Source organism: Pseudomonas sp. EA_105y_Pfl2_R69, assembly GCF_963970915.1.
Lineage (GTDB): Bacteria > Pseudomonadota > Gammaproteobacteria > Pseudomonadales > Pseudomonadaceae > Aquipseudomonas.
Genome location: NZ_CAXAOO010000008.1, coordinates 1 through 56,211, shown reverse-complemented (window position 1 = coordinate 56,211; position 56,211 = coordinate 1). Strand labels below are relative to the sequence as shown.

General features: G+C 65.7%; 47 protein-coding genes, 1 tRNA gene and 1 pseudogene (1 of these 49 only partly in view). 19 read left to right on the top strand and 30 right to left on the bottom strand.

Annotated features, from left to right (window positions below; all coding sequences use genetic code 11):
• Both fmt and def read right to left on the bottom strand, forming a co-directional pair.
• Positions 1-57, bottom strand: the 5' portion of a protein-coding gene (gene fmt, locus AACY13_RS19505; RefSeq protein ID WP_339463239.1) for a methionyl-tRNA formyltransferase. It extends 900 nt beyond the left edge of the window; only the first 57 of its 957 coding nucleotides appear in the window; it begins with the start codon at positions 55-57; its stop codon lies beyond the left edge, outside the window.
• A gap of 58 nt (positions 58-115) precedes the next feature.
• Entirely contained in the window at positions 116-622 is a 507-nt protein-coding gene (def, locus tag AACY13_RS19500) for a peptide deformylase (RefSeq protein WP_339463238.1), read from the bottom strand.
• Positions 623-775: 153 nt separating this feature from the next.
• Here def and AACY13_RS19495 point away from each other — a divergent pair, with 153 nt between their 5' ends.
• The 3 genes from AACY13_RS19495 (at position 776) to AACY13_RS19485 (ending at position 3,596) form a co-directional block, all read left to right on the top strand.
• Positions 776-1,801 carry a LysM peptidoglycan-binding domain-containing protein gene (locus AACY13_RS19495; protein ID WP_339463237.1) on the top strand — a complete coding sequence of 342 codons (1,026 nt, stop codon included), beginning with the start codon at positions 776-778 and terminating at the stop codon, positions 1,799-1,801.
• 86 nt (positions 1,802-1,887) lie between these two features.
• Entirely contained in the window at positions 1,888-2,997 is a 1,110-nt protein-coding gene (dprA, locus tag AACY13_RS19490; RefSeq protein WP_339463236.1) for a DNA-processing protein DprA, read from the top strand.
• Between the two features lie 41 nt (positions 2,998-3,038).
• Positions 3,039-3,596: an L-threonylcarbamoyladenylate synthase gene (locus AACY13_RS19485; RefSeq protein ID WP_339463235.1), complete on the top strand. Its 558-nt coding sequence runs from the start codon at positions 3,039-3,041 to the stop codon at positions 3,594-3,596.
• Between the two features lie 71 nt (positions 3,597-3,667).
• Here AACY13_RS19485 and AACY13_RS19480 read toward each other — a convergent pair whose 3' ends face one another.
• On the bottom strand, positions 3,668-4,645 hold the full coding sequence (locus AACY13_RS19480) for an NADPH:quinone reductase (protein ID WP_339463234.1): 978 nt from the start codon (positions 4,643-4,645) through the stop codon (positions 3,668-3,670).
• A gap of 339 nt (positions 4,646-4,984) precedes the next feature.
• Between AACY13_RS19480 and hemF the strand changes: the two genes are divergently transcribed.
• From hemF to AACY13_RS19465, 3 genes are read left to right on the top strand one after another with little or no spacing between them, the layout of a single operon-like run.
• Positions 4,985-5,905 carry an oxygen-dependent coproporphyrinogen oxidase gene (gene hemF / locus AACY13_RS19475; protein ID WP_339463233.1) on the top strand — a complete coding sequence of 307 codons (921 nt, stop codon included), beginning with the start codon at positions 4,985-4,987 and terminating at the stop codon, positions 5,903-5,905.
• Positions 5,905-6,729, top strand: coding sequence for a shikimate dehydrogenase (aroE, locus tag AACY13_RS19470; protein WP_339463232.1), 825 nt, complete (start codon positions 5,905-5,907; stop codon positions 6,727-6,729). Before hemF ends, aroE begins: the two co-directional genes overlap by 1 nt.
• A gap of 5 nt (positions 6,730-6,734) precedes the next feature.
• On the top strand, positions 6,735-7,361 hold the full coding sequence (locus tag AACY13_RS19465) for a class I SAM-dependent methyltransferase (protein WP_339463231.1): 627 nt from the start codon (positions 6,735-6,737) through the stop codon (positions 7,359-7,361).
• Between the two features lie 94 nt (positions 7,362-7,455).
• On the opposite strand, the gene AACY13_RS19460 is transcribed toward AACY13_RS19465, so the two are convergent.
• The 3 genes from AACY13_RS19460 to betC all read right to left on the bottom strand — a co-directional run bounded on the left by AACY13_RS19460 (position 7,456) and on the right by betC (position 11,578).
• On the bottom strand, positions 7,456-9,024 hold the full coding sequence (locus AACY13_RS19460; RefSeq protein WP_339463230.1) for a SulP family inorganic anion transporter: 1,569 nt from the start codon (positions 9,022-9,024) through the stop codon (positions 7,456-7,458).
• A gap of 81 nt (positions 9,025-9,105) precedes the next feature.
• On the bottom strand, positions 9,106-10,026 hold the full coding sequence (choX, locus tag AACY13_RS19455; protein WP_339463229.1) for a choline ABC transporter substrate-binding protein: 921 nt from the start codon (positions 10,024-10,026) through the stop codon (positions 9,106-9,108).
• A 22-nt stretch (positions 10,027-10,048) separates the two neighbouring features.
• The gene (gene betC / locus AACY13_RS19450) at positions 10,049-11,578 is read right to left on the bottom strand and encodes a choline-sulfatase (RefSeq protein ID WP_339463228.1); all 1,530 of its coding nucleotides are present in this window, start codon (positions 11,576-11,578) and stop codon (positions 10,049-10,051) included.
• A gap of 112 nt (positions 11,579-11,690) precedes the next feature.
• Between betC and AACY13_RS19445 the strand changes: the two genes are divergently transcribed.
• Entirely contained in the window at positions 11,691-12,623 is a 933-nt protein-coding gene (locus AACY13_RS19445; RefSeq protein ID WP_339463227.1) for a choline sulfate utilization transcriptional regulator, read from the top strand.
• Positions 12,624-12,788: 165 nt separating this feature from the next.
• Entirely contained in the window at positions 12,789-13,532 is a 744-nt protein-coding gene (locus AACY13_RS19440) for a hypothetical protein (RefSeq protein WP_339463226.1), read from the top strand.
• A gap of 360 nt (positions 13,533-13,892) precedes the next feature.
• Here AACY13_RS19440 and AACY13_RS19435 read toward each other — a convergent pair whose 3' ends face one another.
• Positions 13,893-14,417, bottom strand: coding sequence for an Mpo1 family 2-hydroxy fatty acid dioxygenase (locus AACY13_RS19435; RefSeq protein ID WP_339463225.1), 525 nt, complete (start codon positions 14,415-14,417; stop codon positions 13,893-13,895).
• 90 nt (positions 14,418-14,507) lie between these two features.
• Here AACY13_RS19435 and AACY13_RS19430 point away from each other — a divergent pair, with 90 nt between their 5' ends.
• Positions 14,508-15,197, top strand: a complete 690-nt coding sequence (locus AACY13_RS19430; RefSeq protein WP_339463224.1) for a Crp/Fnr family transcriptional regulator — start codon at positions 14,508-14,510, stop codon at positions 15,195-15,197.
• 9 nt (positions 15,198-15,206) lie between these two features.
• Here AACY13_RS19430 and AACY13_RS19425 read toward each other — a convergent pair whose 3' ends face one another.
• From AACY13_RS19425 to AACY13_RS19415, 3 genes are all read right to left on the bottom strand, one after another.
• On the bottom strand, positions 15,207-16,532 hold the full coding sequence (locus tag AACY13_RS19425; protein WP_339463223.1) for an NAD(P)/FAD-dependent oxidoreductase: 1,326 nt from the start codon (positions 16,530-16,532) through the stop codon (positions 15,207-15,209).
• Positions 16,533-16,875: 343 nt separating this feature from the next.
• Positions 16,876-17,853, bottom strand: a complete 978-nt coding sequence (locus AACY13_RS19420; protein ID WP_339463222.1) for a hypothetical protein — start codon at positions 17,851-17,853, stop codon at positions 16,876-16,878.
• A gap of 174 nt (positions 17,854-18,027) precedes the next feature.
• Entirely contained in the window at positions 18,028-18,444 is a 417-nt protein-coding gene (locus AACY13_RS19415) for a MerR family transcriptional regulator (protein ID WP_339463221.1), read from the bottom strand.
• A gap of 78 nt (positions 18,445-18,522) precedes the next feature.
• On the opposite strand from AACY13_RS19415, the gene AACY13_RS19410 reads away from it, so the two are divergent.
• Positions 18,523-19,752, top strand: coding sequence for an NADH:flavin oxidoreductase/NADH oxidase family protein (locus AACY13_RS19410; protein ID WP_339463220.1), 1,230 nt, complete (start codon positions 18,523-18,525; stop codon positions 19,750-19,752).
• Positions 19,753-19,762: 10 nt separating this feature from the next.
• Here AACY13_RS19410 and AACY13_RS19405 read toward each other — a convergent pair whose 3' ends face one another.
• The 9 genes from AACY13_RS19405 to speB all read right to left on the bottom strand — a co-directional run bounded on the left by AACY13_RS19405 (position 19,763) and on the right by speB (position 31,256).
• On the bottom strand, positions 19,763-21,241 hold the full coding sequence (locus AACY13_RS19405; RefSeq protein WP_445262599.1) for a methyl-accepting chemotaxis protein: 1,479 nt from the start codon (positions 21,239-21,241) through the stop codon (positions 19,763-19,765).
• A gap of 336 nt (positions 21,242-21,577) precedes the next feature.
• Positions 21,578-22,654: an FAD-dependent oxidoreductase gene (locus AACY13_RS19400; RefSeq protein ID WP_339463219.1), complete on the bottom strand. Its 1,077-nt coding sequence runs from the start codon at positions 22,652-22,654 to the stop codon at positions 21,578-21,580.
• Between the two features lie 113 nt (positions 22,655-22,767).
• Entirely contained in the window at positions 22,768-24,207 is a 1,440-nt protein-coding gene (locus AACY13_RS19395; RefSeq protein WP_339463218.1) for an aldehyde dehydrogenase family protein, read from the bottom strand.
• 42 nt (positions 24,208-24,249) lie between these two features.
• Positions 24,250-24,987, bottom strand: coding sequence for an MBL fold metallo-hydrolase (locus AACY13_RS19390; protein ID WP_339463217.1), 738 nt, complete (start codon positions 24,985-24,987; stop codon positions 24,250-24,252).
• Between the two features lie 49 nt (positions 24,988-25,036).
• The gene (locus tag AACY13_RS19385; protein ID WP_339463216.1) at positions 25,037-26,377 is read right to left on the bottom strand and encodes a purine-cytosine permease family protein; all 1,341 of its coding nucleotides are present in this window, start codon (positions 26,375-26,377) and stop codon (positions 25,037-25,039) included.
• 91 nt (positions 26,378-26,468) lie between these two features.
• On the bottom strand, positions 26,469-26,906 hold the full coding sequence (locus AACY13_RS19380) for a YybH family protein (protein ID WP_339463214.1): 438 nt from the start codon (positions 26,904-26,906) through the stop codon (positions 26,469-26,471).
• A 43-nt stretch (positions 26,907-26,949) separates the two neighbouring features.
• Positions 26,950-28,551, bottom strand: coding sequence for a 5-guanidino-2-oxopentanoate decarboxylase (locus tag AACY13_RS19375; RefSeq protein WP_339463395.1), 1,602 nt, complete (start codon positions 28,549-28,551; stop codon positions 26,950-26,952).
• A gap of 72 nt (positions 28,552-28,623) precedes the next feature.
• Complete coding sequence (locus tag AACY13_RS19370; protein ID WP_339463213.1) at positions 28,624-30,018, bottom strand: YjiH family protein; 1,395 nt, start codon at positions 30,016-30,018, stop codon at positions 28,624-28,626.
• Positions 30,019-30,296: 278 nt separating this feature from the next.
• Complete coding sequence (gene speB, locus AACY13_RS19365) at positions 30,297-31,256, bottom strand: agmatinase (RefSeq protein ID WP_339463212.1); 960 nt, start codon at positions 31,254-31,256, stop codon at positions 30,297-30,299.
• 232 nt (positions 31,257-31,488) lie between these two features.
• Here speB and AACY13_RS19360 point away from each other — a divergent pair, with 232 nt between their 5' ends.
• Positions 31,489-32,382 (top strand): LysR family transcriptional regulator, encoded by an 894-nt coding sequence (locus AACY13_RS19360; RefSeq protein WP_339463211.1) that lies wholly within the window; start codon positions 31,489-31,491, stop codon positions 32,380-32,382.
• Between the two features lie 54 nt (positions 32,383-32,436).
• On the opposite strand, the gene AACY13_RS19355 is transcribed toward AACY13_RS19360, so the two are convergent.
• From AACY13_RS19355 to arsS, 5 genes are all read right to left on the bottom strand, one after another.
• Positions 32,437-33,147, bottom strand: coding sequence for a DUF3047 domain-containing protein (locus AACY13_RS19355; protein WP_339463210.1), 711 nt, complete (start codon positions 33,145-33,147; stop codon positions 32,437-32,439).
• Complete coding sequence (locus AACY13_RS19350; protein WP_339463209.1) at positions 33,147-35,288, bottom strand: FAD-dependent oxidoreductase; 2,142 nt, start codon at positions 35,286-35,288, stop codon at positions 33,147-33,149. Before AACY13_RS19350 ends, AACY13_RS19355 begins: the two co-directional genes overlap by 1 nt.
• Positions 35,281-36,249 carry a hypothetical protein gene (locus AACY13_RS19345; protein WP_339463208.1) on the bottom strand — a complete coding sequence of 323 codons (969 nt, stop codon included), beginning with the start codon at positions 36,247-36,249 and terminating at the stop codon, positions 35,281-35,283. Before AACY13_RS19345 ends, AACY13_RS19350 begins: the two co-directional genes overlap by 8 nt.
• A 102-nt stretch (positions 36,250-36,351) precedes the next feature.
• Complete coding sequence (locus AACY13_RS19340; protein WP_339463207.1) at positions 36,352-37,731, bottom strand: sodium:solute symporter family transporter; 1,380 nt, start codon at positions 37,729-37,731, stop codon at positions 36,352-36,354.
• 49 nt (positions 37,732-37,780) lie between these two features.
• Positions 37,781-38,746: an arsenosugar biosynthesis radical SAM (seleno)protein ArsS gene (gene arsS, locus AACY13_RS19335; protein ID WP_339463394.1), complete on the bottom strand. Its 966-nt coding sequence runs from the start codon at positions 38,744-38,746 to the stop codon at positions 37,781-37,783.
• 289 nt (positions 38,747-39,035) lie between these two features.
• Between arsS and AACY13_RS19330 the strand changes: the two genes are divergently transcribed.
• Entirely contained in the window at positions 39,036-41,930 is a 2,895-nt protein-coding gene (locus AACY13_RS19330; protein WP_339463206.1) for an EAL domain-containing protein, read from the top strand.
• A gap of 42 nt (positions 41,931-41,972) precedes the next feature.
• On the opposite strand, the gene AACY13_RS19325 is transcribed toward AACY13_RS19330, so the two are convergent.
• A complete protein-coding gene (locus tag AACY13_RS19325; protein ID WP_339463205.1) occupies positions 41,973-42,410 on the bottom strand; it encodes a carboxymuconolactone decarboxylase family protein in 438 nt (145 codons plus the stop codon).
• Positions 42,411-42,522: 112 nt separating this feature from the next.
• Between AACY13_RS19325 and pdxR the strand changes: the two genes are divergently transcribed.
• Positions 42,523-43,944: a MocR-like pyridoxine biosynthesis transcription factor PdxR gene (gene pdxR, locus AACY13_RS19320; RefSeq protein WP_339463204.1), complete on the top strand. Its 1,422-nt coding sequence runs from the start codon at positions 42,523-42,525 to the stop codon at positions 43,942-43,944.
• Between the two features lie 193 nt (positions 43,945-44,137).
• Here pdxR and gabT read toward each other — a convergent pair whose 3' ends face one another.
• Positions 44,138-45,418: a 4-aminobutyrate--2-oxoglutarate transaminase gene (gabT, locus tag AACY13_RS19315; RefSeq protein WP_339463203.1), complete on the bottom strand. Its 1,281-nt coding sequence runs from the start codon at positions 45,416-45,418 to the stop codon at positions 44,138-44,140.
• 177 nt (positions 45,419-45,595) lie between these two features.
• Complete coding sequence (gene gabD / locus AACY13_RS19310; protein ID WP_339463202.1) at positions 45,596-47,044, bottom strand: NADP-dependent succinate-semialdehyde dehydrogenase; 1,449 nt, start codon at positions 47,042-47,044, stop codon at positions 45,596-45,598.
• Between the two features lie 404 nt (positions 47,045-47,448).
• On the opposite strand from gabD, the gene AACY13_RS19305 reads away from it, so the two are divergent.
• Both AACY13_RS19305 and AACY13_RS19300 read left to right on the top strand, forming a co-directional pair.
• Positions 47,449-47,525, top strand: a tRNA-Arg gene (locus AACY13_RS19305).
• Positions 47,526-47,730: 205 nt separating this feature from the next.
• Positions 47,731-48,069: a carboxymuconolactone decarboxylase family protein gene (locus AACY13_RS19300; protein ID WP_339463201.1), complete on the top strand. Its 339-nt coding sequence runs from the start codon at positions 47,731-47,733 to the stop codon at positions 48,067-48,069.
• Positions 48,070-48,170: 101 nt separating this feature from the next.
• On the opposite strand, the gene norR is transcribed toward AACY13_RS19300, so the two are convergent.
• A complete protein-coding gene (gene norR, locus AACY13_RS19295) occupies positions 48,171-49,721 on the bottom strand; it encodes a nitric oxide reductase transcriptional regulator NorR (RefSeq protein WP_339463200.1) in 1,551 nt (516 codons plus the stop codon).
• 176 nt (positions 49,722-49,897) lie between these two features.
• On the opposite strand from norR, the gene hmpA reads away from it, so the two are divergent.
• Positions 49,898-51,079, top strand: a complete 1,182-nt coding sequence (hmpA, locus tag AACY13_RS19290; protein WP_339463199.1) for an NO-inducible flavohemoprotein — start codon at positions 49,898-49,900, stop codon at positions 51,077-51,079.
• Positions 51,080-51,102: 23 nt separating this feature from the next.
• Complete coding sequence (locus tag AACY13_RS19285; RefSeq protein ID WP_339463198.1) at positions 51,103-51,357, top strand: transmembrane sensor/regulator PpyR; 255 nt, start codon at positions 51,103-51,105, stop codon at positions 51,355-51,357.
• Between the two features lie 179 nt (positions 51,358-51,536).
• Here AACY13_RS19285 and AACY13_RS19280 read toward each other — a convergent pair whose 3' ends face one another.
• Both AACY13_RS19280 and AACY13_RS19275 read right to left on the bottom strand, forming a co-directional pair.
• Positions 51,537-52,760 (bottom strand): CaiB/BaiF CoA transferase family protein, encoded by a 1,224-nt coding sequence (locus AACY13_RS19280; RefSeq protein ID WP_339463197.1) that lies wholly within the window; start codon positions 52,758-52,760, stop codon positions 51,537-51,539.
• Between the two features lie 131 nt (positions 52,761-52,891).
• On the bottom strand, positions 52,892-54,073 hold the full coding sequence (locus AACY13_RS19275) for an acyl-CoA dehydrogenase (protein ID WP_339463196.1): 1,182 nt from the start codon (positions 54,071-54,073) through the stop codon (positions 52,892-52,894).
• 241 nt (positions 54,074-54,314) lie between these two features.
• Between AACY13_RS19275 and AACY13_RS19270 the strand changes: the two genes are divergently transcribed.
• Both AACY13_RS19270 and AACY13_RS19265 read left to right on the top strand, forming a co-directional pair.
• Entirely contained in the window at positions 54,315-55,223 is a 909-nt protein-coding gene (locus AACY13_RS19270; protein ID WP_339463195.1) for a LysR substrate-binding domain-containing protein, read from the top strand.
• A gap of 532 nt (positions 55,224-55,755) precedes the next feature.
• Positions 55,756-56,211 (top strand): annotated as a pseudogene (locus AACY13_RS19265) (NAD(P)(+) transhydrogenase (Re/Si-specific) subunit alpha); the annotation flags it as partial.

Genomic DNA, 56,211 nt, shown 5'->3' with positions numbered 1-56,211 from the left:
GTGTTCGGCGGCGAATTCCGGGGTGCCGGCAAAGACAATACGCAAAGACTCAGACATGGATTCTCACTGCTAGAAAGAAAAAGGCTTGCCGTAGCAAGCCTTTGAAAGGTGTGGTTCAAGCCTGCTGGCGGTGCTGCTTTTCCAGCTTCTTCTTGATCCGGTCGCGTTTGAGCGTAGACAGGTAGTCGACAAACAGCTTGCCGTTGAGGTGGTCGCATTCGTGCTGGATGCACACCGCCAGCAGGCCTTCGGCGATCAGCTCATAGGGCTGGCCATCGCGGTCCAGGGCCTTGATCTTGACCTTCTGCGGGCGGTCGACGTTTTCGTAGAAGCCCGGCACCGACAGGCAGCCTTCCTGATACTGGTCGGTTTCCTCGGTCAAAGGCTCGAACTCGGGGTTGATAAACACCCGCGGTTCGGACTTGTCTTCGGACAGGTCCATCACCACCAGGCGCTTGTGCACGTTCACCTGGGTCGCGGCCAGGCCGATGCCGGGGGCGTCGTACATGGTTTCAAACATGTCATCGATCAACTGACGCAGGGCATCATCGACCACGTCCACCGGTTTGGCGATGGTGCGCAGGCGCGGATCGGGAAATTCGAGGATATTCAGGATCGCCATATGCGTTTGTGATGCACTTGTGGAATAAAGTCAAAATCCGCTGCTAAGATGATGAGCAGCATTGGAAAAACGGTTTTACGCCGCGTTTCCACTGGGTTCAGTCGCGGCGCTAGGGCGCTCTACGTGAAGACATATAATAAAGGGATTCACCGCATGAGGAAATCACTACTCGCCCTGCTGCTGCTTGCCGCAGGCGGCTTGGCCCAGGCCGATGTGCAACTCAAGGACGGTCACCCGGACCGTTACACCGTGGTCAAGGGCGATACCCTGTGGGATATCTCCGGGCGATTTCTCCGTCAGCCGTGGAAGTGGCCGGAAATCTGGCACGCCAATCCCCAGGTGGAAAATCCGCACCTGATCTATCCCGGCGACCAGCTGAGCCTGGTGTATATCGACGGTCAACCACGTCTGATGCTCAACCGCGGCGAGTCCCGCGGCACCATCAAGCTGTCGCCGCAGGTGCGCAGCACGCCGATGGCCGAAGCCATTCCGACCATTCCGCTGGAGGCGATCAACAGCTTCCTGCTCTCCAACCGCATCGTCGATACCCCTGACGAATTCGAGCGGGCTCCCTATATCGTCGCCGGCAATGCCGAGCGCGTGGTCAGCGGTGCCGGTGACCGTGTCTATGCCCGCGGCAGCTTCGACGAGACGGCCCCGGCCTATGGCATCTTCCGCCAGGGCAAGACCTATACCGACCCGGACACCCAGGAATTTCTCGGCATCAATGCCGACGATATCGGCGGTGGCGAGATCGTCGCCGAGGAAGGCGATATCGGCACCATGATGCTGACTCGCTCCACCCAGGAGGTGCGCCTGGGCGACCGCCTGTTCGCCACCGAAGAGCGGGCGATCAATTCGACCTTTATGCCCAGCGAGCCGGCCGGCGAAATCAATGGCCTGATTCTCGATGTGCCGCGCGGGGTGACCCAGATCGGTCAGTTCGACGTAGTGACCCTGAACAGGGGCGCGCGCGATGGCCTGACCGAAGGCAGCGTGCTGGCCATCTACAAGACCGGTGAAACCGTGCGCGACCGTGTGACCGGCGAATCGGTGAAGATCCCCGACGAGCGGGCCGGCTTGCTGATGGTGTTCCGCGCCTACGAAAAGCTCAGCTATGGCCTGGTACTCGGGGCCAGCCGCTCGCTGGCGGTGATGGACAAGGTACGTAACCCCTAGTATTCAGAAGCCCCGCAATCGCGGGGCTTCTGCGTTAAGCCGTCTGCTCAGCCGCCCAGCGGCGCGACCGATCAAGGATGATCCCGATGTCGCAACCCTCCCCTACGCTTTCCCCTGCCGAGCTCGAAGCCCGTCTGCGCCTGCATTGCCTGCCGGAGCTGGGGCCGCGGCGTTTTCGCAAACTGCTCAGTGCCTTCGACAGCGCCTCGGCGGCGTTAAGCGCCCCGGCCAGCGCCTGGCGCTCCCTGGGGTTGCCGGCGGCCTGCGCCGAGCCCCGCCGTAGCGCCGAAATCCGCCAGCGCGCGGCTGCCGCCCTGGCCTGGCTGGACGCCGATAAACAGCAGCTGCTGATGTGGGATGACCCGGTCTATCCCGGGTTGCTCGCCGAGCTTAACGATGCCCCGCCGTTGCTCTTCGTCGCCGGCGACCCGGCGCTGCTGGAGCGCCCGCAGCTGGCCATGGTCGGCAGCCGCCGGGCCTCGCGCCCCGGGCTGGACACGGCGCACAGCTTTGCCCGCAGCCTGGCGGGGGGCGGTTTTGTGATCACCAGCGGCCTGGCCCTGGGCATAGACGGTGCCGCCCATCGGGGCGCGCTGGATGCCGGCGGCAAGACCGTGGCCGTGCTGGGCACCGGCCTGCAGTGCCTGTACCCGGCGCGGCACAAGACCCTGGCCGCCGATATCGTCGAGAGTGGTGGTGCACTGGTCTCCGAGTTGCCGCTGGACTGCCCACCGCAGTCGAGCAATTTCCCGCGGCGCAATCGCATCATCAGTGGCCTGTCCCTCGGCGTGCTGGTGGTCGAAGCCAGCCCCTCCAGTGGTTCGCTGATCACCGCGCGCCTGGCGGCCGAGCAGGGCCGCGAGGTCTACGCCATTCCCGGTTCGATCCATCATCCCGGAGCCCGCGGCTGCCATCAGCTGATCCGTGACGGGGCGACGCTGGTGCAGAGCGTCGAGCATATTCTCGAGGCGCTGCGCGGTTGGCAGCTGACGCAGCCCGGCCAGACGGCGGCTGCGACAGTTCAGGCAGACAGCCATCCCCTGCTGGATCTGCTGCATGCCGCGCCGCACAGCAGCGAAGCCCTGGCCGCCGCCAGCGGCTGGCCCCTGGCGCAGGTGCTGGCGGCCCTGACCGAGCTGGAACTGGAGGGCCTGGTGGCCAACGAAGGTGGGCGCTGGCTGGGCCGCACCGGTTAGCTTGGATACACTGCGCAGCAGCCTTTAGCGGAGAGTCATCGATGGTCAGCAGTTTTCAGGTGCAGCAGGCAGCGCGGGTGGTGAGCCAGGGCGGAGTGATCGCCTACCCGACCGAGGCGGTATGGGGCCTGGGTTGTGATCCCTGGAATGACATGGCGGTGGAACGCCTGCTGGCGCTGAAGGAGCGGCCCATGCACAAGGGCCTGATTTTGGTGGCCGAGTGCATCGAACAGTTCGACTTTCTCCTCGAAGACCTGCCGGAGATCTGGCAGGAACGCCTGGCCGGCAGCTGGCCCGGCCCCAATACCTGGCTGGTGCCCCATCAACACCGTCTGCCGGAGTGGATCACTGGCGAGCACAGCAGCGTCGCCCTGCGGGTCAGCGACCACCCCGGGGTGCGGGCGCTGTGCCGCCTGACCGGGCCACTGGTGTCGACCTCGGCCAACCCGGCCGGGCGGCCGGCGGCGCGTTCGCGGCTGCGGGTCGAACAATACTTCCCGCGGCAGCTGGACAAGGTCCTCGGCGGAGCTCTGGGCGGCCGCAAGAACCCCAGCCTGATCCGCGATCTGGTTAGCGGCGATGTGGTTAGGCCGGCCTGACCGTAGGGTGCGCTGCGCGCACCGCAACGCCGTTGCATGAAACACAGGTGCGCACGGCGCACCCTACGATTTTACGGCAATAGAATGGTCGAACCGGTGGTCTGCCGGGCGCTCAGGGCGGCTTGCGCGGCGGCGGCATCCTTGAGGGCATAGCGGTTGCTGATGTCCACCCTGAGCTGGCCGCTTTCGATCATGCCGAACAGCTCGTCGGCCATCCATTGCAGGCGCTCGGGGGTGTCGGCGTAGCCGGCCAGGGTCGGTCGGGTGACGAACAGCGAGCCCTTCTGCGCGAGGATGCCCAGGTTGACCCCGCTCACCGCCCCGGAGGCGTTGCCGAAGCTGACCAGCAGGCCGCGCGGGGCCACGCAGTCCAGCGAGGTTTCCCAGGTGTCCTTGCCGACGCCGTCGTAGACCACCGGGCATTTCTTGCCCGCGGTCAGCTCCAGCACCCGCTGGGCGACGTTCTCATGGCTGTAGTCGATGGTGGCCCAGGCCCCCTGTTCCATGGCCCGTGCGGCCTTTTCTGCCGAGCTGACGGTGCCGATCAGTTGCACCCCCAGAGCCTTGGCCCACTGGCAGGCCAGGGAGCCGACGCCACCGGCGGCGGCGTGGAACAGAATGGTTTCGCTGCCCTGCAGGGCGAAGGTCTGGCGCAACAGGTACTGCACCGTCAGGCCCTTGAGCATCACCGCGGCGGCCTGTTCGAAGCTGATCGCGTCCGGCAGTTTCACCAGTTTGTCCGCCGGCAGTACATGCAGCTCGCTGTAGGCCCCCAGTGGGCCGGTGGCGTAGGCCACGCGGTCGCCCACCTGAAGGTGACTGACGGCCGAACCCACGGCCTCGACTATGCCCGCCCCTTCGCTGCCGAGCCCGGATGGCAGGGCCGGTGGCGGGTACAGGCCGCTGCGAAAATAGGTGTCGATAAAGTTCAGGCCGATCGCCTGGTTCTGTACCCGTACTTCATGGAGGCCTGGGGCGGCGGCCTGGTAGTCGAGATAGTCGAGGACTTCGGGACCGCCGTGGCGGCTGAACTGGATACGCTTGGCCATGCTGGACTCCTGGAATGGTTGAGTGGGGGCCTTGCCGCGGGCAAGGGCGAGGCAATGCCGCTATCCAATCCTCTCCATTGACTGGCGTCAACAGCGAGGGCGTCTCGGCAAATAAAAATGGTCGGGAGCCATTTTAAACGTCGCGTAGCGACGGCCCGGAGGGTGGCGGCGATAAGCGGCAGGCCATAAAAAATCGTCAGGAACGATTTTAAACGTCGCGTAGCGACGGCCCGGAGGGTGGCCGCCATGGATGGCAGGCCATAATGTTATGCTTGCCGCCGATTTTTGCCGCTCAGCCTTTTGCCGCTGAGCAGCTCTACCTGCTTTCAAGGTGCCGCCGTGAGTGACCGTACTGAGGCCGTCAAAGCCTACCTGCTGGATCTGCAAGACCGTATCTGTTCCGCCCTGCAAGCCGAGGATGGCGGTGCCGAGTTTTTCGAGGATGCCTGGCAGCGTCCGGCGGGCGGCGGCGGCCGCACCCGGGTGATGGAGAACGGCGCGCTGATTGAAAAGGGCGGGGTGAACTTCTCCCATGTGTTCGGCGACAGCCTGCCGCCTTCGGCCAGCGCCCACCGCCCGGAGCTGGCCGGGCGCGGCTTCGAGGCCCTCGGCGTATCCCTGGTAATCCACCCGGAAAACCCCTATGTGCCGACCTCTCACGCCAACGTGCGCTTCTTCAGCGCCGAGAAAGAGGGCGAAGAACCGGTCTGGTGGTTCGGCGGCGGCTTCGACCTGACCCCCTACTACGCCAATGAAGAGGACTGCGTGCACTGGCACCGGGTCGCCTTCGACGCCTGCGCGCCCTTCGGTGCCGAGGTCTATCCGAAGTTCAAGGCATGGTGTGACCGCTACTTCCACCTCAAGCACCGCGGCGAGCCGCGCGGCATCGGCGGGCTGTTCTTCGACGACCTCAACCAGTGGGATTTCGACACCAGCTTCGCCTTTATGCGCGCCATCGGCGATGCCTATATCGAGGCCTATCTGCCCATCGTCCAGCGGCGCAAGCTGACCCCCTATGGCGAACGCGAGCGTGAGTTTCAGGCCTTTCGCCGCGGTCGCTATGTGGAGTTCAACCTGGTGTTCGACCGCGGCACCCTGTTCGGCCTGCAGTCCGGCGGGCGCACCGAGTCGATCCTCATGTCGCTGCCGCCGCAGGTGCGCTGGGGCTACGACTGGAAACCCGAGCCGGGCAGCGAAGAGGCACGCCTCACCGAGTATTTCCTGCAGGATCGTGACTGGCTTAACGAGGCGGGCCGCTGATGGACCGCTACGGCGTATTCGGCAACCCCATCGGCCACAGCAAGTCGCCGCTGATCCACGGCCTGTTCGCGGCGCAGACTGGCGAACCGCTGAGCTATGAAACCCTGCTCGCGCCGCTGGAGGATTTCCCCGAGTTTGCCCGCAGCTTCTTTGCGGCGGGCCTGGGGGCCAATGTCACCGTGCCGTTCAAGGAGCAGGCCTTCGCCCTGGCCGATAGCCTGACCCCGCGGGCGCGGCGCGCCGGGGCGGTGAACACCCTGAAGAAGCTCGACGACGGTAGCCTGCTTGGCGATAACACCGACGGTGCCGGCCTGGTGCGTGATCTGACGGTCAATGCCGGCGTGACGCTCAAGGGCCAACGCATTCTCCTGCTCGGTGCCGGCGGTGCCGTGCGCGGGGTGCTGGAACCCTTGCTGGCCGAACAACCGGCAGCCCTGGTGATCGCCAACCGCACGGTGGCAAAGGCCGAGCAACTGGCCCGCGAGTTCGCCGACCTGGGCCCGGTGGTGGCCAGCGGCTTCGACTGGATCGATGCGCCGGTGGACCTGATCATCAATGGCACCTCGGCCAGCCTGGCCGGCGAGTTGCCGCCGATTGCCGCGAGCCTGATCCAGCCTGGGCATACCCTGTGCTACGACATGATGTACGCCAAGGAGCCGACCGCCTTCAATCGTTGGGCCTTTGATCATGGCGCGGCGCGCTGCCTGGATGGTCTGGGCATGCTGGTCGAGCAGGCCGCCGAAGCCTTCCAGCTGTGGCGCGGCGTGCGTCCCGACAGCGCGCCGGTGCTGGCCGAACTGCGCCGCCGCCTGGCCGAGGGCTGAGCACCATGGGCTTGAGTGCCGACGAGTTGGCGCGGATCAGCGCCCTGACCCTGGCCCATTACCAGGACTGCGCCGAAGACTTCCGTGCCGGCACCCGCGAGCACGATGTCAGCCAGAATATCGCCGCCCTGCTCGCGCCTATCCAGGCGCAGGCACCCTGTCGGATTCTCGATTTCGGCTGCGGCCCGGGCCGCGACCTGCGCACCTTCAGCGCCCTGGGCCATGTCGCCATCGGCCTGGACGGCTGCCCGCGGTTCGTCGAGATGGCTCGCGCCGACAGCGGCTGCGAGGTCTGGTTGCAGGACTTCCTCGCCCTCGATCTGCCGGATCGGTATTTCGACGGCGTCTTCGCCAATGCCGTGCTGTTCCATATCCCCAGCCAGGAGCTGCCGCGGGTGCTGCGGCAACTGCATGGCAGCCTGAAGCCGGGCGGCGTGCTGTTCAGCTCCAACCCCCGCGGCGACAACCAGGAAGGCTGGAACGGCGACCGCTACGGCGCCTATTACGACCTGGCCAACTGGCGTGCCCTGCTCACTGCCGCCGGCTTTGTCGAGCTGCAGCACTACTACCGCCCGGCCGGCCTGCCCCGTGATCAGCAACCCTGGCTGGCCAGCGTCTGGCGCAGGCCATAGCGCCTGCGCCTGTGGCGTCAGCGGTCCTGCCCGGCCGCGGAAAACTGCCTGCGCTGGCGCTCTTCGGGCAGGCGCGAGGGTTAAAGGCGCTCGGTTAGTCCTCGAACTGCACGGGGCAGTGTTCGGCCCCTTCGAGCTTGTGGATTTCTTCGATGACATGCGCCCGCGCGCGGCGCAGGGTCAGGCTGCGCTGCTGCACCTGCAGGCGGCGGGCTTCCTGGTGGAGCATGGCGACCCCGGCGTAATCGATAAAGTTGATGTGCTGGGCATCGATGATCACCCGCTCGCCGCGGCTGCGCTGGATCACCTGCTGCAGGTAATGGCAGGCCCCGAAGAAGATCGAGCCTTCAATCCGCAGCAGCTCCTGGTCGTCCTCCTGCCAGTAGCGTATGCGCGGCTGCGAGGTGCGCTTGAGGTAGAAGAACAGCGACGCCAGGACCCCGGCGTAGATCGCCGTCTGCAGCTCCAGCAGCAGGGTGGCGAGCAGGGTCAGCAGCATCACCACGAATTCCGCCCGGCTGACCCGCAGCAACGCCCGCACGCCAGCGATATCCACCAGCCCCCAGCAGATCAGCAGGATCCCCGCGGCCATGCTGGGCAGCGGCACATGGGCGATCAGGCGGCTGCCGAACAGGGCGAACAGCGCTACTAGCAGGGCGGAAAATACCCCGGCCATGGGCGAGTGCGCGCCGGCCTGCAGGTTCAGCGCCGAACGGGTGAAGGATCCGGCCGACAGCGAGCCGCCGAACCAGGGGCCGATCAGGTTCGACAGGCCCTGGCCACGCACCTCCTGATTGGCGTCGAGCAACTGCTGCGACCTGCTGGCCAGGGCGCGGGCGATCGACAGGCTGGTGACCAGGCCGAGCATGCCGCAGGCCACCGCCGCCGGCAGCAACTGGAGGACGCTGGTCAGCTCGAACCGCAGCAGGTTGAACGGCGGCAACTGGCCCTCGAAGCTGCTGACCAGGGCAATAGCCCCCAGCTGCGCGGGCCAGGCCAGCACCAGCAGGCTGGCGGCGACCAGGCCCAGCAGCAGGGCCGGCGAGCGCGGCCACAGGCGTCTGCTGAGCAGGCTCACGGTGAGGGTGAACAGCGCCACCGCGAGGCTGCGCCAGTCGCTTTCCAGCAAGTGTTCGCCGATATTCAGCAGGGTCGCCAGGGCCGTGGCCTGGCTCGCCACGCTGATGCCGAGCAGGTTGGGCAGTTGCCCCAGGGCAATCACCAGGGCCGCGCCGAGGGTGAAGCCGAGCACCACCGAATGGGAGACGAAGTTCACCAGCGCGCCGAAGCGCAGCAGGCCGAGCAGCCACTGGAACAGCCCGGCGAGAAAGCTCAGCAGCAGGATCAGGGCGATAAAGTCGTCGCTGCCCGGGGCCGCCATGGGGCTGACGCTGCTGAACAGGACGATGGAGATGGCCGCGGTCGGGCCGCAGATCAGGTGCCAGGAGGAGCCCCACAGGCTGGCGATGATCACCGGCACTATGGCCGCATACAGGCCGTATTCCGGCGGCAGGCCGGCGATCAGGGCGTAGGCGATGGATTGCGGCAGGGCCAGGATGGCCCCGCTCAGGCCCACCAGCAGATCCTGGCCGAGGCTGCGTCTGCTGCAGTTGGGCAGCCAGCGCAGAAACGGCAACAGGGTCTGCAGGCGGGGTAGCGGCATAAGTCGGCTTCTTGTGCTGGCGATGGACTACGCCGCTGCAGTGCAGCGGCCCGTCTACTTTAGGGGTTCAAGCCCGGCGCTTCAAAGCTTGCCGTTGACCGCGGCCAGGCCATCACCCCCCGTGCGGCTGCTGACCCCCTCGAGCCAGGTGGCGACAACCGCCGGGTTGGCCTTTAGCCAGGCCTTGACCGCCGCGTCGTTGCTCGCCTGCTTGCTCAGCACCTGGTCCATGATGGCGTTCTCCATCTCCTGGGTGAAGGTCAGGTTGCTCAGCAGCTTGCCGACATTCGGGCACTGCTCAGCATAGCCTTTGCGGGCCAGGGTGTTGACCTGGCCACTTGCGCCGAAATACTGCTCGCCGCCCTTGAGGTAGCGCATGTCGTATTGCACGTTCATCGGGTGCGGGGTCCAGCCGAGAAAAACCACGAACTGCTCGCGCTTCACCGCCCGGCCCACCTGCACCAGCATGGCCTGCTCGCTGGACTCCACCAGCCGCCAGTCGCCCAGGCCGAACTCGTCGGCGGCGATCATCTGCTTGATCGACTCGTTGGCCGGCGCGCCGGAGGCGATGCCGTAGAGTTTGCGTTCGAACTGGTCGGCATGCGCGTCGAGGTCGGCGAAGGTCTTTACCCCAGCCTCATACACGTAGGCCGGTACCGCCAGGGTGTATTCGGTGCCGCCGAGGTTTTCCACCAGCTGGTCGACTTCGCCGCTGGCGACGAACTTGTCGTAGTTGCTCTGCTGCGCCGGCATCCAGTTGCCGAGAAACGCATCGACCTGGCCCTTCTGCAGCCCGGCGAAGATGATCGGCACCGCCAGGATCTGGGTCTGCACCTTGTAGCCCAGGCCTTCGAGCAGGAAGCTGGCGATGCCATTGGTTACGGCGATATCGCTCCAGCCCGGATCGCCCAGCTTGACCGTGGCGCAGGCCGCATCTTCGGCCTGCGCGTTAGCGGCGCTGGCCAGCGCCGCGGCGAGTAGTAGCACGCTGAATCTGTTCATGGCGTTTCTCCTGTTGTTCTGCTTAGTCGTGGGAGGCGGTGTTGCAAACCTGCGGGTAACGGGCGCGACGTTCGAGGTCGTCGAGGTCGATATGGTTGCGCATGTACTGCTGGCTGGCGTCGACCCAGGGCTGGTGATCCCAGCTGCTCAGCTTGCCCAGGCTCAGGGCCTCGGCGACCAGGCGGCGGCGACGCTGGCTGGCCAGGGTGGCGGCGTGGATCGCCGGCATGTCCCAGCGTGCCCGCGCTTCGGCGAGCAGTTCGCCGAGCACGCCCTGGTGCTCGGCCGAGTCGGCCAGGTTTTCCCGTTCCTGCGGATCCTGGCGCAGGTTGAACAGCAGCAGCGGGTCCTGCTCGGAGTAGACGAACTTCCACTCGCCGCGGCGGATCATCATCAGCGGGCTGGTGCTGCCCTCGGCCATATACTCGCCGAGCACCTGGTCATGCCCGCCGTCGCCCTGCAGATGGTTCAGCAGCGAATGGCCGTCGAGCGCCAGGCCGGGTTCGACCTGGCCGCCGGCCAGCTCCACCAGGGTCGGCAGCAGGTCCATGGTCGACACCGACTGGCTGACCCGGTGCGCGGCGAACTGCTTGGGTGCATGCACCAGCAGCGGCACCCGGGCGGCCATCTCGAACCAGTGCATCTTGTACCAGAGGCCGCGCTCGCCGAGCATGTCGCCGTGGTCGCCGGAGAAGACAATGATGGTGTCCTCGCTCAGGCCGCATTCCTCCAGGGTTTTCAGCAGCTTGCCGATATTGTCGTCGATATAGCTGCAGGCCCCGAAGTAGGCACGGCGCGCGTCGCGGACCTTGGCCTCGGGCAGCGGCTTGTCCCACAGGTCGATGACCTTGAGCAGGCGCTGCGCGTGCGGGTCCTGCTCATCCTGCTCGATGTGCTGGCGCGGCATCGGGATCTCCACGCCCTCGTAGCGGTCCCAGTATTCGGCCGGGATGGTATAGGGGTCGTGTGGGTGGGTCATCGACACGGTCAGGCAGAACGGCTGCTCCGGGGTCATGCGCACATGGTCGTAGAGGTACTGGCGAGCCTTGAACACCACCTCCTCGTCGAAATCCAGCTGGTTGCTGCGCACGCAGGGCCCGGCCTGCAGCACCGAGGACATGTTGTGGTACCAGCTGGCGCGCACTTCGGGCTCGTCCCAGTTGACCGCCCAGCCGTAGTCGGCCGGATAGATGTCGCTGGTCAGGCGCTCCTCATAGCCGTGCAACTGGTCCGGGCCGCAGAAATGCATCTTGCCCGACAGCGCGGTGCGGTAGCCGAGGCGGCGCAGGTAGTGGGCGTAGGTCGGCACGTCGGCGGGAAAGTCGGCGGCGTTGTCATAGGCCCCGATCTTCGACGGCAGCCGGCCGCTGACCAGGGTGAAGCGCGACGGCGCGCACAGCGGGCTGTTGCAGTAGGCCGAGTCGAACACCACCGCCTTGGCGGCCAGGCGCATCAGGTTGGGCATCTGCACCGGCGAGGCGGCGTCGTGCAGCGGCAGAATCGGCGCGGCCATCTGGTCGGCCATGATAAAGAGGATGTTGGGACGTTTCATGGCAGTCGGTATTCCATATAGAAAAATTATGCGAAAGTGCTGCAATGATCATCAGGCCAAGTATCGGAGCGGTAAACCCGTAACGAATACATGACTCGGATAACCAAAGCTTATGTTTGAACGCATTGACGGATTGTCCCTGGACACCTTGCGGGTGTTCGAAGCCGCGGCCCGCCAGCTGAGCTTTACCGCAGCCGCGCGCGAGCTGGGCAGCAGCCAGCCGGCCATCAGTCAGCAGATCAAGCGACTGGAGCAACAGCTGGCGACCCGCCTGTTCGACCGGGTTTACCGCGGCATCGCCCTCACCGAGGCCGGCGAGTTGCTGTTGCGCTATGTGCAGGACGGCCTGCACAGCCTGGACGCCGGCCTGGCGGCGGTCACCGCGCAGCAACAGCACGAGGTGCTGCAGGTGGCCACCGACTTCGCCTTCGCCGCCTACTGGCTGATGCCGCGTCTGCAACGCTTTCACCAGCTGTACCCCGAGGTGGATGTCAGCCTGATCACCAGCGAGCGCGACCACGGTGCGCTGCCGGCGGAAATCGACGTGGCGATCAACTTTGGCGATGGCCGTTTCAAGCATGCCGAAGCGCAGCTGCTGTTTCGCGAAGAGGTGTTTCCGGTGTGCAGCCCCGGGCTGCTCGAGGGTCAGGCGCTGCCCTTGCCTACAGCGGCATTGGCCGGCCTGCCGCTGCTGCACCTGCGTCCGGAAAACCGCTCGCGCTGGTACGACTGGGCTGGCCTGTTCCGTGCCTTCGGCCTCGCCGAAACACCCAGCCCGGGCAGCCTGCGCTTCGACAACTACACCCTGCTGATCCAGGCGGCGATTGCCGGTCAGGGCGTGGCGATCGGCTGGCGGCACCTGGTCGACGAACTGCTGACGCAGCGGCTGCTCTGTCGCCTGGGCAGCGAGGTCGCCCACTCCGAATTCGGCTATTACCTGGTGCTGCCCGAACGCAAGCGCCGGCAACGCCTGACCCAGGCCTTCGTCAGCTGGTTGCAGGCCGAGTTGGGCGAGCCTCCTGCAGATGTGTCTGGCTCGCGCTGAAATCCGCCGCGGCAGACCTAGGGTGGAGCAGCGGCAAGCCTCAGGCGGAAATCACTCTTAAGGCTACTTTCACGGGGAGGCTGGCGTAGTACCCTAGGCTTGCGCTATAGATGGACCGAGACTCCATCAGCACTGCTCACAAAAATAATAAGGGGCACCCCGGGAATGCATCTTAAGTCGTTGTTTCGCAATCTGTTTATCTGGTCCATAGGGCTCTTTGCCGGGCTTGCGCCACTGGCCTACGCCGAGGCCGTCAGCCCCCAGGAACAGGTGCAGGTGCAGGCCAGCCGGGTAACCAGCAGCCTGATGCTGTTACGTGGCGAGGGTTTCCAAAAGAAACACCAGGAGGCGCTCGAGTTCGACCTGCAGGCCCTGGCGGCCGCCGTGCAACGTCTGCCGCAAGGCTCCGACGCCCTGCGCAGTGCCCATCAGGAGCTGGTGGTGCAGATTCGCCGTGGCGTGTCCTTCGGCCCGGGCGAAGAGGATATGCCCTGGCGCTACCCGGAGGAGCTGAGCAAGGCCCTGCTCGGGGTGCTGGATGAAACGCGCAAGCTGGCAGCCGCCGAGGATAGCGAGCTGGCCGCCAAGCTCGAATACCTATCGGTGCAGTACCTCAGCCGCGCCTACTTCGGCAACTTCGAGATCGCCCGCGAGCAGACCGATACCTACCTCGGCCAGGACGAACGCAAACTGGTGCCCGCCGTGGACAGCCAGCTGGCGGCCCTCGACCCGAAGAGCAATGCCGGGGTGGGCAAGCTGAAGACCCGCTGGGAATACCTCAAGGCCGCGCTCAACGACCTGAACAGCCAGAGCAGCGCCCTGCAAAGCGCCTCCGGCCGCCCCTTCGCGCCCATCACCGTGTATCGCCATACCCGCTCCTTTACCGAGCAATGGATGGCGATGTACTAGGCCCCCTACGATCTGCTGCGCGTCGGCCCTGCTGCGTTACAACGACCAACGGGAGTAACAGCCGCAGGCTGGCCCGAAGGGCGAGCAACGCGAGTAAAACAGGCTCGGAAAGCCACTTGTGGCTAACGCGCTTCAGCGCGACCCCGAAGGGGCGAGTGAAACGAGTAATGCTCATTTACAGCCAGTAAACTCCGCTTCCTCGGCCGTTTTTGCCTTGTCTTGCCTGCCTCGCCTACGTTTTTTCAACGGCCTGCTAACCCATTTACGATCTGCTGCGCGTCGGCCCTGCTGCGTTACTAACGTAGCGCCTTGCAGGTCTCTAGCTCGCAAGATCGTGAATATGTTGTAGGCGGGAAGCGATCAGGCCGTGGTTTTCTTCTCGCGAATACAGGTCGGCCCGGCGCGCTGGACGATGGCCTGTTCGACCTCCTTGCGCAGGCCCAGCAGGAAGGCCGCTTCGGCGGCGACGAACAGTGGGCCGATGACCAGGCCCATGACGTCATCGACAAAGGCCGGTTTGCGCCCTTCGTAGTAATGACCGACAAACTGGATGATCCAGCCGATCACGAACAGGCCGATGCCGCTGCTCAACCACACCGCCGTCGACTGCACGGCCAGGCCCGTCGCGGCCCACAGGCTGAGCACCAGCAGCAGCGCCATCAGCAGGCCGAAGCGCAGGTCCAGGCGCAGGTAGAAGGCCCCCGCCGCCAGCGCCACCAGCAGGGCCGGGGACAGCCACAGGCCGAGCAACTCCATGCCTGGACGCGAAAGCAGCACGGCCACCGCCACAACGATCAGTGGAATACCGATAAAGTGGCTGAGAATATTGCGTTGGTCGCGGTGATACGCCGCGTATTGAGCCAGATGGTCGACCAGGGTTTTCATTATTGTTTTTCCTCACGCAGAACAGGTGTCCAGCATGAACCCGCACGCGCGCGCCGCTCTGTCAGCTAGCCGACAAAGCGAGAGCCGCCGATGAACGCAGCCCACAGCTATCAGGCGCGCCTGCGTCAGGGGCATTGGTTCAATGCCCTGCCCGCGGCCTTGCAGGAGGCGCTGCTGGACGCCGCCCAGGTGCAGCAGCTGGCGGCGGGTCAGGTGCTGTTTCGCCGTGGCGACAAGCCCTGCGGCCTGTATGCGGTGGTCGAGGGCGGCATGCGTATCGGCGCGGTCAGTGCCACCGGCAAGGAGGCGCTGCTGACCCTGGTCGAGCCACCCTACTGGTTCGGCGAGATTTCCCTGTTCGACGGCCAGCCGCGCACCCACGATGCCTTCGCCGAAGGTGCCAGCACCCTGCTGCTGGTACCCCAGGCGCGCCTGCTGGCGCTGCTCGAAGAGCAACCGCAGTACTGGCGCGACTTCGCCCTGCTGATGAGCCAGAAACTGCGCCTGGCGTTTATCGCCCTGGAAGAAATGAGCCTGCTGCCCGCCGCCCCGCGCCTGGCCCGACGGCTGCTGCTGATTGCCGAAAACTACGGCGAAGGCGAACCGCGCCGGGTCCTGCATCTGCCCCAGGAGCAGCTGGCGCTGATGCTGGCGATCTCCCGGCAGACCACCAACCAGATCCTCAAGGAGCTGGAAGGCCGGGGCATCCTGCGCCTGACCTATGGCGAGATCGAGATTCTCGACCTGCCGCGCCTGCGCCAGGCCGCCTCCGCCCAGTGACGAATACGTCTAGCGCAGCTTTTCCAGCATCTGGTAGTACCACATGCCGGCGGCCAGCATCGGGTTGCCGAACAGGTCACCGAGCGGCACCTTGATCTGTGAGCAAGACGCGAAGGTGTCGTAGTGGCCCATCGTGCCGGTCAGGGCATTGGCCATGATTTCGCCCATGATATGGGTGGTGGCGATGCCGTGCCCTGAGTAGCCCTGGCAGTACCAGACGTTGTCCGAGAGCTTGCCCAGCTGCGGGATGCGGTTGATCACGATGCCCATGGCGCAGCTCCACTGGAAATCGATGGCCACCCCCTTGAGCTGCGGGAAGGTCTGCTCGATGCCTGGGCGCAGCTCGGCGGCGATATCCCGCGAATCGCGCCCCGAGTAGTTGCAGCCGCCGCCGAACAGCAGGCGGCCGTCGGCGGTCAGGCGGTAGTAATCGAGGACGAAGCGGCAGTCGTATACGGCCAGGTCCTGCGGATTGATTTCCTTGGCCAGCTCACCCAGCGGCGCGGTGGTGACGATGCCGCCCATGGCCGGGAAGATCATGCCCTTGAGCTTTTTCGGCTCCAGCTTGTGGTACACGTCGCCGGCCAGCAGCACCTGCTTGGCGTTGATCCGGCCTTGGGCAGTAACCACTGCCGGCTTGTCGCCGTGGACAATCTCCAGTACTTCGGAGTGCTCGAAAATCAGCGCGCCCAGGCTGGCAGCGGCTTTGGCTTCACCGATGCACAGGTTGAGCGGGTGCAGGTGCATATTGCGGGTGTTTTTCAACGCGCCGTTGTACAGGTCGCTGGCCAGGTGGCTGCGCACGCCGTCGCGGTCGAGCAGGGTCACGTCACCCGCCATGCCGCGGCGCACCGCTTCGGCGTAGGTGGCTTCCAGTTCCTGCATATGCGCGGGCTTCATCGCCGCATGCAGGTGGCCGTGCTTGAGGTCGCACTGGATCCCGTATTTTTCCACGCGTTTTTTGATGATGTCGTGGCCGCGCCAGCGCAGGTGCCAGATAAAGTCTTCGACTTCCTCGCCGAGGGTGTTGCGCATCTGCTTGCTCATGGCCGCATCGCCCGACAGGCTGCCGGTGACCTGGCCGCCATTGCGCCCGGTGGCACCCCAACCGATCTTGTTGGCCTCGACAATCGCCACCTTGAGCCCGCGCTCGGCCAGCTCCACGGCGCTGGCCACCCCGGTAAAACCGCCGCCGATGATCACTACATCGACACTGACCTCACCTTGCAGGGTCGGGTAGTCGGTTTCCTCGTTGAGGCTGGCGCTGTAGTAGGACGGGCAGCGTTCGGCGGCGGGCGTTACGGGGGATGTAGTAGGGGTTAGCACGGCGTTCATAAGGCGGTTCCTGGGTACGACTGGCGGGTGCTGGGCCCGAATCGGGCACAGGGTCGGCAGCCAGGGTTGCTGGCTGCGGGGCGATCAGTGGCGTGTGCGCGGGACATCCGGCGGGCGCGCGTGGCGGCAATGCCACAGGGCCCAGAAGGCGAGAGTTGCAGGCAGCAGCGGGTTGGCTCGCGCGATGTCGCAGCCGCCTGCAGCCTGGGGCAGGTGCCAGAGGGGTAAAGGCGCTAGATCGGCGATGGGTTCACTCATGGGCCAGCAGACTCGCACGGCGGTGAGCGGTGGTTAAATCGTATTTTTTACATATTCAGTTATGCACTGGCTAAACAATGGTCTGCTAGTGCGCGGGCTGATAGCGCAGCGGAACGCTCAGGCTGCCCTCGATCTGCCCGGATAGGTGATGGATGCCGGCCAACACGCCGCGATCAGTGCGGCGCATCAGTTGCAGCCATTCCTCGTCGAAGGCGGCGTTGAGGTTTGTGCGCAACTGCGCCTCGGTTTCCGGCCGCTCGTTGGCCCGCGAGATGGCGGTAAACAGCGCCACGCCGAGGGAAATGCCCATGCCGGCGGTGCTACCGACCGCCGCCGATACCAGGCTGGCGGCACCGCTGGTGGTGAGGTCATCGACCAGCCTGGCGCTGGTGCGCTGTGCCACCAGGGACATGCCTGGGTCGTCCGACCAGTTGCCGACCCCTCTGGGTTCGCTGCGGATATGCAGGAGCAGGGCCTTGTAGGCCGGCAGCTCGGCCAGCGGCTTGGCGTGCAGCACCTGGTAGAGCGAGGCACCGGGTGCCTGGTCGATGGCCTTGATGGCCTTGAGGCGCTGCTCGAACTGTTCGTCCGGCACGCCGTGGCGGCGGGCAATGGCCGGCAGGCGCTGGTCGAGCTGGCGCACATAGAACGCGGTGGTGCTGTGCAGAATCTGCTCGGGGTCGGTGTCTTCGGCCACCGGCTGCAGCACGCGGTCCTGATACTGTTCCTGCAGGTAGAGGGCCAGGCGGCTGACGGTGGGGTCCTTTTCGCCGCCGGCGCTGAGCTTGTACCAGGACACCTTGATACTCAGCCATTGCTGGGTCCAGTAGCTGGAAAACCAGGGGATAAATTCGTCGTCGGTCTGCCGGTAGACCAGGTCCATCCAGCGGTCCATGGCCGCCAGGGCGTGTTCGCTGGCCTGGCTTCTGGCGGTTTGCGCGGCCGCGGCGATATCGTTGTCGACCCGCTGCCAGGTGCTCGCTGCAATCTGCACCGGCGGGTCGGAGGCGCAGCCACCCAGCGTCAGCAATAGGACGAACAGCAGGTTGCGCAGACTTGCCATGACAGGCCTCCACCGGAGCAGTGCACACGCCATCTGCACACCCACGGCAACCTGCAGATGGCGCGCCTGCGCGGTTGTCAGCCCCTACTCCAACGGAGTGCCCAAATTATTCCCCTGATGCCTTGAGTATAGGCCCGCAGCCAGCAGACGACAGGCAGGGGCCATCGCCGCGGCTTACTGGCCGAATTGCGCGCCGCGTAGATTGGCCAGCACCCGTCCAGCGTTTTCACTGCAAGCCATGCCCTCGGGTTTACTCTCGATGGTGGCGATAATTTCCAGCAACTGCGCCTTGTTCTGCGCCAGGCGCTGCTGCATGGCCTCGATCTCGCCGATCTTGCGCTGCAGGCTGCCGAGCATTTCGTCATGGGCCCAGCCATCGGAGTGGACGTCGGGCAGCAGGCGGCGGATTTCCTCCAGGCTGAAGCCGGCCTGCTGCGCGCAGCTGATGATGCCCAGGGTCTGTACGGCTTGCTCCGGGTAGCTGCGGTAGCCGTTGGCCTGGCGTTGCGCGCTGATCAGGCCACTGGCCTCATAAAAGCGAATGCGTGAGGCAGCTAAACCGCTGCGGGTGGCCAGCTCTCCAATTCTCATGCTCGTGACTCCGGGCTATTGACCTTAAAGCTGACTTTAACCTTAGGCTTGCTGCATTGACCATCCCCGGAGTTCCTCATGAGCGCATTTGAAGCCCTGCAACTGCCCAACGGCAGCGTCATCCCCAATCGTATTGCCAAGGCGGCGATGGAAGAGAATCTGGCCGATGCCAGCCAGGGCCCGTCTGCCGAACTGCTGCGCCTGTATCAGGCCTGGGCCGAGGGCGGTGCCGGGTTGCTGCTGACCGGCAACGTGATGGTCGACCGCCGTGCCATGACCGGCCCCGGCGGCGTGGTGCTGGAGGATGAACGGCAACTGGACAAGTTTCGCCAGTGGGCGCGCATCGGCCGTGCCCAGGGGGCGCAGATCTGGATGCAGCTCAACCACCCCGGTCGGCAGATGCAGGCCAACCTCGGCCAGCAGACCGTCGCGCCCTCGGCCGTGGGCCTGGAGCTGGGCGGCCTGTCGAAGCTGTTCCCGCTGCCCAGGGCGCTGGATGAGGCGGAAATCCACGGGCTGATCCAGCGTTTCGCGCACACCGCGCTACTGGCCGAGCAGGCCGGTTTCAACGGGGTGCAGATCCACGCCGCGCATGGCTACCTGCTTGGCCAGTTTCTCTCGCCCATCAGCAACAAGCGCACCGATAGCTGGGGCGGTGCACTGGAGAACCGCGCGCGTCTGCTGCTGGAGGTGGTCAAGGCGGTGCGCAGCGTAGTGGCTCCGGGTTTCTGCGTGGCGGTCAAACTCAACTCGGCGGATTTCCAGCGTGGCGGCTTCGATGCGGCCGACGCCAAGCGCGTGGTGCAGCTGCTCAATGAGCTGGATGTCGACCTGGTCGAACTGTCTGGCGGCAGCTACGAAGCCCCGGCCATGCAGGGCGATGCTCGCGACGGGCGCACCCTGGCGCGTGAGGCCTACTTCCTCGAATTTGCCGGCGAGATCGCCGCCGTGGCCAGCATGCCGGTGATGGTCACCGGTGGTATCCGGCGCTTGCCGGTGGTCGAGCAGGTGCTGGCCAGCGGCGTGGCCATGGCCGGGATTGCCACGGCCCTGGCAATCGACCCGGCGCTGCCCAAGCAGTGGCAGGCCGGGCAGCGCGAGGCGCGTGCCGAGCTGCCGCCGATTCGCTGGAAGAACAAGGCGTTTGCTTCGCTGGCCTATATGGCGGCGGTGAAGTTCCAGTTGCGCCAGCTCAGTCGCGGCAAGCCCACCCATGCCAGGGTGTCGCCGCTGCGCGCGCTGCTGCTGGAACAACTCAAGGCGGCGCGCCGCACGCGGGTGTACAAGCGTTTGATGGCGGCCGACTAACCCGCGAGCCTCAAGGCTCCGGTTTGTAACCCAGGCGCAAGCCGCCCCAATGGCGGCCCTGGACCATGATCGGCACCGACAGGTCGTGCATCAGCTCACCGGTGTCACGCATATAGGTCTGCAGCAGCAGCGGTTGCTGGTGGCTGCCGCAGCGGATGCCGGTGCGGTCGTTGAACAGGCGCTTGCTGCGGCTTTTCAGGGTGTCCACGGCGCGGTCGCCAGTGGGGGCGTGGTTGAAGGCCTTGTTGTGGGTTGGCACATAGCCTTCGGCGGTGCAGGCGATGGCGAATACCAGGCCTTCGTGCTGGCTCAGCAGAGGCTCCTGAATGCTCGGCAGCACTTGATCGGCGTAGCTGTCGAAGCGGGTCTTGAACTTGGCCGGGAAGCTATTGGCGATCGGCTGGTAATGCCGATCGAACAGGTCGTTGGCGCTGATGCGTCCGGCCTGGATATCCGCCTCGAACTGCGCGGCGATCTGCGCCGCACCGCTGCGGGCCAGATCGTAGATGCGCTGGTGGTAGTCGTCCAGGCCGACGGCGGCGAGCTGCTCGCTGACGGTTTCCGCCTGCCCCACCAGCTGTTCGGCGGCGCGGCTGAGTTGGCGAGTCTGGCCTTCGCTGTCGCACACGTCGCCGCGCAACTGGCTGACCGCCACCGATAGCTCGGCCAGGCGCTGATGGTTTTCCGCGGTGCCGTGGTTGATCTGATCGACCTGCTGTTCGACGTCCACGGCCAGGGCGGCGATGCCTTCCAGCTGCTCGCCGGTGTGGGCGATCTGCTGCGCGGCCTGGTCCAGCTGGTCGGCCTGCTGCTGAATATGGGTGACCACCGCCAGGCTCTGCTGACGGATATCGGCGACCATCTGGCCGACCTCCTCGGTGGCGCTGCTGGTGCGTCCGGCGAGGTTGCGCACCTCGTCGGCGACCACCGCGAAGCCGCGGCCCATCTCGCCGGCACGGGCCGCTTCGATGGCGGCATTGAGGGCCAGCAGGTTGGTCTGGCTGGCAATCGACTGGATCACCTGGGTGACCTTCTCGATCTGTTCGGTGCGGCTGCTCAGGCCGTCGATCAACTGGCGGCTGGCGGCGGTCTGGGCACTGAGTTGCTGCATGGCGGTGATGGCCTGGCGCAGCTCACCCTGACCGCTGGCGCTGCTCTGGCGCACCGATTGCGCCGCACTCAGGGTCTGCTCGGCGCGGCGGGCGTTGTCCTGTTCGGTCTGGGTGATGGCCTCGGCGGCCTGGTTGATCTGCTCGACCGCGCCCAGCTGCGATTGCAGCTTGCCGGCCAGTTGCTGCACCGCATGGGAGACCTGGGCGGCCGACAGGGCGTTGTGGCAGGTGTGGCGGGACAGCGTGCGGCTCAGGTCGTTGAACTGCCCGCCCTCTTCGGCGGCCTGCGCCAGGCCGTTGTCCTTGCGTTGCCAGGGCCCGAGCCAGGGCCACAGCGCCAGCAACAGCAAGGCGGGAATGCTCAGGTACAGCGGCATCTGGGTCTGCTGGTAGAGCGCCATCAGCCCGGCCAGGCCCAGAGCATGCAGTACGCAGGTCTTGGGGTAGCTAATAAACGCAGAGCGCATAACCCACCTCGTTATTCTTATGCCGATCCCGTTATCGCCGGGAACAGACGCCTGCGCGTAGCCGTGCAGGCGGCCGGGTGTCGGGTGCAGCACGCCGGGGGCGCGCTGTGCTTGCGCAATTGATCGGCCGTTGTCAGCGAATCTGTAGACCATAGTGGGAGCGACTCCTGACGGCCAGCATTCACGAGGATACTGATTCGATCATCTCTGGCGGCGTAAGGCCATGGCACTTTGGTAGCACAGGGCCTAGCCGTAAAGGCGGTGGCGCTGGATAAAACCGCGGTCCAGGTAGTCTTTCCAGCGCCCGTAAAAGCGCCCGCCGGCACTGTAGCCATGCCAGTCCAGCAGCGCCCCGCCGTCGCCGGTGGCCAGCAGGGCCAGGCTCTGCCGTTGCGGGCGGTAGCGTTGCAGCGGCAGACCGCGCAGGGCGGCGTTGAGGTTGGCCGCCAGCACCGGGGCCTGGCGTACCGAGTACACCCCGCTCTTGCGCGCGCCGGGCAGGCTGGCGCAGTCGCCCACGGCGAAAATCGTCGGGTGGGTGTAGCTCTGCAGGGTCGGCGCGATCAGTACGAAGCCTTGCTCGTCGCAGCCCAGGCCGCCGTGCGCCGGCCAGGCAAAGGCCTTGGCACCGCTGGCCAGCAACAGCCGCTGGCCGCGCCAGACCGGCTCCTCACCGCTGAGCAGGCAGTCATGTTTGATCCGGCTGATCGGGCAATCCTCGCGCACCCATACGCCGCGCTGGCGCAGGTGGCCGAGGGCGCGCAGGCGCACGCCGGCGGACAGACCGTCGAGCAGATGGCCGGCGCAGAACAGCGCCAGCCGCGGCACCTGGCCGGCGATGGCCAGGGCCAGCTCGACCCCCGCCGCGCCGCCGCCGAGAATCGCCAGGGGCTGCGGCTCTGCCTGCCACTGCTGCCAGCCCGCGAGAAATTCGGCGAAGGGTTTGACCGCCAGCACCTGCATGGCGTCGCCCTGTTGCGGTGGTGCAGAAACTTGCGCGCCGACATTTAGCGATAGCCAGCTGGCCCCCAGGGTTCGCCCATCGGCCAGCTGCACCTGCTGCTGGGCGGCGGACAGCCCGGCCACCGGGTTGACCAGCAACTCGACCTTGGCCGCCCGACACAGCGCCGTCAGTTCCACCTGGCAATCGGCCGCGGCATAGCGTCCGGCCAGCAGGCCCGGGAGCATCCCCGAATACCAGGCCGCCGGCCCCGCACTGAGCAGGCCAATGCGTCCCGGCGGACGCTCCAGCAGGGCCCAGCGACGCAGCACGCCGAGGTGCGCGTGGCCGGCACCGATCAATAGCAGGTCATAGTGATTCATCGCGCCGAAGCTTCCATGGCGGCCAAGCAGAGCCCGCATGGTAATGAGTCAGGCCTGCGCCTGTCGCCCGCCATGGCGCAATATTTCGCCGCCTGGCGGGCGTTGCTGCTGGATTAGCTGTCCGCGCCGGGCAGGGTGATATGTTTGACCTGCTGAAAGGCGGCCAACCCCCAGGGCCCCAGCTCGCGACCGATGCCGCTGGCCTTGCCGCCACCCCAGGAGGTGTGCGGGTAGATCACCTGCACCGAGTTGATCCACACATGCCCGGCCTCCAGCGCCGCGGCCACGCGCAGGGCGCGGTTGCGCTCGGCGCTGACCACGGTGGCGGCCAGGGCGAAGTCGCAGTCGTTGGCCTGCTGAATAGCATCCGCCTCATCGCTGAAGCGCCGGCTGCATAGCACCGGGCCGAAGATTTCCTCGCGCCATAGGCGGCTGTCTTCCGGCACATCGGCGTACAGCGTGGGGGCGACGAACCAGCCCGGTCCCGGCAGTTGCCGCGCGCCGCTCAGGCAGTGCAGGCCTTCCTGTTCGGCGATGGCGAAATACTCCAGCACCTTGTGCAGCTGCGCCTGGCTAGTCATGGGGCCCATCTCGCAGCCTTCGCTCAGTGGGTCGCTGACCTTGAGCGCATCGAGGGCGCTGGTCAGCTTGTCCAGCAGGGCGTCGCCGATGCTGTCTTCGACCAGCAGGCGCGAGGTGGCCGAGCACATCTGCCCGGCGTTCCAGCAGATGCCGGCGATGATCCATTGCACTGCCTGGTCCAGGTCGCTGTCGGCGAACACCAGGATCGGCGACTTGCCGCCCAGCTCCAGGGCCACCGGCATTGTGCGGGCGCTGGCGGCCTGCATGACCTTGCGCCCCACCGCATTGCTGCCGGTAAAGGACAACTTGGCGAGCTGCGGATGCCCGACCAGCGCCGCGCCGGTGGCGGCATCGCCGGGCAGCAGGTTGAACACCCCCGCCGGCAGGCCGATGGCGCTGGCGATCTCGCCCAGTTGCAGCTCGATCAGCGGGGTCAGTTCGGACGGCTTGAGCAGCACGCAGCAACCCGCCGCCAGGGCCGGGGCGAGCTTCCAGGCGCTGGTCACCAGGGGGAAGTTCCACGGCACGATCAGGCCGACCACGCCGAGCGGTTCCAGGCGGGTGAAGGATTGGTAGCTGTCGTCCGGCAGGGCCACGGCGGCGTTCTGCCGGGCGTCCAGGCCGTCGGCCAGGTCGGCGTAATAGGCGAAGGTGGCGATGGCGTCGCTGATATCCAGCTCGGCCTCATGCCGCGGCTTGCCGCTATTGCGCATCTGCAACTCGATCAGCTCTGGGCCGCGCGCCTCGATCTCTGTCGCGAAGGCGCGCAGGTAGTCGGCGCGCTCGCTGGCCGGGCGCAGGCTCCAGGCCGGCAGGGCGCGTCGCGCGGCCTGTACCGCCAGCTCGACATCGGCTTCCGAGGCGCAGGCGACGCTGGCGATCTGCTCGCCGTTGCTGGGGTTGAACACCGCTAGGCGGGTGGCGCAGCTGGCGGCTTGCCAGGTGCCATCGATAAACAGTTGTGCGGTCATGCATCACCTTGAGCAGCTTCGGAGGAAGTAAGGGGGTGGGGTTTATGGTTGTAAATGCGGGTGGTCGGCAAACCAGGCGTCGATCAGCTCGCGCATGCGTTCGCCGGAGAAGCTCGGGAAGTGGCCGCCGTGGACCACGCGCACCGGAAGCGTACGCAGGCGCGCCAGGCTGCGGGCGTAGTCGTCCAGGTTGGCGTGGTAGGCGTCCTCGATCAGCGGGCCGTCGTAGAGGATGTCGCCGGAAAACAGCGTCTGCGTCGCCGCTTCCCACAGGCTGATGCCGCCCGGCGAATGGCCGGGGGTGTGCAGCACCTGCAGCACCCGGTCGCCCAGGTCGAGCACGTCGCCCTCCTCGATCAGGCGGCTGGCCGGCGCGGCGCGCACGCGGTACTCGGCGTAGCACAGCGGACAATCGGGATGGGCTTCGAACATCGCATCGCCGACGAAGGCCGTGGCCAGGGTGTTGGCCCCGTCAGGCGCGGCGAGGATCTCGGCTTCGGCCGGGTGCACCAGGCGTTCGGCGAACTCATGGTGGCCGGCGATATGGTCGAAATGGGTATGGCTGGCCACCGCCAGCAGGGGCTTGTTGGTGAGCCAGGGCAATTGCTCGCGCAGGCTCACCACCCCTGAGCCGGAGTCGATCAGCGCGTCGCGCTCGCGGCCCTGCACATGCCACATATTGCAGCGGTAGAAGGGCCGCACATAGGGCTCGTGGATCAGGCGCACGCCGTCGTCCAGGCGGCGGACTTCGAACCATTGGTCGCGCGTGACGATTTTCATGTCTGGCCCTCAACGCTGTGGCGGGTTAACCCCGCCACACTTATCCAACCTAGGCCAGTTGCGCCCTGGGTACCAGCACCCAGCGGCGCAGTACGGTGTAGCTGGCGGCGGTGATCAGAAACACTGGCAAGGAGGCTCCGAAGGCCAGTGGTTCGACCCAGCCCCAGTAGTAGGCCAGCAGCGCCCCGAGGCCATAGGCGGCGAAGGCGGCGGGGTTAAAGCCGCTGACATAACGATAGCGTCCGCCGTCCTCGCTGAGCAGATCGCCGACGTGGTAGTGGCCGCGATGGATCAGGTAGTAGTCCGCGATCAGCACGGCGAAGGCCGGGATAAACACGCTGCCGATGATCAAGAGGAAGGTCTGGAAGTTGTCGAGGATGCCGGGGATCTGCGAGCCGAGGATCGACAGCACGCCGATGCACAGCGCCGGTTTCCAGAAGCGGGTCTTGGGGCTGATATTCAGGTAGGACAGCGAGGCGCTGTACACGCACATCACGTTGGTGGTCATCACCGAGAGGAACACCACGATGGCCGCCGGCAGACCGAAGCCGAAACCGGCCAGCAGCACCGCCGGGTCGTAGGTCTGCTCCATGCCGGTGAGCACGCTGAAGCCAGATACCGTGGCACCCAGGCCCATGGCCAGCAGAGTGGCGGCGACATAGCCGACCCAGGTGCCGACCGCGGCCACGCCCTGGCTGCGGCAGTTGCGGTTGTAGTCGGCGGCCAGGGGAATCCAGGAAAACGCCGTGGCGATAACGATATCGAAGGCGATGCCGGGGCTGATCTCGTTGCGCGGCTCCACCGGCATGCTCAGCAGGCTGGCGAACTCGAACTTCTGCCCCATCACATAGAACACCGCGCCGGCCAGCAGCAACATGCCGATGGCGGCCCAGCGTTCGACCCGCTCGATGCCCAGGTGGCCGCGCAGGGCGATCAGCAGCACCAGGGTTTCGCAGAGGATGGTGAACAGCGGCAGGTTGGAGTAGCCGGTCAGATGTTCGACCGCGTAGTTCAGGCTCATGCCAGCCAGCAGCGCCTGAATCCAGCTCCAGGCCAGCAGGGTCAGCAGGTTGACCAGTGACGGCAGTTTCGCCCCCTGGGGGCCATAGCTGCCGCGCGCCAGCACCATGGTGGTGAGTCCCGAGCGCTGGCCCATCAGGCCCACCAGCACCAGCGGCAGGATGCCGATGGCGGAGCCGAGCAGCACGATCAGCATAGCTTGGATAAACGGCAGATCCGGCACCAGCAACATGCCGGTGAGGATGGTGGTGACCACCACGTTGGCCCCCAGCCACAGGGCGGTGGTGCCGCCGAGGCCGAGGCTGCGGTGTTCGCTGGAGGTGGGCGCAAGGCCGTCCTGACCGAAGTATTGGGCTAGGTTCTTGAACACGCTGGTGACTCCCCTGATTGTTGTGCTTATCGGTTCAGTTGGTGCGGTGCGTGGCAGTTACGGCAAGTTTGAACGGCTGTGCGCGTCGGTCTTAGCCAGTGGGCAGCAGCGACAGGTGTTCGTGGCAGGCCAGCCAGCGGCGGCTGCCGGGTTGGCGACGGAAGACGATGGTTTCGCGCTCCTCACTGTGCAGTTCGCTGCCGGCGATACGCAGCCGGGTGCTGACCTCATGGACGAAGATCGCGCAGTCACCTTGCAGGGTCAGCAGGGGCTTGCTGGAGGTGCAGGCAAGCACGGCAAAGCCATCGGCCTGCCAAGTACTCCAGAGCTGGCGATAAGCGTCGAGGTCAGTCAGTACCGTGGCACAGCTGTGGAAGACAAAACTGGCGTCCTCGCTGAACGCGGCGAAATATGCCGCGCTGTCGTTGCTGGCGAAGGCCGCGACCAGCGCCGCGGCGGCCTGCAGTACAGCCTGCTGGTCGTCGTGCTGCGCGGGGGTAAGTGCGGCTGGGCTAGCGTTACTGAGCATGAAGACCTCTGCAGTGATGGGTGGTGTGGTGCCAACGACCCGTTCAGGGATGGAAAGGCGCTTGTTCCAGCACTTCGATAATCAGCGGGCGGTCGCTCGGCGCAGTGCGCAGCAACTCGGCCAAATGCGCGTGATCGCGGGCGCGTTCGGCCATGCAGCCAAAGCCCCGAGCGATGGCCAGCAGATCCGGGGTATAGATATCCACGCCAATCGGGGTGATTTCACGCCTTTCCATATAGCGCTTGATCTCGCCGTAGCCGGCGTTGTTCCACAGCAGCACGATGATGCCGACCCCGGCTTCCACCGCACTGGCCAGCTCGGGCAGGCTGAACTGGATGCCGCCATCGCCCATCAGGCTGATCACCGGGCGCGAGGGCTCGGCCAGCTTGGCCCCGATGGCCGCCGGCAGGCCGTAGCCCAGGGTGCCGTAGCCGGTGGAGGAGTTGAACCAGCGCCGCGCACCGTCCAACTCCACCAGGTGGTTGCCGCTGTACACGGTCTGGGTCGAGTCGCCGACGAAGCGCGCCTCGGGCAAAGCCTCCAGCACGGTGTCGAACAGCTGGCGGTAGTGCGCCCAGCCGCTGAAATCCTCGGCCAATTGCGCCTGCACGGCGGCGGTGCGCATCGCCCCGAGGCTGTTGTCACGTTGTTCGCCGGGGTTGAATTCGGCCAGCAGCATGCGCATGGCCAGGCGCGCATCACCTTGTATCGCCAGGGTCGGGGCGAAGTTGCGCTGCAGCTGCTGGGCGTCGATATCGATGCGGATCAGCGCGCCACCCAGCTTGAAGTTGCCGTCGAATACCACGTCGTAGTCGGTTTCGCCCAGCTCGGTGCCGATCGCCAGCACCACATCGGCGGCCAACGCCAGCTCGCGCACCGGCACCAGCGACTGGTTGCTGCCCAGCAGCAGCGGATGGCCCGGCGGCAGCAGGCCCTTGGCGTTGATGGTTTGCGCGGTCGGCGCATCCAGGGCCACGGCCAGGGCGCGAGCTTCGGCTTGCGCGCTGACGCAACCACCGCCGAGCAGCAGCAGCGGGCGCTTGGCGTTTTTCAGCATGGCCGCCGCTTCGCGGATCAGCGCGCGGTTGGGCGCAGGGCGCTGGATGCTCGGTTTGGCGGCCAGCTGCATGTGTGTGGCATCGGCGGTGATGATGTCCAGCGGCAGCTCGATATGCACCGGCCGCGGCCGCTCGCCTTCGAATACGGCGAAGGCGCGGGCCAGTACGCTCGGCAGCTCCTCGACGCTCATCAGGGTATGGCTGAATGCCGTCACCCCGGCGGTCATCGCTCGCTGGTTGGGCAGCTCATGCAGATAGCCCTTGCCGAGGCCCAGGCGCTCGCGCTCGTTGACGCTGGAGATCACCAGCATGGGAATCGAGTCGGCGTAGGCCTGGCCCATGGCGGTGAGGATATTGGTCATCCCGGGGCCGGTGATGATGAAACAGACGCCCGGCTTGCCGGCTACGCGGGCATAGCCGTCGGCCATAAAGCCGGCACCCTGTTCATGGCGTGGGGTGATATGGCGGATCTTGCTGGCGGGCAGGCCGCGGTACAGCTCGACGGTGTGCACACCGGGAATGCCGAAGACGCTGTCGACGCCCCAGGCTTCGAGTTGTTTGACGAGAAATTCGCCGCAGGTGGTCATGTCATCTAATCCTGTGCTGTCGTCGTAGAAGCGGGTCATGCCCGCTCCTACGATCTGGGTTTGCGCCGCGTCTTAGCCGACGATCAAGTGCGCCATCAGCGCGATGATCGGCAAGGTGATCAGGGTGCGGATGATAAAGATGGCGAACAGTTCGAGGATGTTCAGCGGCAGCTTGGCCTTGATGATCAGCACGCCGACTTCGGACATGTAGATCAGCTGGGTCAGCGACACGCAGGCCACCACGAAGCGGGTCAGTTCGCTCTCGATACCCTTGCCCAGTACCGCCGGCAGGAACATATCGGCAAAGCCCACCAGCAAGGCCGGCGCGGCCTTGGCGGCTTCCGGCAGTTGCAGCAGCTCCAGCAACGGCACGATCGGCGCGGACAGCCAGTTGAAGATCGGCGTGTACTCGGCAATCGCCAGGGACACCGTGCCGATGGCCATCACCAGCGGCAACAGGCCGAGCCAGATATCCACCACGTTATGCACGCCGACCTTGACCATCTGCGCCGGCGAGGGGTTGGCGTTGGCGCGTTTTACCGCCTGCAGCACGCCCCAGCGCAGCAGTGAGGTGCCGGCGGGTACGTCTTCCTTGATCTGCTTGCCGACGCCGGCGACGTACTCGTCCTTTTTCCACGACAGCGGTGGGATACGCGGGGTGATGATCGCCGCCGCCAGGCCCGCCACCACCACGGTGAGGTAGAAGGGCACGAACAGGTGGTCGAGCTTCATAAAGCTGGTGATCAGCAGGCTGAAGGCAATCGAGGCGACCGAGAAGTTGGTGGCGATTACCGCCGCTTCGCGGGCGCTGTAGAAGCCCTTCTGGTACTGCTGGGCGGTGATCAGCACGCCGACGGTGCCGGAGCCGAGCCAGCTGGCGATGGCGTCGATGGCCGAGCGGCCCGGCAGGCCGAAGACCTTGCGGAACACGTTGCGCACCAGGGTGCCGCAGAACTCCATCAGGCCGAAATCGGTGAGCAGCGGCAGGATCAAACCGGCCACCAGGAAGAAGGTGATCAGCACCGGGGCCAGGTCTTTCAGCACCACGCCGCCGGTGTTGGCGTTCCACACCCATTCCGGGCCGAACTGCCAGAAGGTCATGGCGGCGAACACTGCGCCGAGTACGCGCAGGCCAAGCCACAGCGGGCTCAGATTGAACATCTCGTTCAGCGTATGACGCTCGGTAAGCCACTTGGGCTTGAGCAGGCTGGCGAACAGGCCAAGGGCGGCGGAGAACAGCAGCAGGCCGGTGGCGATAGCTGGCAGCCAGGCCGCAAGCCCGGTTTTCAGGGCGTCGGCCATCACGCCGAGGCCGATGGTGACCTTGCCGTCGTAGACGATCGGGGTGAGAAACAGCAGCACGCCGAGCAGCGAGGGGATCAGAAAGATCAGCAGCTGGCGCAGGTTGAAGGAGTTTTGAACGGGCGGCTGGTCGTCCAGCAGCGGCATGCTTTGTTCGGAGTTCATCATGGCACCCTATTTATTTTTGTAGTGCACGGGCACCGCACAAGGTGCCCGGTTGGCAGGCTGTTGAAAAACTACCTGCGTTGCCATCGCGGCGTTAAAAACAGGCTCAAAATGCTCATTTACAGCTAGTAAACTCCGCTTTTGACTCACTACGTTCGCCCTGCGGGCCAGCCTGCGGCTGTTACTCCGCTGCGCTGCGTAGCGCCTGTTTTTGCCTTGCGCTGGCTGCCTCGCCAACGTTTTTCAATGGCCTGTTAGTAGTCAGAAGTCAGGCGTCTTCAGCGTCGCTGAACACCCGGCAGCACGCAGAGCATTTCGTAGAGCAGGTTGGCCCCCAGCAGCGAGGTGTTGCCGGTGGTGTCGTAGGGCGGCGAGACCTCGACCAGATCGCCGCCGACCAGGTCCAGGCCCTGGCAACCGCGAATGATCTCGATCGCCTGGATGGTGGTCAGGCCGCCGATTTCCGGGGTGCCGGTGCCCGGTGCCCAGGCCGGGTCGATGCCGTCGATATCGAAGGACAAATACACCGGGCCGCCGCCGACCTTGGCGCGCACTTCTTCCATCAGCGGGGCCAGCGACTGGTGCCAGCACTCCTCGGCCTGCACCACGCGAAAGCCCTGCTTGCGGCTCCAGTTGAAGTCCTCGGCGGTGTAGCCCTGGGCGCGCAGGCCGATCTGCACCACGCGGTCGCAATCGAGCAGGTCTTCCTCCACCGCGCGGCGGAAGGTGGTGCCGTGGGCGATCTTCTCGCCGAACATATGGTCATTCACATCCGCGTGGGCGTCGATATGCACCAGGCCGACTTTGCCGTGCTTCTTCTTGATCGCACGGAGAATCGGCAGGGTGATGGTGTGATCGCCGCCCAGGGTCAGGGGCAGGATGCCGTACTCGAGAATCTCGTCGTAGGCCTCTTCGATGATGCGGATGGCCTCGGCCATATTGAAGGTATTGATCGGTACATCGCCGATATCGGCGATATTCAGCGAGTCGAAGGGTGCCGCGCCGGTAGCCATGTTGTAGGGGCGGATCATCACCGACTGGGCGCGGATCTCGCGCGGGCCGAAGCGGGTGCCGGAGCGCAGCGAGGTGCCGATATCCAACGGTACGCCGACGAAGCCGACATCCAGTTCACGTTTCTCTTCGGGCTTCTGGATATGTGGCAGGCGCATCATGGTGGCGATGCCACCGAAGCGCGGCATCTCGTTGCCGCCCAGGGGTTGGTGCAGGATCTTGTCCACGGCTAGGCCTCAGCATTGTTGTGGTTATAGGAGTCGTTGGGCCGAATTGTTGGACAGACTGCGCCTGCGACAAATCGCTGCAGGCAAAAACTTAGTTCAGAAATTTCTAAACTAAGCGGCTCTGCTCTACATTGGGCCGATGATCCTGGTGCGCGCGGCCTACGCGGTGGGCCGCCTGCCGTAGGGTGCGCTGTGCGCACCATCGATTTCTGCACGAGCCGAGGAGAACCCCATGACCAGCGCCCTGCCCGATCTAAAACTGCTGCGCATCTTTGCCTCTGTGGTGCGCCACCAGGGCTTTGCCGCGGCGCAGCAGGAGCTCAATCTGTCGACCTCGGCGATCAGCACCTATATGAGCCAGCTGGAAAGCCAGCTGGGCCTCAGTCTCTGTCATCGCGGTCGCGGCGGTTTCAGCCTGACCAGCAAGGGCGAGTTGTTCCACCAGGAGACCCTGCGCCTGCTCGGCGAGCTGGAAGGCTTCGAGCGTTATTCGGCGGCGCTCAAGGGCGAGTTGCGCGGCACCCTCAACCTCGGCGTGCTGGATTCCACCGTCAGCGACCCGGCCTTGCCCCTGGCCGAGGTGATCGGCGCTTACAGCCAGGAGCATCCGGCGGTGCACCTGCATCTGTCGGTGGCCAGCCCTTACGAGCTGCAACTGGCGGTGCTGGATAACCGCCTGGACCTGGCCATTGGCGCGTTTTCCACGCGGATGAACGGCCTGGTCTACCAGCCGCTGTACCGTGAGCAGCACTGGCTGTATTGCAGCGAGCGGCACTCGCTGTTTGGTGCGCGGCGCATCCCCGAGGAAGTGATCGCCCAACAGCGCATGGTTGGCCGCGGCTACTGGAGTCAGGCCGAGCTGGCCCGCCACGGTTTCAAGCACAGCGCGGCGACTGTGGAGTCGATGGAGGCGCAGCTGATCCTGGTGCTGTCCGGTGCCTATATCGGTTACCTGCCCGAGCATTACGCGCAGCCCTGGGTCGACCAGGGTCGGCTCAAGGTGCTGCTGCCGGCGACCTTCGGCTACCAGGCCCCCTTCTCGCTGATTCTGCGCCGCGGGCGCTCGCGGGAACCTTTGCTGCAGACCTTCCGCGACCTGCTCAAGGCTCAGCTTAATTCGGCCTGACGGACGCGCCGATTGACCTATGTCCCGCGTTGTTGGCGGTGCGCGCGGCGCACCCTACGGACTCTCGACCAGCCTGGGGGCGGCGAAATAGCTTTCCACCGACTCGCCGGTGTTGTCGCTGTCGGCGGCAAACACTACACCGAGAATCTTGCGCGGCGCGCTGCCGAAGGCGGCGATGGCGTCCGCGCGCAGATCCCGCGACTCTTCCAGCCACCGTCCGAGCGGCGCTTCCGGGCCGCGCAGCACCTGCATCTCCACCGTTTCGGTGTAGGCGCTGCGGGCCTGGCTGCCCGGCGGTTGGCGGTTGTCCCAGACGTAGCTGAGGGTCGCCGCCGGCAGGTCGGGGTCGAAGAAGGTACGCGCCAGGCGCAGCTTCTGCCGGGTGATAAAGCTCAGTGAATCGAGCGGGTAATCCAGCAGCACATAGACCCGCGCCGCGTAGTCGTCACCTTCACGGGTGGCGAAGCGCGCCTGCTCAAGTTTCTGCTCGGTGCGCCATTGCCAGCTCAGCTGCCAGGGCTCTGCGCCATTCAAATTCAAGGGATGCAGCAGGCCACCGGCGGCGCTGTCGGCCTTGATCCGCAGCACCTGTTGGTCCTCCTGTGCGACCAGGCTGCGTTGCGACGGCTTGAGCTTGGGGATATCCGCCAGCCGCCAGGGTGGCGACCATTCGCCCTCGGGCGGGCCAGAGGTCCAGGGCGTTAGCTGGTTATCGGCCAGGGCCAAGGGCGTGGCTAACAGTAGGGTGATTAACAGGGCGCGCATCAGCTTCTGCGCCAGGTATGAAAACGCTCGACCAGGCGCAGCAGCCCTTGCGGCGCATGCGCGCGTTTCCACTCGCCGGCGGCGTATTTATTGGCCTCGGCCATGGTCGGATAGGTGTGGATGGTGCCGAGAATCTTGTTCAGGCCGAGGCCGTGCTTCATCGCCAGCACATATTCGGCGAGCAGTTCGCCGGCGTGTTCGCCGACGATGCTCACGCCGAGAATCTTGTCTTTGCCCGGCACGGTCAGCACCTTGACGAAGCCATGGGCGGCCTCGTCGGCGATCGCCCGGTCCAGATCATCGATGCCGTAGCGGGTCACTTCATAGGCGATGTTCTGCGCCTTGGCTTCGCCTTCGGAGAGACCGACGCGGGCGACTTCGGGATCGGTGAAGGTGCAGGCGGGAATCACCCGGTAATCCACCTTGAAGCGTTTGAAGCCGCTGAACAGCGCGTTGACCGCGGCATACCAGGCCTGGTGTGCGGCGACATGGGTGAACTGGTAGGGGCCGGTGACATCCCCCACCGCGTAGATATTGGGGAAGCGCGTGGCCAGGTATTCGTCGGTTTCCAATGTGCCGTTGGGCCGCACGCTCAGGCCCAGCTCCTCGACGCCGTAGCCGCGGACATTGGCCACCCGGCCGAGGGCCAGCAGCAGGCAATCGAAGGCGATGGTCACCTCCTCGCCGGTGTCCAGGCGGCGGGCGACCATGCGCTGCTCGCCATCCACCACTTCGAAGCGCTCGGCGCGGTGCTGCAGGCGTACATCCACGCCGTCGCTGCGCAGGCTATTGAATACCAGCTCGCTGGCGTCGGCGTCTTCGCGCGGCAGCAGGCGTTCGGCCAGTTCCACCTGAATCACCTGGCTGCCGAGGCGCTGGAAGGCCTGGGCCAGCTCGCAGCCGATCGGCCCGCCGCCCAGCACCAGCAGCCAGCGCGGCTGCTCGCGCAGGCTCCAGATGGTATCCGAGGTGTAGCCCTGTACCTCCTCGATACCGGGGATCTTCGGCACCAGCGGTCGCGCGCCGGCGGCGATAATGATGCTGCGCGCGCTCAGGCGCTGGTCGCCCACTTCCACCGCCCAGGGCGAAACCAGTTTCGCCTCGCCCTGGATCACTTCGACGCCCAGGCCGGTGTAGCGCTCGACCGAGTCATGGGGTTCGATATCGGCGATGACCCGCTGGATACGCTGCATCACCGCGGGGAAATCCACTTGGCCCTGCACGCCGTTAAAGCCCAGTGCCGGGCCCTTTTTCAGCTCGTTGGCCAGCTTGGCCGAACGCAGCAACGCCTTGGACGGCACGCAGCCGGTGTTCAGGCAGTCGCCGCCCATCTGGTGCTTCTCGATCAGGCTGACCTTGGCTTTGACCGCGGCGGCGATATAGGCGCTGACCAGACCGCCAGCCCCGGCACCGATCACCAGCAGGTTACGATCGAAGACTCTGGGCCTGTTCCAGCCGGCATACACCCGCCGCGCCTGGATCAGGCCCAGCAGCTTGCGCGCGATCAAGGGGAACAGCCCGAGCAGGACGAAGGCACCGAGCAGCCCTGGCGAGAGGATGCCGGCCAGCGAATCGAGCTGGCCCAGCTCGCGCCCGGCGTTTACGTAGACCAGGGTGCCCGGCAGCATGCCGAGCTGGCTGACCCACCAGTAGGTGCGCAGCGGCAGGCGGGTCAGGCCCATGGCCAGGTTGATCAGAAAGAACGGGAACACCGGTACCAGGCGCAGGGCGAACAGGTAGAACGCGCCTTCGCGCTCGACACCCGCATTGATGCCCGACAGGCGCTGGCCGAAGCGCGCCTGCACCCAGTCGCGCAGCAGAAAGCGGCTGCTGAGCATGGCCAGGCTGGCACCCAGGGTGGAGGCGAAGGACACCAGGACAAAGCCTTCGAACAGGCCAAATAGCGCGCCAGCCAACAGGGTCATCAAGGCCGCGCCGGGAAGCGAGAGTGCCGTTACCGCCACATAGGCGAGAAAGAACAGGCCGGCCGACTGCCAGGGCTGCGCTGCCACCTGGGCATTCAGCGCCGCCTGCTGTGCCTTAAGTGCGTCGAGGTTGAGGTACTGGCCGATGTCGAAGACAAAAAAGCTGCCCAGCAGCGCGAGGATCAGGCCCATCAGGGCGAGTTTGCGGCTATTCATCGGTCAGTGTCTCCAGGGTGCACAGGCTTTGGCACAGACTGAAACCGGCCAGCAGGGCGTGTTCGGGGCGGTCGCTCAGTTGGCCGAGCACCCGTGAACGATAGGACAACGCCGCCGGGCTATGGGTGGGCCACTGGCGGTCGAAGTCGGCGAGAAAGGCATGGTGGTCGTAGTTCAGCGGCAGGGCCTCGATATACAGGCCGTCGCGCTGGCAGCGGTACAGCGCCGCCGGATGCGGCGTAGTGGCGATGCGGCTCAACAGGCCGTAACGGCCGCCGGCAAAGTTGGGCATGCCGGCCGCGCCATTATTGGTCAGCGCGCCGTGCTCAAGGTTCAATGCCACCGCCGCGCAGCTATGACTGGTGGCCAGCACCTGGACATCCTGGGCGGCGAGCCAGGCATCCAGCTGCTGCTGACGCGCCGGTTCGCTCAGCGCTTGCCGCGAGCAATTCCAGCCAGCCAGCGACTGTTCATCGCCATGGCTGATCGCCACGCGCCGGCCGCCGACGCTGACCAGGGCGGTGGCCGGCCGTGCGGTCAGGCATTCGGCCATACCGGGCAAACCCTGCACGGTACTGTTCAGTTCCTGCTGAATGGCATTGGAGCGCTCGACCACCGCGTTATCCACGCTCATCGGGTAGGCACAACCGCAACCGGCACCGCTGTCGTCCGCGCGGCCCAATTCGGTTTCGACATTTCCGCGCAAGGCCAGATGGGCACTGATGCCCTGCTCGATCTGCTGGAAAATCTCGGGATCACGGTCGAACCAATGGGCGTCGCCGTTAAACACCACGCGCGCCTTCGGTTCGGCCGCCAGTCGCCGTTGCAGTGCGGCCAGGGCCTGGCGATTGCCATAGAGGCCGCCGACCACGTAGAGGGTTTCACACGCGAATAGCGGCTCGCCGCTAAAGGCATCCGCGGCCAGGCGGTAGTCCAGCGGGCAGTCACGGCCGGCGCGCATCAGGCTCTAGCCCCCGCCAAACAGGGGTAGGGTGCGCCGTGCGCACCAATACCGCAGGCAGATGCCTGGTGCGCACAGCGCACCCTACGAAGCCCAGCAGCATCATGCTGCCCTCCGTAGCCAGCCTGGGAGCAAATAACCCAGCACACACAGTCCCAGGCCGTAGAGGTTGGTGCCGAGCAGCAATGCGTATTTGCCGTCGCCTATGGCCCAGCTCTGCGGAATCCAGTTCAGGGTCAGGGCCATGCCGAGGCCCAGGCCGGTCCAGAAACTCAGGTGGAAGCCCAGGCGGGTTGGCGTGGTCAGGCCGTGGAGGACGAACACCGGGGCCAGGCCGATGACCATGGTGCCGCTGATGGTGGTGGCCTTGAGGATATCGGTGCCGGCGATCATCGGCAGATTGCCGAGCAGGGCAAAGACCACCATCACCGCCATGCCCACGCCGATGGCTTTCTGCCCGAGGTCGCGGCCGGCCAGTTTCGGCAGCTCGCGCCCGGCCAGTTTGGCCAGGCTGGAGAAGGTCGAATCCAGGGTCGAGCCGGCGGCCGAGACCATCACCACGGTCATGATCAGCAGCGCGCCGATGCCCAGGGTCTTGGCCAGGGCGGCGGGCACATTGTCCGAGGTGGCGATACCCTCCAGCTGCGCATGCACGCCGATCAGGCTAAAGGCCAGGATGGCGATAAAGCCGAGCACCCCGGCAATCACGAAGGAGCGGCGCATGGTCTTTTCTTCGCTGATAAAGCCGCGGTCGGTCAGCACCGGATCATGGAAGCCGTAACTGAAGGCCTGCAGGCCGGCGACCAGGAGCAGGTCGACGCCGGCATTCAGCGCCCAGTGGCTGGTGCTGGCCAGCTCGGCCGGCGAATGCTGTGGCAGCACCAGGCCGAGCACCCAGACCAGGGCGACGACGAAGATCGCCGCCTGCGCCGCGTCGGTGAGGATCGAGCTGCGCAGGCCGCCGCGCAGGCTGTAGGCCAGGGTCACGGCGGTGAACAGCAGGGCCGAGGCGATAAATTCGAAGCTGCCGGAGTCGCCGTAATAGCCGCCGACCACCGCGGTGTTGCTCCACACCTCGTTGAACAGGCGGATCAGGATCGCGGCGGAAAACGCCAGCGCCGCGCCACGGCCGTAGTGGCTGCTCAAGAAGCTGACCAGGCCGGTGGCCGCATAACGCCGGCGCAGGCGGTAGATGACGAAGCCGGTCAGCGGAATCGACAGCCAGTACATGGCATAGGCCAGGCCGCCGACAAGGCCGTAACTGGCCCCGAGATTGGCGGCATTGGTCACCGATTTGGCGAAGATCCAGCTGATAAAGATGCTTGAGGTCAGCAGCCAGGGCGCTGCGCTGCGGCCGCGACTGTCCTCGCCATTGAAGAAACCGCCCAGGGTTACGGCGCGTGGCGACAGGGCGAGCATCAGCGCGCCGTAGACCAGGAGAAAGCCCCAGAAAAACAGCCCGGTAAGACTGGTGGGTTGCATGGACCGATCCTTAATTAAGGGTTATGCCGTCGCGTAGGGTGCGGTTCGTTCAGTCATTCAGCGCGCCACCGCAGCTGGAACCTTGCCCGGCGGTGCAGGCGTAGCAATGGTCGCGGGTGACGATGGGGTTGCCGGTAAGCGTTGCCGTGAGCAGGTCGCGCAGATGGGGGCGCTCGCGGCCGATCAGCTCGGGCAACTCAAGCGGTAGGTCGAGCATCTGGTTGAAGTCGCAGTCGTACAGGTAGCCCTGCCAGTCGACGCTGATCAGCGAACGGCACATCAGCGGTTCGAGGTTTTCCGGCCGATAGCTGTCGCGCAGCAGCTGCATATAGGCGGCGAACTGACCCTTGCTGACCAGGGTGCTGCCGAAGCGCGCAATCGGCTGGTTGGTGATGCACAGCAGGTGGTCGAAGCGGATGCCGAAGTCCTCGGCCAGGTGGCGCTTGTAGTCGGCCTCCAGCGCCTCTTGCGGCGGCGGCAGGCTGGGGCCCTGCGGGTTGTACACCAGGTTGAGGATCAGACCGCTGCCCGGCTGGCCATAACCCAGGGCATTGAGCCGTTGCAGGCCCTGGATACTGGCGTCGAATACGCCATCGCCGCGCTGCTTGTCGACGTTATCGCGCGAGTAGCAAGGCAGGGAGGCGGTGACTTCCACGCCCTGCTCGGCGAGAAACTGCGCGAGGTCCTCATAACCCGGTTCGCTCAAGATGGTCAGGTTGCAGCGGTCGATCACCCGCAGGCCCTCGCGCCGCGCATGCAGGACGATCTCGCGAAAACGCGGGTGCATCTCCGGCGCGCCGCCGGTGAGGTCGAGGGTGTGCACCGGGTGGGCGTCGATCACCCGGTGCAGCAGGGCCAGGCTCTCGTCGGTCATGGCCTCGGTGCGGGTCGGCCCGGCATTCACATGGCAATGCAGGCAGCGCTGATTGCAGCGGTAGGTCAGGTTGATCTGCAGCGCTTGCAGCTGGCCCCGGCGGATCGCCGGAAAAGCCAGTTGGTCGAGCAGGGGCAGCATGGCGTGCACGGTGTTTGGCTCCTTGATGCTGGCGTTACCGCGGTTTGCGTGCTGCCAGCCGGTCTGTAGCCACTATAGAGGCTGCCTGGGCGCTTTTGTTACGGGCTGGCCGTGAAGAATCGTTTCGGCGTGTGCAGCATCGGCGGCCTGTTACTGGCCCCGGGTGAGACCATCAGCGCCATCGAGTCGCCTGTTCTCAGCTAGAATTCCCCAGCGTCGACTCACCAGGCACTGGCGGGCTGTGTTCAGCCTGAGCCTTGACGCTTTCACAGTCCATTGAGGCGTACGGATGCTCCAGCTGTTCAAGTCTCCTGTGCTCGGCCTGTTGTTCGGCCTCTGCCTGCTCGCCAGCCCGAGTCATGCCGCCCCGCCCATGCTCAGCCTGGACGGTGACGCCCTGGTCCGGCCGGTCGCGGTGCCCGCGGCCCTGATGCTGGAAGACCCGAGTGCCAGCCTGACCGCCGGGGAAGTGCTGGAGTCGATCGACGCCCAGGGGGTGCTGACCCGGGGCACGCCACATATGGGCTATTCGGCCAGCGCCTGGTGGCTGGCCTTTCGCCTGGACGCCCCGGCCGCGGCGCGCCTCAACCTGATCATCGCCCACCCCTTTCTCGACGACCTGGAAGTCTGGCTGTACGACCGCGAGCGCCTGATCGCGCCCTACTACAGCGGTGACCACCGGCCCTTTCTCGAGCGTGGCGAACCCTACCCGCACTTTATGCTGAGCCTGCCGCGTCTGGGTCAGGGGCCGCACACCCTGCTGCTGCGGGTGCAGAGCGGCTCGTCGATCAGCCTGCCGATGCAGCTGGTCGCTGCCGAGCAGAGCAGCCTGCTGCTGGCCCGTGACTGGCTGCAGAGCGGCCTGCTGCTCGGCGCGCTGCTGAGCCTGATGCTGTTCTACCTGATCAAGTTCAGCACCCTGCGCGAGCCGCAGCTGGTGTGGTTCTGCCTGACCCTGTTCGGCGTGGCCCTGTACAACGCCGCGCAGCATGGCCTGGTGGCGCTGTGGCTGCCGCAGTGGCCATGGCTACCGATGCAGCTGGGCAACCTGGCCAATCCGGCGATGATGATCTTCAGCAGCCTGTTCCTGATCAGTGCGCTAAAGCTCAGGCTGGGCCGGCTGGTTTATCTGCGCAATGGCTTTTTCGCCCTGATCCTGCTGGTCTGCGGCTGGACCATCGTCAGCTACGGCCAGCATCGCGCCTACCAGACACTCAACCTGCTGATCCTGCTGACCGGTGCCGTTCAGCTCGGCCTGCTCCTGCTCGGCGTGCGCCAACGCCGGCCCTATGCGGTCGGCTACCTGTGGTGCTGGAGCGCGGCGCTGTTGCTGCTGTTGCTGGTGCCCCTGGGGCGTGCCGGGCTGGTGCCGCCGATCCCCGGGTTCAATTACCTGCATGTGTACCTGCCGGCCATCAGCCTGCTGCTGTTCGGCGGCATGCTCGACAAGCAGCTGGAACAGGTGCGGCGCGACCTGTTGCACAGCCGGGCCCAGGCGATCAGCCACCTGCAGCAGTACCAGGCGTTGTTCAGCAACAGCAGCGAGGGGATCTTTCGCTGCAGCGGGGCCGGGCTGCTGCTGGAGGCCAACCCCAGTTTCGTTGCGCTGCTCGGCGGGCAGATGGTCGAGGGCCTGCACATGCAGGCGCTGTTCGGCCGCGAGCCGTGGCGCGAACGCCTGGCGCTGCTGCAGGGCGAGCAGCCGGCTGGTAGCCAGGAGTGTCGGCTGCAGGGGCTCGATGGCCGGGTGCACTGGGTCTACCTGGCCCTGCAGCAACGGCCGGAGCAGGATTGCATCGAGGGCATAGTGGTCGACCTCAGCGAGCGGCGCGCCCTGGAGGAACGCCTGCAGCACCTGGCGGCCCATGACTCGCTGACCGGCCTGCTCAACCGCCGCGAACTGGAGCGGCTGCTGCAGGACAGTCTGAAGGGGGCCAGCGGGCGGCCGTTCAGCCACCTGCTGTGTCTGGATCTGGATCAGTTCAAGCAGGTCAACGACCTCGGCGGCCACTCGGCCGGCGACCAGTTGTTGCGTCAGCTGTCCGCGCATCTGCAACACCAGTTGCCGGCGGATGCCGAGCTGGCGCGTATCGGCGGCGACGAGTTCGCCGTGCTGCTGCGCGGCGCGGATGGGCGGACGGCCCTCGCCGAGGCGGAAAATCTGCGCCTGTGCGTCGAGCAGTTCGTCTTCACCTGGCAGGGCCGGCCTTTTCGCGTGCAGGTCAGTATCGGTCTGCTGGAACTCGACAGCGGGGTCCGCGACTGGGAAACCGCCCTGTCCTGGGCCGACAGCGCCAGCCAGCTGGCCAAGCACCAGGGGCGCAACCGGGTGCAGCGCTTCAATCCGGCCGATGGCGCGCTGCTCGAACACCAGCGCCAACTGCAATGGATTACCCGCCTGCGCGACGGCATCGAGCAGGATCACTTCGAGCTGTTCTACCAGCCGGTGATGCCGCTGCAGGGGGCCGCCGATGGCCTACGCTACGAGGTGTTGCTGCGCTACCGCGACCCGCACAGCGGCGAGCTGTCCAGCCCCGCGCAGTTTCTCGGCGCGGCCGAGCGCTACGGCTTCCTCGGGGCCATCGACCGCTGGGTGCTGCTCAGCCTGTGCCAGTGGCTGGCCGACAACCCGCGCCATGTGCAGCAGCTGGCCCAGGTCAACCTCAACCTGACCGCCAGCTCCCTGCTCAATGCCGAGTTCCACCAGTTGCTGCACAGCCAGTTGCAACGGCACAAGCTGCCGGCCGACAAGCTGTGCATCGAGGTCACGGAGATGGTCGCCCTCGGCGAGCTGGGGGTGTCGGCGCAATGGATCAGGCAGCTGCGCGAGCAGGGCCTGAAGGTGGCGCTGGACGACTTCGGCAGCGGTTTCGCCTCCTACGCCTACCTGCGCCACCTGCCGCTGGATATCGTCAAGATCGACGGCAGCTTTATCAGCGGCCTGGAGAGCGACCCGATCAACCAGGCCATGGTCGGCTCCATGCAGCAGATCGCCCGCCAGCTGGGCCTGAGCACCGTGGCCGAGTTCGTCGAAAACCAGGCGACCCTGGAGTGCGTGCGGGCCCTGGGTATCGATTACGCCCAGGGCTACTATATTGCGCGCCCGCAGCCGCTGGCCGGGCTGGCCGATGCGCGGCTGAGCGAGTCGGGCTTCAGCCGCTTGCCGGCGGGCTCGACGCCCTGACGAGCAGGTCGCTTAGCCCATGCAACTGGCAAGGCGCGTGCTTCACTCGGGCTGCAGGGCAAAGCCGACACCGAAGCGGTTCCAGGCGTTGATGGTGCTGATGGCCAGGGTCAGGTCGACCATCTCCTTGTCGCTGAACTGCTCGCGCAGGCTCTCGAAGCGCGCCTGCGGCGCGCCCGCTTGCGGCAGCAGCGTCAGGCTCTCGACCCAGGCCAGGGCGGCGCGTTCGCGCGGGGTGAAGAACGTGGTCTCGCGCCATAGGCTCAGGCACTGCAGGCGTTGCTCGGTTTCCCCGGCCTGACGCGCATCGTTGGCGTGCATGTTCACGCAGTAGGCGCAGCCATTGAGCTGCGAGGCGCGCAGGCGCACCAGCTCCAGCAGCGACAGCTCCAGGCCGGATTGCTCCAGGGCCTGTTCCAGGCCGAGCATCGCCTTGTAGGCATCGGGGGACAGCTTGTACCAGTTGAGGCGGGCGCTCATCGTTTCTTCCTCTAGTCGCGGGCTCGCCCTCCGCGAGCCCTTGGCACTATCCTAGGGCGCAGCTTGGCCACCACAAATGGCCAATTTATGGAAATAACAGGTAGCCAATTCGATGGAGCTCCATCTGACCCTCGACGGCAGCCAGGACCTGGCCGGCCAACTCTACCGCCAGCTGCGCGTCGCCATTCTCGACGGCCGCCTGGCCGCCGGTGACCGTCTGCCGTCGATGCGCTTTCTCGCCGTGCGCCTGCAGGTGTCGCGCAAGACGGTCGGCGAAGCCTACGAGCGACTGGCCGCCGAGGGCTTTCTGCAGGGCAAGGTGGGCAGCGGCACCTATGTCAGCGCCAGGCTGGCAGCGGTCGAACGCCCTCGCCCGGCGGCGGCCGCGCTGCGGGCCAATCCGCACTGGCGCGCCATCGCCGCCGACTGGCAGCCGTTCCTGCAGCAGGCGCAGCGTTATAGCTTCGCCGGCGGTACCACCGACAAGCGCCGCTTCCCCTTCGACGCCTGGCGCGCGTGCGTGCAACGTGCCCTGCGCCTGCAGGCGCGCAGTCCGGCCTTCTATGCCGAGCCGCTGGGCGATCCGGAGCTGCGTCTGGCGATCGCCCGTTACCTGGCGATCAACCGCGCGGTGCGTTGCGACTGGAACGACATCCTGGTCAGCCAGGGCGCGCAGCAGGCCCTCGACCTGTTGGCGCGGGTGCTGCTCGAACCGGGCGATCTGGCCGTGGTCGAGGAGCCGGGCTACCCGCCGGCGCGGGCGATCTTCAGCGCGGCCGGCGCGCGGGTGCTCGGCGTGCCGGTGGATGCCGAGGGGCTGCGCGTGGACCTGCTGCCGGCACAGGCCAGGCTGGTTTATGTGACGCCCTCGCACCAGTTCCCGCTGGGCCAGCCGATGAGCCTGCAGCGCCGCCTGGAGCTGCTGGAATGGGCGCGGGGGCGGCAGGTGCTGATCATCGAGGATGACTACGACGGCGAGTACCGCTTCGACGGCCGCCCCCTGGAGTCGCTGCAGAACCTCGACAGCGAGGGCCGGGTGGCCTATGTCGGGACCTTCTCCAAGACTCTGTTTCCCGAGCTGCGCCTCGGTTACCTGCTGATGCCGCCTGCCCTGCGCCGCGAGCTGACGGCGGCCAAGTCCCTCGCCGACCGGCACAGCGCGAGCCTGCAGCAGCTGGCGCTGGCGCACTTCATCAGCAGCGGCGCGTTCGCCAAACACACAAGACGCCTGCAGCGTGAATACGCGCAACGCCGCCAGCATCTGCTGGCGCGGCTCTGCGGCGACCTGGGTGGCTGGCTGGAACCCCTGCCGAGCGTGGCGGGCATGCACCTGGCGGCGCGTCTGCGTCAGCCGCTGGATACCCGCCGACTGTGCGCGCGGCTGGCCGAGCGTGGACTGCTGCTGGGCGACCTCGCGTCCTTCTACGCCGAGGGCCCGGCCATGGCTGGGTTGCTGTTCGGCTTCGGTGCCATCGAGACCGCGGATATCGACCCGGCGCTGGATATCCTCCGCGAGTTGCTGAGCCAGGGCTGATGGCTGTAGCCCGGATGCAATCCGGGGAGCGATGCCCGGTGCAAAACCGCTCCCGGACTTTATCCGGATAACGGCCAGGAACCTACTAAGTCAGGCCCCCTTCACCCTTAAGCGCCCACGCCTGGACGCAACACGCACTGGGGCATAGCCAAAAGAAAACCCGCCGAAGCGGGTTTTCTTGTAGCCGTTGCGCTTACGCCAGTTCGTCGAAGCACTCGGCGATGATCGCCAGGCCCTTGTCGAGCAGGGCATCTTCGGCGGTCAGCGGCACCAGCACCCGCAGCACGTTGCCGTAGGTGCCGCAGGACAGCAGGATCAGGCCCTTGTCGCGGGCCTTGGCGACGATCTGCCCGGTCAGGGCGGCGTTCGGCTTGTGCAGGTCGCCGTCTTCGAACAGCTCGACGGCGATCATCGCACCGAGGGCGCGCACATCACCGATGGCCTTGTGCTTGGTCTGGATGGCCTTGAGGCCGGTGACCAGACGCTCGCCGACGGCCTTGCAGCGCTCCAGCAGCTGCTCTTCCTCGAACACTTGCATCACGGCCAGGGCCGCGGCGCAGGCAATCGGGCTGCCGGCGTAGGTGCCGCCCAGGCCACCCGGGGCGATGGCGTCCATGTATTCGGCCTTGCCGCACACGCCCGCCACCGGGAAACCACCGGCGATGGATTTGGCGAAGGTGGTCAGGTCGGCGGCGACGCCCATCTGTTCCATGGCGAAGAAGGTGCCGGTACGGCCGGCACCGGTCTGCACTTCGTCGGCGATCAGCAGGATGCCGTGCTGATCACACAGGGCACGCAGGCGCAGCATGAAGTCCTTCGGCGCGACGTAGAAGCCGCCCTCGCCCTGCACCGGCTCAATGATGATCGCGGCGATATCGCGCGGCTCGGCGTCGTTCTTGAAGATGCGCTCGATGCTGGCGATGGCGTCGTCAGTGCTGACGCCGTGCAGCTCGCACGGGTACTGGGCGCGGAAGATACCGCCGGGCATCAGACCCATGCCGGCCGAGTACGGCGCGACCTTGCCGGTCAGGCCCAGGGTCATCATGGTGCGGCCGTGGTAGCCGCCGGTGAAGGCGATCACGCCGGCACGGCCAGTGGCGGCGCGGGCGATCTTCACCGCGTTTTCCACCGCTTCGGAGCCGGTGGTGACCAGCAGGGTCTTCTTGGCAAAGTCGCCCGGGACCTTGGCGTTGACCTTCTCGCACAGCTCGACGTAAGGCTCGTAGGCCAGCACCTGGAAGCAGGTGTGGGTCAGCTTGGTCAGCTGCTCCTGCACCGCAGCAATCACTTTCGGGTGCAGGTGGCCGGTGTTGAGCACGGCGATGCCGCCGGCGAAGTCGATAAACTCACGACCTTCAACGTCGATAACGGTGGCGTTCTCCGCGCGGTCGGCGAAGATCGGATGGATCTGGCCCACGCCGCGCGGTACGGCGGCGGTGCGGCGTTGCATCAGGGATTCGTTGGTCTTGCTCATAAGGTCCTCATTCGCCGGTTAGCGTCGGCGTGGTTCAAGGATGTGTTGCCGGCAACGGCTGGGCAGTATTCGATGATCGACTGTCACAGCACGCTCGGCCACAGGTATGTCCATATAAAAGCCGAAGGCGCAGCACTCTCGTGCGTCTTCGGCGGGATTAATGCTACTTCGCCAGGATTAGATACCCAGGCAGAGGTATTTGATTTCCAGGTAATCCTCAATGCCGTACTTCGAGCCTTCACGGCCCAGGCCGGAGGCTTTCACGCCGCCGAACGGTGCGACTTCATTGGAGATCAAGCCGGTGTTGACGCCGACCATACCGTATTCCAGGGCTTCCGCTACACGGAACACGCGACCCAGGTCCCGGGCATAGAAGTAGGAAGCCAGGCCGAACTCGGTGTCGTTGGACATGGCGATCACGTCGGCCTCGTCCTTGAAGCGGAACAGCGGAGCCAGCGGGCCGAAGGTTTCTTCCTTGGCCACTGCAGCGCTGTTCGGCACGTCGACCAGAATGGTTGGCTCGAAGAAGCTGCCGCCCAGTGCGTGCGGCTTGCCGCCGGTGAGCAGGCGCGCGCCTTTGCTCAGGGCATCGGCGATATGTTCCTGCACCTTGGCCACGGCCTTGTCGTCGATCAGCGGGCCGGTGGTGGTGCCGTCATCCAGGCCGTTGCCGATTTGCAGCTTGGCCACGGCGGCGGCCAGCTTCGCGGCGAAGGCGTCGTAAACGCCGTCCTGAATGTACAGGCGGTTGGCGCACACGCAGGTCTGACCGTTGTTGCGGTATTTGGAGATCAGCGCGCCTTCGACGGCTTTATCCAGATCGGCATCGTCGAACACGATAAACGGCGCGTTGCCGCCCAGCTCCAGAGAAACCTTCTTGATGTCTTTGGCGCATTCGGCCATCAACTGGCGACCGATGTCGGTGGAGCCGGTGAAGCTCAGCTTGCGCACGATCGGGTTGCTGGTCAGCTCGCCGCCGATATCGCCGGCACTGCCGGTGACCACGCTCAGCACGCCTTTGGGAATGCCGGCGCGCTCGGCCAGAGCGACCAGGGCCAGGGCGGAGAACGGCGTCTGCGAAGCCGGCTTGATCACCATGGTGCAACCGGCGGCCAGGGCCGGGCCGGCTTTACGGGTGATCATCGCCGCAGGGAAGTTCCACGGGGTGATGGCGGCGGTCACACCGATCGGCTGCTTGATCACAATCAGGCGCTTGTCCGGCTGGTGGCCGGGGATCACGTCGCCATACACGCGCTTGGCTTCTTCGGCGAACCACTCGATAAAGGAGGCGGCGTAAACGATCTCGCCTTTGGCTTCGGCCAGTGGCTTGCCCTGTTCCATGGTCATCAGGCGGCCGAGGTCGTCCTGGTTCTCGATCAGCAGCTCGAACCAGCGGCGCAGCTTGTTCGAGCGCTCCTTGGCGGTCAGGGCACGCCAGGCCGGCAGGGCACGGTCAGCCGCTTCGATGGCACGACGGGTTTCCGCTGCGCCCATCTTCGGCACAGTACCGATGATTTCGCCGGTGGCCGGGTTGTTGACCTTGATGGTCTGGCCGTTGTCGGCGTCCAGCCAGGTGCCGTCGATATAAGCCTGCTGACGGAACAGCTGGGAGTCTTTCAGTTGCATGGCAGTCTCCTAAATTCCGACACCCGGGCGTCGGCACTTGTAGTGGGGGTACGCCGCTGGGCAGCGCGCGTACACTATTGTTTGGCGGTTGTTGCCGCGGGTGGGCGGCGGTCGGGCGGAAATGTGCCGGGCTTTCAGGCAATTTGCGCCAGAACGTTTGAAATCTCAAACGAATCCTAGGGTCAAGAGGGGTAAAGGGCAATAGCCTGTTCGAAAAAATTAACGCAAATTTGCCAGGCCCCGTGCGCTAGAGCCGTTATTGATCGAGGCCGAGCACCGTGCAGAATTGCACACAAGGAGCCAGACGCTGCCGGTGTTTTGCCGACAACCGGCGCTGCTGGCGTAACGCAACGGCCCCTGGCATGGACGCCCGCCGGCGACATGGGTATGATTGCGCCCGCGCTGCACCAGTAGCTCAGCTGGATAGAGTACTGCCCTCCGAAGGCAGGGGTCGTGGGTTCGAATCCCGCCTGGTGCACCATATAAAACAAGGGCTTAGGTGAAAACCTAGGCCCTTTTTTTGGCTGTGGCAAAAGTGCGACCGGCCCTAGTCACCGCCACAGCCTCACTCCCCCGCTAACTGTTGTGCTCTCCACTCTCCGGTCGGCTCGCCTGCTCTTGTGCCCAAGAGGGTTTACGCTGAACAGGGTAATACGCCGTGGCACACCCACCTCGTGGAGAGCAGCATGGACAGGAAGAGAAAACTCGACACCTATCAACGCTTCAAGCAGCAGCATCCGGATTATTTTGACGCCGTGGAGTCGCTGGGTGCGGTGGTGCGGCATGCCGGCCCGCTGGACGAGCAGGCCGTGCAACTGGTGCAGCTCGCCGCCGCCGCGGCGATTCGCTCGGAGGGCGCGGTGCATAGCCATGTCAGGCGGGCCCTGGCTGCCGGCGCGACCGAGGAGCAGATCCATCACTGCCTGATCGCGCTGACCAGCACCATCGGTTTCCCCACCGTGGTGGCCGCCCTGAGCTGGGCAGGCGACGTGCTGGGGCGCGGCGATACGCCGGCCACCGACTAACTAACCGAGTAGAGCGCTGGCGAGGCGCTGTGGTTATCGCGATGCCCCGCCCTTGCGCAGGTTATCTGCGGGCTGATCCTGCCCCTTGTGACTCGTCGGACTCACTGCAAGCCCAGGCGCTTGGCCAGGCGGATCAGGTTGGCGCGGTCGATGCCCAGTTCGCGGGCGGCGGTGGCCCATTTGTGCTGGTGGCGGTCGAGGGTCTGGCTGATCAGCTGCTTCTGGTAGGCGTCCAAGGCTTCGCGCAGGGGCAGGCTGTTGCTTGCGACGGGGGCGCTAGGCGCGGGGGCGAGCGTTGCGGGCTGGCTGTCGGGCAGGTCGAGGGCGCGGGTGTCGATGCTGAGGATGCGCGGACGTTCGCTGCAGGCCGACAGTGCCTTGAGCGCGGCCCGGCCGATCAGGTGTTCCAGCTCGCGCACATTGCCCGGCCAGTCGTGGGCCAGCAGGGCCTTCTGCGCTTCGCTGCTCAGGCGCAGACTGCGTAAGCCCAGGCGCGCGCGGTTTTCTTCGAGGAAGTAACCGGCCAGCAGCAATACGTCGCGGCCGCGCTCGTGCAGTGTCGGCACCTTGAGCGGGTAGACGCTGAGGCGATGATAGAGGTCGGCGCGAAAGCGTCCGGCGCGCACCTCTTCGGCCAGGTCGCGGTTGGTCGCCGCCAGCACCCGCACATTGACCCGTTGTTCGCGGTCGGCCCCGACCCGCTGCAACTGGCCGCTCTGCAACACGCGCAGCAGCTTGGCCTGGGCCACCAGTGGCAGTTCGCCGACCTCGTCGAGAAACAGGGTGCCGCCGTCGGCCAGTTCGAACTTGCCGCGGCGTTCGTTGTGGGCACCGGTAAAGGCTCCGCGGACATGGCCGAATAGCTCGCTTTCAACCAGGTTGTCCGGCAGCGCCGCGCAGTTGAGGCTGATCAGCGGCCGCGCCGCCCGGGGCGAGGCGGCGTGAATGGCTTCGGCCACCAGCTCCTTGCCGACCCCGGTCGCGCCGCTGATCAGCACGCTCAGTTCGCTGTCGCCGACCAGGGCGATTTCCTGCTGCAACTGTTTATGCGCCGGGCTCTGGCCGATCAGCTCGCGCGGGCGCTGCTGGCCGGCGGCCTGCTTGTAGATTTCCGCCAGCTGGTGCTCGTCCTCGGCGCGGCGCTGCAGCAGGCTGATCCGCTCGTTGGCCATGACGGTGGCGGCGGCCAGGCTGGCAAAGGCCTGCAGGTTGTCCAGGTCGACGCTGCCGAAGCTGGCCGGGTCGAGGGAATCCAGGGTCAGCAGGCCCCAGGGCTGGTCCTGGACATAGAGCGGGCAGCCCAGGCAGTCGTGCACCTGCAGGTGGCCGCGGTGGCCCTCGACCAGGCCGTCGTAGGGGTCGGGCAGTTCGCAGTCGGTGGCGAAGCGGGTCGGTCCGCGCTGGGCCAGCAGGGCCCGCAGGCGCGGCTGTTCGCTGAGTTTGAAGCGGCGGCCGAGGGTGTCGGCGCTCAGGCCCTCCACCGCCAGGGGCACCAGTTGCTCGCCGTCGAGCCTGAGCAGGGCCACGGCATCGCAGGGCAGCAGCTGACGCAGGGCCTGCAGCAGGCGGCGATAGCGCTCGGCCTCCGGCAGCTCGCGGGCCAGGTCGGCGACCAGGGGAATCAGGGCGGTGAGCAGTGGGTTTGCTGTCATAAGGACACTTTAGCTGTCATTTGGACTCGAAATAGTTGCTGTCATAAATACAGCAAAATTAATAAGTAATTGAAATATATGAATAAATTTAGTGGCACGATTTCTGTAGTACTCAGGGTGATACGAACTTAGCACGTCAGCAAGCGCGGCGTGCCAGCCCTGCAGGAGTCACCCTAATGCTCAGCCCGCAACAGATCAGCCTGATCAAGGCCACCGTACCGCTGCTGGAAACCGGCGGCGAAGCCCTGACCCGGCACTTCTACCAGCTGATGTTCAGCCAGTACCCCGAGGTGCGCGCGCTGTTCAACCAGGCGCACCAGGCCAGCGGCGGCCAGCAGCGCGCCTTGGCCAATGCGGTGCTGATGTACGCCCGGCATATCGACAAGCTCGAAGCCCTGGGCCCGCTGGTCGGGCAGATCGTCAACAAGCATGTGTCGCTGCAGATCCTCCCCGAGCACTACCCCATAGTCGGCAGCTGCCTGTTGCAGGCGATCCGCGAGGTGCTGGGGGCCGAGATCGCCACCGATGCGGTGATAGCCGCCTGGGCCGGGGCCTATGGCCAGCTGGCGGAGATCCTGATCGGGGCCGAGGAGGCCGCCTATGCCGCCACCGCCAGCGCGCCAGGCGGCTGGCGCGGGGCGCGTAGTTTTCGCCTGAGCCGCAAGGTGCAGGAGAGCGAGGAAATCGTCTCGCTGTACCTGGCACCGGCCGACGGCGGCAGCCTGCCGCCGTTCCAGGCGGGGCAATATATCGGCCTGCGCCTGCTGCTGGACGGCGAGGAGCAACGGCGCAACTACTCGCTGTCGGCCCTGGGCGATGGCCGCGAGTACCGCATCAGCGTCAAGCGCGAGGCGGGCGGCAAGGTGTCCAACTACCTGCACGATAAGCTGCAGGTCGGTGCCAGCCTGGAGCTGTTCCCGCCGGCCGGAGACTTCGTCCTGCGCGAGTCGAGCAGACCGCTGGTGCTGATCAGCGCCGGGGTCGGCATCACTCCGGCCCTGAGCATGCTCGAGGCGGCCAGGGACAGTGGTCGCGAGATCCACTTTATCCACTGCGCGCGACACGCCGGGGTGCATGCCTTCCGTGACTGGGTCGACAGCCAGGGCGCGGCGCGGCCACATCTGCGTCACTACGTGTGCTACAGCGAGCCACGCGCCGGCGATGCGGCCGATGCCGAGGGCTTCCTCAGCCTGGAGCAGCTCGAGCAATGGCTGCCCGAGCAGCGTGATCTGGACGCCTACTTCCTCGGGCCCAAGCCCTTTATGGCCCAGATCAAGCGGCACCTGGAGGAACTCGGTGTGCCGCCAAGCCAGAGCCATTACGAGTTTTTCGGTCCGGCCAGCGCGCTGGAGGGGTAAGCGCGCGGCCCAGGAGGTGGATGATGTTGGCATACCTATCCTGCCCATTGCGGGTACTGCAACTGGCGAATCGCATGCTGCTGGTTGGCGTGCTGCTATTGCTCGGCGGCTTGCTGGGGGCCTATGGCCTGGAGGCGCAGCTGAGCATGGGCAGCCTGGTGACGGCTCACTCGCTGACGATCATCGGCCCGGGCCTGCTCAAACTGGGGTATGTGCTGCGCCTGGCCGCGCAGCAGCAATTGCGCAAGCTGCAGCAGCCCTGCTGTGTGGCGGCGTGATCGCTGGCGCGAGCTGAGCATTGCACCATCGGGGCGGCGGGGTTGCGCCCTGCTCGCCATCGGCTGGTGGGCGGCGCTGCAGGCTCGACACAAGTAGGGTGCACCGTGCGCACCTGAGCCAGGCTGCGGGTTCCTGGTGCGCACGGCGCACCCTACGTGGCCGATTGACGATCGGGGGTTTACAGCACTCCGGCTTCGCGCAAGGCGGCTATCTGTTCCGCGCTTAGGCCCAGCTGTTGAGTCAGCACCTGCTCGGTGTGTTCGCCGAGCAGCGGCGGCGCGTTGCGGTATTCCACCGGGGTTTTAGACAGGCGCAGCGGGCTGGCCACCAGCGGGGTGGTGCTGCCCAGGCCGTTGGGCAGTTCGATGCGCAGGCCGCGGGCCTTGACCTGGGGATCATCGAACACCTGGGCCAGGTCGTTGATCGGCCCGCAGGGTACGCCGGCCTGCTCCAGCAGGGCGATCCACTCGGCGGTGCTCTTGAACACCGTGGCCTGGCGCAGCAGCGGAATCAGCTCGGCGCGGTGGGCGACGCGGGCCTGGTTGGAAGAAAAACGCGGGTCGTCGGCCAAAGCCGGAAGGCCGGCAACCTCGCAAAGTTTGCGGAATTGCCCGTCGTTGCCCACGGCGATAATGAAGTCGCCATCGGCCGAGGGGAAATCCTGGTAGGGCACGATATTGGGGTGGGCGTTGCCCAGGCGCTTGGGCGCGACCCCGGTGTTCAGGTAGTTCATTGCCTGGTTGGCCAGGCAGGCCACCTGCACGTCGAGCAGCGCTACATCGATATGCTGGCCGAGGCCGGACTGCTCGCGCTGGTTGAGTGCTGCCAGCACGCCGACCGTGGCGTACAGGCCGGTGAGGATATCGGTCAGGGCGACGCCGACCTTTATGGGGCCGGCACCCTCCTCGCCTTCTGGTTTGCCGGTCAGGCTCATCAGTCCGCCGAGGCCCTGGATCATAAAGTCATAACCTGCCCGCTTGGCGTAGGGCCCGTTTTGCCCGAAGCCGGTGATGGAGCAGTAGATCAGGCGCGGGTTGAGCGCCTTCAGGGATTCATAGTCAAGGCCGTAGGCCGCCAGCCCGCCGACCTTGAAGTTTTCCAGCAGCACGTCGCAGTTCTGCACCAGCTCGCGCACCAGGCGCTGACCTTCGGCCTGGGTGAAGTCCAGGGTCACCGATTGCTTGTTGCGGTTGGCGCTCTGGAAATAGGCCGCCTCGCGCGAGTCGTTGCCCTCGCTGTCCTTCACATAGGGCGGGCCCCAGTGACGGGTGTCATCGCCGCTGCCCGGGCGTTCGACCTTGATCACCTCGGCACCCAGGTCACCGAGAATCTGCCCGGCCCAGGGCCCGGCGAGCACGCGGGACAGGTCGAGAACGCGGATATGCGAGAGTGCGCCGGGCATGGGGAAAATTCCTGCGTAGGGTGGATCGGGGCGCGTAGCTGGCGCTTTATCCATCCACCATGCGGTAGAGAAGGTGGATGAAAGGAGCGTCATCCACCCTACGGTCCGAGGGCGTAACCTGGAGGGCAGGTTTAAAAGAACGCCTGAATACCGGTCTGCGCCCGACCCAGGATCAGTGCATGGACGTCGTGGGTACCTTCGTAGGTATTCACCACTTCCAGGTTGACCAGGTGGCGGGCTACGCCGAATTCGTCGCTGATGCCATTGCCGCCGAGCATGTCGCGGGCCAGGCGGGCGACATCCAGGGCCTTGCCGCAGCTGTTGCGCTTCATGATCGAGGTGATTTCCACCGCGGCGGTGCCTTCGTCCTTCATCCGGCCGAGGCGCAGGCAGCCCTGCAGGGCCAGGGTGATCTCGGTCTGCATATCGGCCAGCTTCTTCTGGATCAGCTGGTTGGCGGCCAGCGGGCGACCGAACTGCTTGCGGTCCAACGTGTACTGGCGGGCGGTGTGCCAGCAGTCTTCGGCGGCACCCAGTGCGCCCCAGCTGATGCCGTAGCGGGCGGAGTTGAGGCAGGTGAACGGACCCTTGAGGCCGCGCACGTCGGGGAAGGCGTTTTCTTCCGGGCAGAACACGTTGTCCATAACGATTTCGCCGGTGATCGAGGCACGCAGGCCGACCTTGCCGTGAATCGCCGGGGCACTGAGGCCCTGCCAGCCCTTCTCCAGCACGAAACCGCGAATCTCGCCGGCATCGTCCTTGGCCCACACGACGAATACGTCGGCGATGGGCGAGTTGGTGATCCACATCTTCGCGCCGCTCAGGCGATAGCCGCCGTCAACCTTCTTGGCGCGGGTGATCATGCTGCCCGGGTCGGAACCGTGGTCCGGTTCGGTCAGGCCGAAGCAGCCGATATATTCACCGCTGGCCAGCTTGGGCAGGTATTTCTGCTTGGTGGCTTCGTTGCCGAATTCGAAGATTGGCACCATCACCAGGGACGACTGCACGCTCATCATCGAGCGGTAGCCGGAGTCGACGCGCTCCACTTCGCGGGCGATCAGGCCGTAGCACACATAGTTCAGGCCGCTGCCGCCGTAGGCTTCGGGGATGGTCGCACCGAGCAGGCCGGTGTCGCCCATCTCGCGGAAGATTTTCGGGTCGGTCTGCTCATGGCGGAAGGCTTCAATTACCCGCGGTGCCAGCTTGTCGGCGGCGAACTGTTGGGCGCTGTCACGCACCATGCGCTCTTCTTCGGTCAGTTGCTGGTCGAGCAGCAGCGGGTCGATCCAGTTGAAGCTTGCCTTGGCGGCCATAAGAGAAATCCTCGGTCGAAATGGGTCGGGCGTCTTGTAGGAGCCAGGGGGACGCCTAGTTCTTGCTGGCGATCAAAGGCATCGCCAGCACGCTTGCTCCTACAGGAGTAGCTGGTGGATTGATCCTAGGCGGCATCCGCGCAGCAGGCAAACGAGGATTACGCACGCTATTGTGCATAATCCGCACTTCGAGATAGTTTTAGCAGGCAATTTTCGACTTATCAGTGAGGCTGCCGCATAGATGCGTCGCAAGATTCCCAGTACTGCCGCCCTGGTCGCCTTCGAGTCGGCGGCGCGGCACCAGAGTTTTACCCGCGCCGCGGAAGAACTCAGCCTGACCCAGAGCGCCATCTGCCGACAGATTGCCAGCCTGGAGGAGTTTCTCAACGTCGAGCTGTTCCGCCGCTCGCGGCGTGGGGTCAAGCTCACCGAGGCCGGCCTGTCCTATGCCCGCCGGGTGGCGACCCAGCTGGATGCGGTGGAGCGCGACACCCTGGCGGTGATGGGGCAGCAGGGGGCGATGAGCATCGAGCTGGCGGTGGTGCCGACCTTCGGCACCCAGTGGCTGCTGCCGCGCCTGAAGGATTTCCAGCGCCTGCACCCGCAGGTCACGGTCAACCTGACCAACCGCACCCGACCCTTTCTGTTTGCCGACACCGAGTTCGACGCCGCGGTGTATTTCGGCGATGGCGACTGGTCAGGCACGGCCTCGCACCTGCTGATGCGCGAAAACCCGATGCCGGTGTGCAGCCCGGCGCTGCTCGCCGGGCAAAGCGGCCTCAGCGCCGAGCGGATCGCCAGCCTGCCGCTGCTGCAGCAGACCACCCGGCCCTATGCCTGGCGGCAGTGGTTCGGCTCGCTGGGCCTGAATGTGCCCCGGGACATGAGCGGGCCGCGCTACGAACTGTTCTCCATGCTGGCCCAGGCGGCCATGCACGAGATGGGCATGGCCCTGATTCCGCCGTTTCTGATTCAGCGGGAGCTGAGCGAAGGCCGCCTGGTGCTGGCGCTGGACCATGCCTACAGCAGCGACAAGGCCTATTACCTGATGATTCCCGAGCGCAAAGTGGAATCCGCGGCGCTGCAAAGCTTTCGCGACTGGCTGGTGCGGCAAGCGCGGGACTATGCCCGGGGCAGTGGTCTGGAATAAACGACAGCAAGCGAAGCAATTGCGCTGCCACCACCCCGCCCGGTATTCCTGCTCGCGCTGGCAGACCCTTTTAGCCTGAGTGATTCAGACTAAGTTGACCCCGTAGTCAGCAAAGCAGGCGACTACAGTCTGGCGGTTGCTAGCGAGCGCTGGCGTCCAATTTATTGCACATAAAAGCCGGTATAACCCCGCAATAGCAGGGCTTTACCCCCCGGTTGCCTGCGTAACAGCGATTTGATGGGCGGCCATTCATGGCAGCCATGCCGCGGCTGCTGAAAATATTCGTCAATAACCCTGGCGGCCCCGTCCGGCAAGCCTTTGCCGAAAATAATGGCCTGCAAGTCGCTGAGTGACTTGTAGTTGTCGCAAGGTTTTACTCCATAACGCCTTGAACGACTTATGCTGCGCCTGCAAAATGCCGCCCCGCCCGCAACATAGCTTTTGCTAGGGTGATTTGTGCTGATCCTCCCTTCGCCGCCGTGCCATCCGCAGTGCGCCGGTTCATTAAAAAAGATCACGCAGGAGATTTGACGTGCACATCGGTGTTCCTCTCGAAACCCATGCCGGCGAAACGCGGGTAGCCGCCACGCCAGAAACCATCAAGAAACTGGTTGGCCAGGGCCATCAGGTGACGGTGCAGAGCGGAGCCGGCATCAGCGCCAGCATTCCCGACAGCGCCTTTGCGGCGGCTGGCGCGAGCATCGGCAGCGATGCCGCTGCCTTCGCTGCCGACCTGGTGCTCAAGGTCGTGGCCCCGAGCGATGCCGAGCTGAGCCATATGAAGGCCGGCGCGGTGTTGGTCGGCATGCTCAATCCGTTCAGCAACGAGACCATCGCCCGCCTGAATGCCCAGGGCATCATCGCCTTCGCCCTGGAAGCCGCGCCGCGTACTTCCCGGGCGCAGAGCCTGGACGTGCTCAGTTCGCAGGCCAATATCGCCGGCTACAAGGCGGTGCTGCTGGCCGCCCACCACTATCCGCGCTTTATG

Bases quoted from the DNA above. Each gene is read 5' to 3' on its own strand.
- def (WP_339463238.1), bottom strand. From the start codon at position 622: ATGGCGATCCTGAATATCCTCGAATTTCCCGATCCGCGCCTGCGCACC.
- AACY13_RS19495 (WP_339463237.1), top strand. From the start codon at position 776: ATGAGGAAATCACTACTCGCCCTGCTGCTGCTTGCCGCAGGCGGCTTG.
- dprA (WP_339463236.1), top strand. From the start codon at position 1,888: ATGTCGCAACCCTCCCCTACGCTTTCCCCTGCCGAGCTCGAAGCCCGT.
- AACY13_RS19485 (WP_339463235.1), top strand. From the start codon at position 3,039: ATGGTCAGCAGTTTTCAGGTGCAGCAGGCAGCGCGGGTGGTGAGCCAG.
- AACY13_RS19480 (WP_339463234.1), bottom strand. From the start codon at position 4,645: ATGGCCAAGCGTATCCAGTTCAGCCGCCACGGCGGTCCCGAAGTCCTC.
- aroE (WP_339463232.1), top strand. From the start codon at position 5,905: ATGGACCGCTACGGCGTATTCGGCAACCCCATCGGCCACAGCAAGTCG.
- AACY13_RS19465 (WP_339463231.1), top strand. From the start codon at position 6,735: ATGGGCTTGAGTGCCGACGAGTTGGCGCGGATCAGCGCCCTGACCCTG.
- AACY13_RS19460 (WP_339463230.1), bottom strand. From the start codon at position 9,024: ATGCCGCTACCCCGCCTGCAGACCCTGTTGCCGTTTCTGCGCTGGCTG.
- choX (WP_339463229.1), bottom strand. From the start codon at position 10,026: ATGAACAGATTCAGCGTGCTACTACTCGCCGCGGCGCTGGCCAGCGCC.
- betC (WP_339463228.1), bottom strand. From the start codon at position 11,578: ATGAAACGTCCCAACATCCTCTTTATCATGGCCGACCAGATGGCCGCG.
- AACY13_RS19445 (WP_339463227.1), top strand. From the start codon at position 11,691: ATGTTTGAACGCATTGACGGATTGTCCCTGGACACCTTGCGGGTGTTC.
- AACY13_RS19440 (WP_339463226.1), top strand. From the start codon at position 12,789: ATGCATCTTAAGTCGTTGTTTCGCAATCTGTTTATCTGGTCCATAGGG.
- AACY13_RS19435 (WP_339463225.1), bottom strand. From the start codon at position 14,417: ATGAAAACCCTGGTCGACCATCTGGCTCAATACGCGGCGTATCACCGC.
- AACY13_RS19430 (WP_339463224.1), top strand. From the start codon at position 14,508: ATGAACGCAGCCCACAGCTATCAGGCGCGCCTGCGTCAGGGGCATTGG.
- AACY13_RS19425 (WP_339463223.1), bottom strand. From the start codon at position 16,532: ATGAACGCCGTGCTAACCCCTACTACATCCCCCGTAACGCCCGCCGCC.
- AACY13_RS19420 (WP_339463222.1), bottom strand. From the start codon at position 17,853: ATGGCAAGTCTGCGCAACCTGCTGTTCGTCCTATTGCTGACGCTGGGT.
- AACY13_RS19415 (WP_339463221.1), bottom strand. From the start codon at position 18,444: ATGAGAATTGGAGAGCTGGCCACCCGCAGCGGTTTAGCTGCCTCACGC.
- AACY13_RS19410 (WP_339463220.1), top strand. From the start codon at position 18,523: ATGAGCGCATTTGAAGCCCTGCAACTGCCCAACGGCAGCGTCATCCCC.
- AACY13_RS19405 (WP_445262599.1), bottom strand. From the start codon at position 21,241: ATGCCGCTGTACCTGAGCATTCCCGCCTTGCTGTTGCTGGCGCTGTGG.
- AACY13_RS19400 (WP_339463219.1), bottom strand. From the start codon at position 22,654: ATGAATCACTATGACCTGCTATTGATCGGTGCCGGCCACGCGCACCTC.
- AACY13_RS19395 (WP_339463218.1), bottom strand. From the start codon at position 24,207: ATGACCGCACAACTGTTTATCGATGGCACCTGGCAAGCCGCCAGCTGC.
- AACY13_RS19390 (WP_339463217.1), bottom strand. From the start codon at position 24,987: ATGAAAATCGTCACGCGCGACCAATGGTTCGAAGTCCGCCGCCTGGAC.
- AACY13_RS19380 (WP_339463214.1), bottom strand. From the start codon at position 26,906: ATGCTCAGTAACGCTAGCCCAGCCGCACTTACCCCCGCGCAGCACGAC.
- AACY13_RS19375 (WP_339463395.1), bottom strand. From the start codon at position 28,551: ATGACCACCTGCGGCGAATTTCTCGTCAAACAACTCGAAGCCTGGGGC.
- AACY13_RS19370 (WP_339463213.1), bottom strand. From the start codon at position 30,018: ATGAACTCCGAACAAAGCATGCCGCTGCTGGACGACCAGCCGCCCGTT.
- AACY13_RS19360 (WP_339463211.1), top strand. From the start codon at position 31,489: ATGACCAGCGCCCTGCCCGATCTAAAACTGCTGCGCATCTTTGCCTCT.
- AACY13_RS19355 (WP_339463210.1), bottom strand. From the start codon at position 33,147: ATGCGCGCCCTGTTAATCACCCTACTGTTAGCCACGCCCTTGGCCCTG.
- AACY13_RS19350 (WP_339463209.1), bottom strand. From the start codon at position 35,288: ATGAATAGCCGCAAACTCGCCCTGATGGGCCTGATCCTCGCGCTGCTG.
- AACY13_RS19345 (WP_339463208.1), bottom strand. From the start codon at position 36,249: ATGCGCGCCGGCCGTGACTGCCCGCTGGACTACCGCCTGGCCGCGGAT.
- AACY13_RS19340 (WP_339463207.1), bottom strand. From the start codon at position 37,731: ATGCAACCCACCAGTCTTACCGGGCTGTTTTTCTGGGGCTTTCTCCTG.
- arsS (WP_339463394.1), bottom strand. From the start codon at position 38,746: ATGCTGCCCCTGCTCGACCAACTGGCTTTTCCGGCGATCCGCCGGGGC.
- AACY13_RS19330 (WP_339463206.1), top strand. From the start codon at position 39,036: ATGCTCCAGCTGTTCAAGTCTCCTGTGCTCGGCCTGTTGTTCGGCCTC.
- AACY13_RS19325 (WP_339463205.1), bottom strand. From the start codon at position 42,410: ATGAGCGCCCGCCTCAACTGGTACAAGCTGTCCCCCGATGCCTACAAG.
- pdxR (WP_339463204.1), top strand. From the start codon at position 42,523: ATGGAGCTCCATCTGACCCTCGACGGCAGCCAGGACCTGGCCGGCCAA.
- gabT (WP_339463203.1), bottom strand. From the start codon at position 45,418: ATGAGCAAGACCAACGAATCCCTGATGCAACGCCGCACCGCCGCCGTA.
- gabD (WP_339463202.1), bottom strand. From the start codon at position 47,044: ATGCAACTGAAAGACTCCCAGCTGTTCCGTCAGCAGGCTTATATCGAC.
- AACY13_RS19300 (WP_339463201.1), top strand. From the start codon at position 47,731: ATGGACAGGAAGAGAAAACTCGACACCTATCAACGCTTCAAGCAGCAG.
- norR (WP_339463200.1), bottom strand. From the start codon at position 49,721: ATGACAGCAAACCCACTGCTCACCGCCCTGATTCCCCTGGTCGCCGAC.
- hmpA (WP_339463199.1), top strand. From the start codon at position 49,898: ATGCTCAGCCCGCAACAGATCAGCCTGATCAAGGCCACCGTACCGCTG.
- AACY13_RS19285 (WP_339463198.1), top strand. From the start codon at position 51,103: ATGTTGGCATACCTATCCTGCCCATTGCGGGTACTGCAACTGGCGAAT.
- AACY13_RS19280 (WP_339463197.1), bottom strand. From the start codon at position 52,760: ATGCCCGGCGCACTCTCGCATATCCGCGTTCTCGACCTGTCCCGCGTG.
- AACY13_RS19275 (WP_339463196.1), bottom strand. From the start codon at position 54,073: ATGGCCGCCAAGGCAAGCTTCAACTGGATCGACCCGCTGCTGCTCGAC.
- AACY13_RS19270 (WP_339463195.1), top strand. From the start codon at position 54,315: ATGCGTCGCAAGATTCCCAGTACTGCCGCCCTGGTCGCCTTCGAGTCG.